At 35.5% G+C, this 57,671-nt stretch carries 52 protein-coding genes and 1 pseudogene (1 of these 53 cut by a window edge); 12 read left to right on the top strand and 41 right to left on the bottom strand.

The window, feature by feature from the left end; genetic code table 11:
- Positions 1–110: 110 nt before the first annotated feature.
- The 10 genes from Q3V31_RS10280 to Q3V31_RS10235 form a co-directional block, all read right to left on the bottom strand.
- A complete protein-coding gene (locus tag Q3V31_RS10280; protein ID WP_000660067.1) occupies positions 111–386 on the bottom strand; it encodes an ArsR/SmtB family transcription factor in 276 nt (91 codons plus the stop codon).
- A 189-nt stretch (positions 387–575) separates the two neighbouring features.
- The gene (locus Q3V31_RS10275; RefSeq protein WP_329764994.1) at positions 576–1,919 is read right to left on the bottom strand and encodes an anti-sigma-I factor RsgI family protein; all 1,344 of its coding nucleotides are present in this window, start codon (positions 1,917–1,919) and stop codon (positions 576–578) included.
- Complete coding sequence (gene sigI / locus Q3V31_RS10270; protein ID WP_016130000.1) at positions 1,912–2,634, bottom strand: RNA polymerase sigma factor SigI; 723 nt, start codon at positions 2,632–2,634, stop codon at positions 1,912–1,914. The genes Q3V31_RS10275 and sigI overlap by 8 nt, the downstream gene beginning before the upstream one ends.
- A gap of 26 nt (positions 2,635–2,660) precedes the next feature.
- Entirely contained in the window at positions 2,661–2,918 is a 258-nt protein-coding gene (locus Q3V31_RS10265; protein WP_165615105.1) for a hypothetical protein, read from the bottom strand.
- Positions 2,919–3,223: 305 nt separating this feature from the next.
- A complete protein-coding gene (locus Q3V31_RS10260) occupies positions 3,224–3,769 on the bottom strand; it encodes a hypothetical protein (RefSeq protein ID WP_090814290.1) in 546 nt (181 codons plus the stop codon).
- A gap of 4 nt (positions 3,770–3,773) precedes the next feature.
- The gene (locus tag Q3V31_RS10255; RefSeq protein WP_001124458.1) at positions 3,774–4,373 is read right to left on the bottom strand and encodes a TetR/AcrR family transcriptional regulator; all 600 of its coding nucleotides are present in this window, start codon (positions 4,371–4,373) and stop codon (positions 3,774–3,776) included.
- Between the two features lie 297 nt (positions 4,374–4,670).
- On the bottom strand, positions 4,671–5,303 hold the full coding sequence (locus Q3V31_RS10250) for a LysE family translocator (protein WP_000253403.1): 633 nt from the start codon (positions 5,301–5,303) through the stop codon (positions 4,671–4,673).
- Between the two features lie 196 nt (positions 5,304–5,499).
- Positions 5,500–5,751 carry a DUF3963 domain-containing protein gene (locus tag Q3V31_RS10245; protein ID WP_071735465.1) on the bottom strand — a complete coding sequence of 84 codons (252 nt, stop codon included), beginning with the start codon at positions 5,749–5,751 and terminating at the stop codon, positions 5,500–5,502.
- Between the two features lie 165 nt (positions 5,752–5,916).
- A complete protein-coding gene (locus Q3V31_RS10240; RefSeq protein WP_090814288.1) occupies positions 5,917–6,426 on the bottom strand; it encodes a phage tail protein in 510 nt (169 codons plus the stop codon).
- Complete coding sequence (locus Q3V31_RS10235; RefSeq protein WP_000801057.1) at positions 6,413–6,892, bottom strand: GyrI-like domain-containing protein; 480 nt, start codon at positions 6,890–6,892, stop codon at positions 6,413–6,415. Before Q3V31_RS10235 ends, Q3V31_RS10240 begins: the two co-directional genes overlap by 14 nt.
- Before the next feature lie 110 nt (positions 6,893–7,002).
- Here Q3V31_RS10235 and Q3V31_RS10230 point away from each other — a divergent pair, with 110 nt between their 5' ends.
- A complete protein-coding gene (locus Q3V31_RS10230; protein ID WP_000755031.1) occupies positions 7,003–7,965 on the top strand; it encodes a helix-turn-helix transcriptional regulator in 963 nt (320 codons plus the stop codon).
- Positions 7,966–8,237: 272 nt separating this feature from the next.
- Here the strand turns inward: Q3V31_RS10230 and Q3V31_RS10225 are convergent, their stop codons facing one another.
- From Q3V31_RS10225 to hcp, 8 genes and pseudogenes are all read right to left on the bottom strand, one after another.
- Positions 8,238–9,557 (bottom strand): aromatic amino acid transport family protein, encoded by a 1,320-nt coding sequence (locus Q3V31_RS10225; protein WP_001014147.1) that lies wholly within the window; start codon positions 9,555–9,557, stop codon positions 8,238–8,240.
- A gap of 1,189 nt (positions 9,558–10,746) precedes the next feature.
- Positions 10,747–11,709, bottom strand: a complete 963-nt coding sequence (locus tag Q3V31_RS10220; protein WP_090814287.1) for a tubby C-terminal domain-like protein — start codon at positions 11,707–11,709, stop codon at positions 10,747–10,749.
- 122 nt (positions 11,710–11,831) lie between these two features.
- Positions 11,832–11,954 (bottom strand): annotated as a pseudogene (locus Q3V31_RS10215) (short-chain dehydrogenase); the annotation flags it as partial.
- Between the two features lie 445 nt (positions 11,955–12,399).
- Positions 12,400–13,149: an ABC transporter permease gene (locus Q3V31_RS10210; protein WP_329764993.1), complete on the bottom strand. Its 750-nt coding sequence runs from the start codon at positions 13,147–13,149 to the stop codon at positions 12,400–12,402.
- Positions 13,150–13,911: an ABC transporter ATP-binding protein gene (locus Q3V31_RS10205; RefSeq protein WP_090814285.1), complete on the bottom strand. Its 762-nt coding sequence runs from the start codon at positions 13,909–13,911 to the stop codon at positions 13,150–13,152.
- A gap of 168 nt (positions 13,912–14,079) precedes the next feature.
- Positions 14,080–14,421 (bottom strand): DUF1048 domain-containing protein, encoded by a 342-nt coding sequence (locus Q3V31_RS10200; protein ID WP_000891990.1) that lies wholly within the window; start codon positions 14,419–14,421, stop codon positions 14,080–14,082.
- Between the two features lie 75 nt (positions 14,422–14,496).
- Complete coding sequence (locus Q3V31_RS10195; protein WP_000429486.1) at positions 14,497–14,817, bottom strand: PadR family transcriptional regulator; 321 nt, start codon at positions 14,815–14,817, stop codon at positions 14,497–14,499.
- A gap of 491 nt (positions 14,818–15,308) precedes the next feature.
- Complete coding sequence (hcp, locus tag Q3V31_RS10190; protein WP_329765197.1) at positions 15,309–16,595, bottom strand: hydroxylamine reductase; 1,287 nt, start codon at positions 16,593–16,595, stop codon at positions 15,309–15,311.
- Positions 16,596–17,507: 912 nt separating this feature from the next.
- Between hcp and Q3V31_RS10185 the strand changes: the two genes are divergently transcribed.
- Both Q3V31_RS10185 and Q3V31_RS10180 read left to right on the top strand, forming a co-directional pair.
- Positions 17,508–18,638, top strand: a complete 1,131-nt coding sequence (locus Q3V31_RS10185) for an RNA-guided endonuclease InsQ/TnpB family protein (protein WP_090814283.1) — start codon at positions 17,508–17,510, stop codon at positions 18,636–18,638.
- Positions 18,639–18,786: 148 nt separating this feature from the next.
- Positions 18,787–19,818, top strand: a complete 1,032-nt coding sequence (locus tag Q3V31_RS10180) for a hypothetical protein (protein WP_329765195.1) — start codon at positions 18,787–18,789, stop codon at positions 19,816–19,818.
- A gap of 447 nt (positions 19,819–20,265) precedes the next feature.
- On the opposite strand, the gene bla2 is transcribed toward Q3V31_RS10180, so the two are convergent.
- Together bla2 and Q3V31_RS10170 are read right to left on the bottom strand one after the other, a co-directional pair.
- Positions 20,266–21,036 (bottom strand): BcII family subclass B1 metallo-beta-lactamase, encoded by a 771-nt coding sequence (gene bla2, locus Q3V31_RS10175; protein WP_090814282.1) that lies wholly within the window; start codon positions 21,034–21,036, stop codon positions 20,266–20,268.
- A gap of 142 nt (positions 21,037–21,178) precedes the next feature.
- A complete protein-coding gene (locus Q3V31_RS10170; protein ID WP_090814281.1) occupies positions 21,179–21,460 on the bottom strand; it encodes a MazG nucleotide pyrophosphohydrolase domain-containing protein in 282 nt (93 codons plus the stop codon).
- A 122-nt stretch (positions 21,461–21,582) separates the two neighbouring features.
- Here Q3V31_RS10170 and Q3V31_RS10165 point away from each other — a divergent pair, with 122 nt between their 5' ends.
- Positions 21,583–21,873, top strand: a complete 291-nt coding sequence (locus Q3V31_RS10165; protein ID WP_012261330.1) for a DUF3784 domain-containing protein — start codon at positions 21,583–21,585, stop codon at positions 21,871–21,873.
- 29 nt (positions 21,874–21,902) lie between these two features.
- On the opposite strand, the gene Q3V31_RS10160 is transcribed toward Q3V31_RS10165, so the two are convergent.
- The gene (locus tag Q3V31_RS10160; RefSeq protein ID WP_090814280.1) at positions 21,903–22,199 is read right to left on the bottom strand and encodes a hypothetical protein; all 297 of its coding nucleotides are present in this window, start codon (positions 22,197–22,199) and stop codon (positions 21,903–21,905) included.
- 285 nt (positions 22,200–22,484) lie between these two features.
- Here Q3V31_RS10160 and Q3V31_RS10155 point away from each other — a divergent pair, with 285 nt between their 5' ends.
- Positions 22,485–22,679: a hypothetical protein gene (locus tag Q3V31_RS10155; RefSeq protein ID WP_090814279.1), complete on the top strand. Its 195-nt coding sequence runs from the start codon at positions 22,485–22,487 to the stop codon at positions 22,677–22,679.
- Positions 22,680–22,790: 111 nt separating this feature from the next.
- Positions 22,791–23,828, top strand: coding sequence for a serine hydrolase domain-containing protein (locus Q3V31_RS10150; RefSeq protein ID WP_090814278.1), 1,038 nt, complete (start codon positions 22,791–22,793; stop codon positions 23,826–23,828).
- Between the two features lie 36 nt (positions 23,829–23,864).
- On the opposite strand, the gene Q3V31_RS10145 is transcribed toward Q3V31_RS10150, so the two are convergent.
- From Q3V31_RS10145 to yeiL, 3 genes are all read right to left on the bottom strand, one after another.
- Positions 23,865–24,113 (bottom strand): hypothetical protein, encoded by a 249-nt coding sequence (locus tag Q3V31_RS10145; protein WP_000666936.1) that lies wholly within the window; start codon positions 24,111–24,113, stop codon positions 23,865–23,867.
- Between the two features lie 386 nt (positions 24,114–24,499).
- Positions 24,500–24,853 (bottom strand): glyoxalase superfamily protein, encoded by a 354-nt coding sequence (locus Q3V31_RS10140; RefSeq protein WP_090814277.1) that lies wholly within the window; start codon positions 24,851–24,853, stop codon positions 24,500–24,502.
- Between the two features lie 13 nt (positions 24,854–24,866).
- Positions 24,867–25,559: a transcriptional regulator YeiL gene (gene yeiL / locus Q3V31_RS10135; protein WP_090814276.1), complete on the bottom strand. Its 693-nt coding sequence runs from the start codon at positions 25,557–25,559 to the stop codon at positions 24,867–24,869.
- 108 nt (positions 25,560–25,667) lie between these two features.
- Between yeiL and Q3V31_RS10130 the strand changes: the two genes are divergently transcribed.
- The 3 genes from Q3V31_RS10130 to Q3V31_RS10120 all read left to right on the top strand — a co-directional run bounded on the left by Q3V31_RS10130 (position 25,668) and on the right by Q3V31_RS10120 (position 27,176).
- Positions 25,668–26,114: a DMT family transporter gene (locus tag Q3V31_RS10130; RefSeq protein ID WP_139266001.1), complete on the top strand. Its 447-nt coding sequence runs from the start codon at positions 25,668–25,670 to the stop codon at positions 26,112–26,114.
- A gap of 13 nt (positions 26,115–26,127) precedes the next feature.
- Positions 26,128–26,592: a DMT family transporter gene (locus Q3V31_RS10125; protein WP_090814275.1), complete on the top strand. Its 465-nt coding sequence runs from the start codon at positions 26,128–26,130 to the stop codon at positions 26,590–26,592.
- A gap of 89 nt (positions 26,593–26,681) precedes the next feature.
- A complete protein-coding gene (locus Q3V31_RS10120) occupies positions 26,682–27,176 on the top strand; it encodes a YhfM domain-containing protein (RefSeq protein WP_139266000.1) in 495 nt (164 codons plus the stop codon).
- A gap of 40 nt (positions 27,177–27,216) precedes the next feature.
- On the opposite strand, the gene aiiA is transcribed toward Q3V31_RS10120, so the two are convergent.
- Entirely contained in the window at positions 27,217–27,969 is a 753-nt protein-coding gene (gene aiiA, locus Q3V31_RS10115) for a quorum-quenching N-acyl homoserine lactonase AiiA (RefSeq protein ID WP_090814273.1), read from the bottom strand.
- 187 nt (positions 27,970–28,156) lie between these two features.
- Between aiiA and Q3V31_RS10110 the strand changes: the two genes are divergently transcribed.
- Positions 28,157–29,176, top strand: coding sequence for a zinc-binding alcohol dehydrogenase family protein (locus tag Q3V31_RS10110; RefSeq protein WP_090814272.1), 1,020 nt, complete (start codon positions 28,157–28,159; stop codon positions 29,174–29,176).
- 44 nt (positions 29,177–29,220) lie between these two features.
- On the opposite strand, the gene Q3V31_RS10105 is transcribed toward Q3V31_RS10110, so the two are convergent.
- Positions 29,221–30,612 (bottom strand): amino acid permease, encoded by a 1,392-nt coding sequence (locus Q3V31_RS10105; protein ID WP_139265999.1) that lies wholly within the window; start codon positions 30,610–30,612, stop codon positions 29,221–29,223.
- 563 nt (positions 30,613–31,175) lie between these two features.
- On the opposite strand from Q3V31_RS10105, the gene Q3V31_RS10100 reads away from it, so the two are divergent.
- Positions 31,176–31,295, top strand: a complete 120-nt coding sequence (locus Q3V31_RS10100; protein ID WP_329764992.1) for a YjcZ family sporulation protein — start codon at positions 31,176–31,178, stop codon at positions 31,293–31,295.
- Between the two features lie 212 nt (positions 31,296–31,507).
- Here Q3V31_RS10100 and Q3V31_RS10095 read toward each other — a convergent pair whose 3' ends face one another.
- From Q3V31_RS10095 to Q3V31_RS10030, 14 genes are all read right to left on the bottom strand, one after another.
- Positions 31,508–33,817 (bottom strand): binary toxin-like calcium binding domain-containing protein, encoded by a 2,310-nt coding sequence (locus Q3V31_RS10095; RefSeq protein WP_329764991.1) that lies wholly within the window; start codon positions 33,815–33,817, stop codon positions 31,508–31,510.
- Positions 33,818–34,172: 355 nt separating this feature from the next.
- On the bottom strand, positions 34,173–34,385 hold the full coding sequence (locus Q3V31_RS10090; protein WP_000601219.1) for a hypothetical protein: 213 nt from the start codon (positions 34,383–34,385) through the stop codon (positions 34,173–34,175).
- A 481-nt stretch (positions 34,386–34,866) separates the two neighbouring features.
- Entirely contained in the window at positions 34,867–35,925 is a 1,059-nt protein-coding gene (locus tag Q3V31_RS10085) for a sensor histidine kinase (protein ID WP_139265998.1), read from the bottom strand.
- Complete coding sequence (locus Q3V31_RS10080) at positions 35,922–36,635, bottom strand: response regulator transcription factor (RefSeq protein ID WP_000857366.1); 714 nt, start codon at positions 36,633–36,635, stop codon at positions 35,922–35,924. Before Q3V31_RS10080 ends, Q3V31_RS10085 begins: the two co-directional genes overlap by 4 nt.
- A gap of 490 nt (positions 36,636–37,125) precedes the next feature.
- Positions 37,126–38,916: a PAS domain-containing sensor histidine kinase gene (locus Q3V31_RS10075; RefSeq protein WP_090814269.1), complete on the bottom strand. Its 1,791-nt coding sequence runs from the start codon at positions 38,914–38,916 to the stop codon at positions 37,126–37,128.
- Between the two features lie 461 nt (positions 38,917–39,377).
- The gene (locus Q3V31_RS10070; protein ID WP_329764990.1) at positions 39,378–44,093 is read right to left on the bottom strand and encodes a Cna B-type domain-containing protein; all 4,716 of its coding nucleotides are present in this window, start codon (positions 44,091–44,093) and stop codon (positions 39,378–39,380) included.
- Positions 44,094–45,029: 936 nt separating this feature from the next.
- Positions 45,030–46,229, bottom strand: a complete 1,200-nt coding sequence (locus tag Q3V31_RS10065; protein ID WP_097872302.1) for a multidrug effflux MFS transporter — start codon at positions 46,227–46,229, stop codon at positions 45,030–45,032.
- 356 nt (positions 46,230–46,585) lie between these two features.
- The gene (locus Q3V31_RS10060; RefSeq protein WP_090813978.1) at positions 46,586–48,205 is read right to left on the bottom strand and encodes an amidohydrolase; all 1,620 of its coding nucleotides are present in this window, start codon (positions 48,203–48,205) and stop codon (positions 46,586–46,588) included.
- Positions 48,206–48,312: 107 nt separating this feature from the next.
- A complete protein-coding gene (locus tag Q3V31_RS10055) occupies positions 48,313–49,668 on the bottom strand; it encodes an aspartate aminotransferase family protein (RefSeq protein ID WP_002076750.1) in 1,356 nt (451 codons plus the stop codon).
- 30 nt (positions 49,669–49,698) lie between these two features.
- Complete coding sequence (locus Q3V31_RS10050; RefSeq protein WP_016130014.1) at positions 49,699–51,159, bottom strand: CoA-acylating methylmalonate-semialdehyde dehydrogenase; 1,461 nt, start codon at positions 51,157–51,159, stop codon at positions 49,699–49,701.
- 183 nt (positions 51,160–51,342) lie between these two features.
- Positions 51,343–51,624, bottom strand: coding sequence for a cupin domain-containing protein (locus Q3V31_RS10045; RefSeq protein ID WP_000464528.1), 282 nt, complete (start codon positions 51,622–51,624; stop codon positions 51,343–51,345).
- A 44-nt stretch (positions 51,625–51,668) separates the two neighbouring features.
- A complete protein-coding gene (locus Q3V31_RS10040) occupies positions 51,669–53,087 on the bottom strand; it encodes an MATE family efflux transporter (RefSeq protein ID WP_329764989.1) in 1,419 nt (472 codons plus the stop codon).
- 45 nt (positions 53,088–53,132) lie between these two features.
- Positions 53,133–54,605: an aldehyde dehydrogenase family protein gene (locus tag Q3V31_RS10035; RefSeq protein ID WP_329764988.1), complete on the bottom strand. Its 1,473-nt coding sequence runs from the start codon at positions 54,603–54,605 to the stop codon at positions 53,133–53,135.
- 13 nt (positions 54,606–54,618) lie between these two features.
- Positions 54,619–55,905 carry an NAD(P)/FAD-dependent oxidoreductase gene (locus tag Q3V31_RS10030; protein WP_000517544.1) on the bottom strand — a complete coding sequence of 429 codons (1,287 nt, stop codon included), beginning with the start codon at positions 55,903–55,905 and terminating at the stop codon, positions 54,619–54,621.
- A 187-nt stretch (positions 55,906–56,092) separates the two neighbouring features.
- Here Q3V31_RS10030 and Q3V31_RS10025 point away from each other — a divergent pair, with 187 nt between their 5' ends.
- Positions 56,093–57,325, top strand: coding sequence for a MerR family transcriptional regulator (locus Q3V31_RS10025; protein ID WP_000690185.1), 1,233 nt, complete (start codon positions 56,093–56,095; stop codon positions 57,323–57,325).
- A 70-nt stretch (positions 57,326–57,395) separates the two neighbouring features.
- On the opposite strand, the gene bshB2 is transcribed toward Q3V31_RS10025, so the two are convergent.
- Positions 57,396–57,671, bottom strand: partial view of a bacillithiol biosynthesis deacetylase BshB2 gene (gene bshB2 / locus Q3V31_RS10020; RefSeq protein WP_000439465.1) — the end only. The gene runs 387 nt beyond the window's last position; the window shows 276 of its 663 coding nt (coding positions 388–663); its start codon lies beyond the right edge, outside the window; the stop codon is at positions 57,396–57,398.

Genomic DNA, 57,671 nt, shown 5'->3' with positions numbered 1-57,671 from the left:
AAAGAAAATTACATATTCTTATACATATAGCTCTTATGTAAAATTCTAAAAAGTTATGGGAACGGAATTACTTTCGTATCCTCTTCTTAATTTTGTAGTCTAGTCAGCATTTAGAACAAACTTAATAATATCGCTTTTGTACGATTGTCCGTTACTTCATAAAAAATTTCTAATCCTTTTCGAGTACCTGTAACGATTTTAGCAGCTCTTAGTTTGGATAAATGTTGACTAATTGTACTTTGAGGCATTTGTAATGTTTCATACATTGTTGTTACATTAGTAGGGCCTTTTGTAAGCATTATTTCTACTAAGGATAAACGGACAGGATGCGCCAATACCTTCAATACTTCAGTAATCTCTTCCAACATTTCTTTTTTTTCTTTCATATTTCTTTCTCCCCTTTTATATAAACATTAATGATATCCATATATATAATTCGGACGGATATATGATTTTGTGTCCGTCATTTTAAAAATTTAAATATTAAAAACCCTTTTAGCTTGAAACTAGAGGGGGTTATTACCACGAAATGAATTCCCATCTTCAATATTCTATAGATTCTTCTTTCCATTCCCTTAATGTTGTGTGGCAGAAATGTTTTTCTTCTCCTTTTCAGGCCCGTTATTTCCGCTTATATTTCCTTGCTCAGACCCTCTACCGTTGTTTTCTTGCTGATGTCCATTATTTCCTTGAGACTCTCTACCGTTATTCTCTTGCTGATGTCCATTATTCCCTTGAGATCCTCTACCATTATTCTCCTGCTGATGTCCATTATTTCCTTGAGACTCTCTACCGTTATTCTCCTGCTGATGTCCATTATTTTCTTTTTGAGGTCCTCTACCGTTGTTCTCTTGTTGATGTCCATTATTTTCTTGCTGAGATCCTCTACCATTATTCTCTTGTTGATGTCCATTATTTCCTTGCTGAGATCCTCTACCGTTGTTCTCTTGTTGATGTCCATTATTTTCTTGCTGAGATCCTCTACCATTATTCTCTTGTTGATGTCCATTATTTTCTTTTTGAGGTCCTCTACCGTTATTTCCTTGCTGATGTCCATTATTTTCTTTTTGAGGTCCTCTACCGTTGTTTTCTTGTTGGTGTCCATTATTTTCTTTTATTTGCTTCGGTTGCTGTTCCTTGGATTGCTTTTGTTCTATATGCCCCTGCTTCTCGTATCTTTCTTCTTTTGCAGGAGACGAATCCGATGATACATCAGGAGATGACTTTGGTTGCTCTTGATTAGACGGCGGTACAGGAGGAGTAAGCGATTTCTGCTTCTCATTCTCTTGTTTTATATAAACACCTGTGCCAACTCCTGCTTTCTTAGCATTCTCCCGTATTTGCATCGTACTGCTTTGATATTCGACTGTAATATGTTTTATCTCATACTCTTTCCTCAATTCCTGCATAGCCTTTTCCAACTGTGGTTCTAGCGACTTGTCCTTTGTAACAGCTGTTAGCATAACTTGCTTATCATTCGTTAAGTACTTATCCTCTTGACTCTGCTTTATAATAGTGCGTATCACATCTTGCAGATGCTTATTTTCCCACCCTTTCATTTCTTTTAAAATACGCCTTCCGTCATCATTACAAGCCCTCAAATCTATAACACGAAGATCTTCCGTTACGCTCGCCTCTAAACTTGGATTTATATCAACTGAGACATAAGCAAACACTTTTTCTTCTGGTTGATTGTAGAAAAACAGCAATACGCATAGAAAACCAGCAACAATTACTGTTGTAGGCTTTAAGAAAGGTGGCATTGAAAAACGCGGTGCTCTTTGTTCTTGTTCGTTAAACGAGATTTCCTCTCCAATCATGTAAGAGTGTACTTTTCTTTTAAACGTAATAAACTCTCCATTTGGAGTTAAAACAACTACGTTATGTTTTTTTATATCCATCACAATTCCTTTATTCATCATGCTTCTCCCCTCTAATATAATCCAGAATATATGTATAGTTGTTTGCAAAGATAATACACATCGCAATAATGTATTTTCTATGTCGCTCCAACGTTTTACGACTTACCCTAACACGTGGTTCAATATGTTTAAGGGGTAACTTTTTCTTTCGGAACAGCTCTTCCATCATTTTCTCGTCTTTTATAATAATCTTTACAATTTCTATTAAGTGCTCACGCGTATCACGATGTTTAGGAGATTCCTTAGCAAGCTCTGAAAATGTGATTTTAAACTCAGCTAGTACACTTTGAAAATGAAGAATTTCCTCCTTACGGTTACTATTTTCTATCTCTTTCATATACTCCGTAAGCGACACTTGCATTTCTAACATTTCCTCTTGCTTATCTTCTTTTAAAAAGACAAGGTTATGTTTAGACTCCTTGCGTATATAGTCAATTACATCTCTTTTTATAAGAAGATCAGCAAACGCTAGAAAAGATTTTCCTTTTTTATATGAATACTGTTCAATTGCTTCGTTAAATGCAAATAATCCAATGCTATATTCATCATCCTGCTCTGTAATATATCGGCGGCAGACAGACGATATTGATTTTCTAATAAACGGCTGATACTGTACGATAAAAGCTTCCTTATCTCCACCGTTGTTTTGTATGTTAAATACGATATCTTCTATTTTCGTTTTTTTTAAGATTTTCATTACTAAACTCAACACTAGTAATCTCCCTGCCTCCTTCTGCTTCAAATTGCAAAATGGTCACTAAACAAGTGACCATTTAACCACATTTTCTTAGTACTTTTCTTTGGGCTTGTCTTCTTGCTGTTACTCATATTTTTCGAGACCGACTTTTTTATATGACTATTTTTTCCACTTGTACCAAAGTGAAGTCTGTATGTTGTACTGCTTCTTTTGCAATACCACTTGCTCTTTTCTATTTTAGCTGCAATCTTTGAATAACTCTTCGCTATATTTTTGGTAATTTTAGCTTTTTCTTTCATTTGTTTTCTTCTACTTATATATATTCGAAGGAATAAATGATTTTATGGGGGTTAAAAAAATATTTTTTCAAAAATAAAACCATCAATTTGAAAAAAGATTGTTCAAATTGATGGTTTTATTGTTATATATTATTTTTTTATAACCAAGGTTAATCATTTCTTTAATTTATTATCGCTATTAGACTAAAATTCCATAGTACCCCCAGAACGAAATGTTGTACTAACTTGTAACAAAACAGCTTATTTTGGATTATTAGTTTTTCTTGACTTGCTGGCAATTGCCCATATAACAACAATTAGTTACATTAATATTTTATTCGTTGTTTTATTTCTTTAAAACGATCATGTATTAATTTCTTGATATCCGGGTGATCCTTATATAAGGTAACGGTATACATGATGGAAGATGCAAGAATAGTAGACCATATTAACCAATCTCCAGCATGAGAAAGAACTTGAATTATTTCACTCGTAAACTGTTCCTGTCCCGCATGAAATGTCGATATGAGCGAGTTAAGATTGAACAACAATAAAATAACAATCCTGCCCAAAAGCATAATAATCCATCCGATAATATACGTATAGCCTCCAACACTACATAATTGATTATTATGATGAAAAACTTTCACCCTCTTAGCTTGCCAATAACCAACTATCGCTCCTAATATAAGCAAGCTAATTAATTCAATTGTAATAATATAATCCAATCTATTTGGGAGACCCATATAAGTTCTAATTATAGCCATGATTGGTATACCAAGAAGATCGAAGCTATCTACTTTCTTCGGGATAAGCTGCCTAATAATCAATACAATAACGACTAAAAGAATAATAATGAAAACTTTATTCATGCGATTAATCCCTCTTTTTTTCTTTTAAATAATACTCAATAAGTTGATTTACTTTTTCTTCTGGATATGATTCTGGTGTTTGAAGGACATGAATTACTAGCCCATCAATAAATCCGTACAGTATCTCTAATTCAAATTCTCTATTGTGACCTGGTGTGACGTATCCGAGATCCCTCATTAAATCTAGAATTATTCCCATAAGATACCTCGTATGGTCATCCATTTTCTTTCGAAGTTCAATAAGTTCTGGAGAACTAAAGGATATACCCAGAAATGTAATCCAAACCTTTCCTTCCAACATTTCTTCTTTATTAAAAGGAATAATAAATTTCATTAATCTTCTAAGTGCTTCTTCTTTCGTTCCCTTAAATTCACTTGTACGAGTGTTTGCCCGTTCTTCCATTCGATTCAATACTAAATTCATTGCATAATGAATTAATTCATTTTTAGACGAAAAATGATGCTGAACAAGTCCAACCGAAATGTTTGCTTCGTCAGCGATTTGCTGTATAGAAGCTTTATCAATACCTTTTTCTAATATTACACGCCAAGTAGCAGTGGCTATCTGATTCTTCCTTTGTATTTGATCAACTATTTTAGGCACTCATATCCTCCTCCTTTTTTATAATATGATCATATTATAAAAAAAGTACCTAAAATAATATGACCATATTATTTTAGGTTTCACATTGCTATCAAGCCAACAAAACAAAATTCCCCTAAAATAAAAAAATACGGTATTCCTACCGTATCCTCTAAAAAAAGAAACAGCATATACTAGCATTTTTGACAAAACGTTAGGTAAAAGTAAGAACATACAGTAGCTGGCTTTATTTTTAATATCCTTCTTATTCCCCTTACAATCGTTTCAAAAAGATAGTAAATTTTTTCAAGAAGGCTCTTACTGTCGACGTTCAAAAGCAAGACGTACAGCAAGACCTGTCAAAACGCTTGCCATAAGCCAACGCTGCACTCGCAGCCACGTTGGACGTGTGCCAAACCATTTGGCAACTCTACTTGCTGTAAATACAATTAGGAGGTTAACTATAAAGCTAACCGTTATTTGCGTAAAGCCCAGAACTGCACCTTGTAGAAGCAACGATCCTTTCTCAGGATCTTCAAATTGAGGTAGAAGTGACACATACAAAATAGCAATCTTAGGATTCAGAAGATTCGTCATAAGTCCCATTAGAAATAATTTCCGCGGCGGCTCAATAGCAATAGTACGAGGTTCCATAATAGATGTAGCACCAGGCTTAATCGAACTCCATGCGAGCCAGAGCAAGTAAGCGGCACCTGCCCACTTAACTGCTTCATAGAGAGACGGAACAGCAAGGAAAAGAGCTGTAAGCCCGAACATCGTTGCGATTATATAGATTATGAAGCCAAGCATGATACCCAAAAGAGAAATGAATCCTGCCATACGCCCCTGCGTAATCGAGCGAGAAATGAGATAAATCATGTTAGGCCCAGGTGAACAAACCATGCTAAGTGAAACAATTGCAAAAGCTAGCACAGTACTAAAGCTGACCATGAATCTTCCCCCTTTATCTTACATAAATTTCTTATCGTCCATTTTATCATGATTGAGGAGAAAAAAGATTAATGTATGCCTATTCATATAAGGTTAACATAGCGTATTATTATCGGGATTCACTGTAAGTAGTAACTTTAATATCACTATGGATAGGTTACTTTTAAAGCCTTGTGATCACGAAAGGCCCCTAGTTTTAAAAAATGGAGGACTTTTCATAGTCTTCTAAATACAGGACAAGAAGAAATATGATATTTCGAATCCACTTTTGTATATCATCAAAATACCGTTCTATAAATGCAACGTTGATATAAAACATGAGAAATACAACAAAGAAGGCAAAGTCACCAAATTTATCATTCAATTTTTCATTAGTAAATGTGCTTACATGAAGGAATAGTAAAGCAAAAGTTACTAAGAATAACTCAAATAGCCTTTTTTTGCTCACGCCACCACCACCCTACAGTAATTTCCTTTCGTTTGATTTTATCAGAACGTAGTGTGTAGTAGACTACGCTTGTTATACTCATGTAAAAAAAGGCTAACAATTCAAGATCGTTAGCCCTACTTTCCATATTCGTGCCTTTTAAAATACATTAAAAGACTAAGTTCTTCAACTTACACTATATTCTCCTTTTATTACAAAAAACGAACCTCGAATTGTTCCAGCAAGTTTAGACTTTTGCCTAGCAAATTTAAACTTATCTTCTAACTCCTTTGGTATCTCCATTCCTTCAGAAAGCTTAAATCCAACGGCCCGCTTTTTCGGGTTATCCAACGTATACATGACGTTGACTGCAAGACCATCCTCATAAAAGACATAGGCAAATTTAATATTTCCCACTTGAAAACACGATGTTTCTAAAGGTTTGGCCGCAAACTCAATATCACGTTCTTCTTTCAAAATACGATTCACATAATCAAGAGTCTCCCCGCTTTCATTAGCTGGTACAACTGTAAATTCATGTTTGTATTTGTTCATAAAGTAACGTGCTTCATGGGCACGTAAACCAGCAAGTGCTTCTGCTACAGGTGAAGACTCTAAGCCAGCTATAGTTACATTTTTAAAATCAACGATACCGGACAATTCCACCCCTCCTTTAATCTCTTTACTTCCTAACAACTGGAATCCACATTTCACCAAATACTAAACCGTTTTGCTGCCCCATCTCAACCGTTGTATTTGGTCCACCAACATAGGCAAAATCATTTACTTCTGGTAAGACTTGACCAAAAGCAATGCCAGTAAGCTTATTACTTAGCTCCTCAGCCGTCTTACCTTCCCCTTTAACTACTAAATATTTCCCCCTAGGAAACTGGATAACTCTAGATTCTTCTTGTATCGTTTCCTCTGTCATGACACCAGCATAATACATCATCTTGTTATTCACCGCTTCACTCACAGAAAAAATGTAATCATTTGTGGCTAAAGCTTTTAAAGTGTCCAGCCTTCCATCTTCTTTAACAGCTGACCAAAAGTCTTCCTTTTCTTTATTTATTCCAGCAAAGTCTGTGTATTCACTCTTAATTTCAGTTCCAATACCTAACACGATAAAGCTATCTTTTTCTTCTAGCGTATAATTTTTCATATTCAAAACCTTCCTCACTTTTAAATTAATCAAGTAATTTATCTTTTCTCTTGATGAGTTTATAATAACCTTAAATCATGTCAAAAAATGATACTGTTTAGGAGACCAACATGAAAAAAGTTGAACGGATTAATACCATCATGCGGTATATCAATAACCGCTCTCACTTTACAATTTCTGAAATCATACGAGAATTTAACATCTCACGATCGACAGCTATTAGAGACATTAGAGAGATTGAAGCCATGGGGATGCCACTTGTCGCTGAAGTTGGAAGAGATGGGGGATATTCTGTTATGCATAACTCTATTCTGCCCGTTGTTCGCTTTACTGATAACGAGGTCAAAGCTCTTTTTATTGCCTTTATGGCCACAAGAAATCAACAACTTCCCTATCTAAAGAGTCGTCAGTCTTTAGCTGAAAAACTACTAGGACTCATCTCAGAAATCCAGCAGGATGACCTTGTTCTTTTAAATCAACTCTTACTTTTTGAAGGGACTAATCCCCACAACCCCGACTTACTCGAGCTTTCTGACCTCCCACATCCTATGTTAGAAAAACTCATCCAAATCCTTCTTTTGGATAGCCATTTATTGATTACCCTAAAAGAAGAGGCGGAAATCAAGTCTTATCCAATTTATCTACTGCACCTTTATCAAGAAAAAAGCCATTGGATAATTGAAGGCTTTGACGTAAAAGAAGAAAAGAAGAAGATGTTTCCTGTCGATCATCTCATCAATGTCGAACCCTATACGACAAAAAAGAAATTAAGTAAGAAAAAGGTTTTAGAAAAACTCAGTAAGAAAGACGAAGCAATCAACCTTGTACTTGAACTCGGTCCAAAAGCAATTGCCCAGTTCAAAAAATATCATCCTTTAAAAGTTTCAATTTCCTATACAAACCCTTACCAATCCACAGCCATTCTAAAAACTTTTATCAATGTTAACAATCTCGATGAATTAACAGAGATAACAAATTGGCTACTTTTCCTAGGTAAGGATATCAAAATGAAGGCAATGCCTGAAGAAGTGTTACAAGGCTTAAAAGAGAGATTATGTTTATACTGCCCATAAGCGGTGACCAGTTACACCCCCAATAATATTGAGGTGTAATAGATGACAGTTACCTCGATTTTCAAGCATATAGAGAAAATATTTTATTTACTATCGCTGCTCTTCTAGGAATAAAGCCAACACAAAAAAAGACATGAACTAATCTTCGTTCATGTCTTTTTATATTAGAGTTTAATTTCCGTTAAAATTCGAGTGTGGATTTGTCTTATCCATAAGATTTTTCATTCTTTTTTCATATTTCACTATTTTGAACTAAAACCAACAATAGTGAATTAGAATAATGACTTAATACTTGCTAAGACAGTAAGTATACCTACAACAATGACAAATACATTGCTCATTTTCCCTCTGTATTTAGCTAGTACTGGTACTTTACGGATCGCATACATCGGTAATAGACACAAGATAGCAGCAACTAACGGTCCGCTAAGGGCATCAATGATTCCAAGAATACTTGGATTTGCATAAGCAACATACCAGCATGTTAATACGACAAAAGTAAGGATCACTGTTTTAATTGTTTTTTCTTCTATATTTTTTCCGCGTGTTTTACCAAACTTCATAATCACGTCACGCATTACCTCATATGCTCCTATATAATGGCCAAGGAAGGACTTAGTTATAGCCACAAAAGCAATGATAGGAGCTGCAATAGTGATTACTGGTGAATTCAGCTCATTAGCTAGATACGATAGAATTGATAAGTTTTGTTCTTTAGCCATCATAAGATCTTTTGGAGTTAAACTCAGTGCACTACTCCAAACAAAGAACATAACTACTACGAAAGTCATGATATAACAAACTTTTTGTATTTGAGCACATTTGGCATCAGTAGCTTCTATTCCATAGGTAGCTCTCTGCTTTATAACAAATGACGAAATAAGAGGAGAATGATTAAATGAAAATACTATGATTGGTAGTATCATCAAGATCACTCCAAAATACCCTGTTCCTGTTGAAGCAGTAGTAGCACTTGAAAAACTAAGCATTGACGTATTCCACTGTGGGATTAAAGATATTGAAATAAAAAGTAAAGAAGCAATAAACGGATATACTAGCATGCTCATTATCTTTACAATGATATCTTGACCAAAATTTAGTATAGCGATAAGACCGAGTACTAATACAAGCGATAAAATGGCCCTTGGAGGCTCCTGCATGTGCAATTGATGCACGATAAAACTACTTGCAGTATTTGTAAGTGCAACCGAATACATTAGCACGATCGTATAAATTGAAACGAAATATACTATGTTAAAAATTATACTTGCCTTATTTCCGAAATACTCTCTTATTGTACCTGTAATCCCCTCATCAGCAGAATTAGAAGCGTATATCATTTTAGCAAGTGCCCTATGTGAATAATACATAACAGGAAATGCAAGTATAGTGATTAACAGTAATGATAATAAACCACCTGAACCTGCATTAATAGGTAAAAAGAGTACTCCTGCTCCAATTGCTGTTCCAAAAAGGCTCAATGCCCAGGTAGTATCTTGTTTATGCCATTTTTTAGGATCTAGATAGTTCTCATTTTTCACTGCAGTATTTTCAGCTTGAAATTCTATTTTTTTTGCAGTATTCCCATTCATATAATAAATCCCCCTTGTATCCTATTCTTACGTCTCTTTTTAGGCTTAAGAATATAGACCATTCTTAAAAAATGAATCACTTACTAGGTGCGTCACATTGTAAACGATTCCACCTAAACCTGTTGCAAGGCATTTATCCTCCAACCCTGTACTTCGTCAACATTGATGATATTGTGTACACCAGCTAATACGATGTCCGCTGCTACTAAACTCTCTTGAAGAAATTCTCCTTCTGGTCACACACCCTTCTGTAATTAATCGTTTCAGTCTGTCCAACTTTAAAATGTTTGATATTTTCTCCGTAGGTAATCGGTTACCTCTCGACGCCCTCATTATAACGTTTATATTTGCGAGTCTAATATTTTTTTATTTTTAGAAAGACTGAATAAACAGAATAATGAATAGATAATAAATCACAATTGGTATGTAGCGATTGTGTCCATTGTTTGAAGCTGTATTAGTTAGTAAAAAGGGGAAAATAATACAGATATCATTTTTGTTAACACGTTGATTATATTTGGAACTCATTATAAAGATAGTTATATTCCCCTTTGCTGAAATATCTTATTTTGGACGTAAAAACTGTTATAATAAATAATCCTTGTAGATATAAAGGAATAAATTAAGAAAACATAAAATCACAAAACTGAATATTTATCACTAATTTCGAATCAATATACATTTTTCAGAAAAAAAGAACTTCTTTACAGAGGAGCCACCACATCTTCTATAATGATTGACATGTTACGCCTTTTAAGAGAATAACACCATAAGTTTCCATTTACCATATGTAATATTTATTAAGTGTAGTTTTTTCTAAATATGCATAATTTCATATTTAGAAAAAGATAGTATACTTTCGTATTTTGTAAACGGGTTTATGCTGTTCAGAACTTTGCAACAGACCCGATTGTTGAACAAAGAAATACACTACAAAATAGATCTTCTGATTAAAGTTTTTACAAATTATCAATCTTTATTCTTAATGATCAGACTGATTTATAAATTATCGAACCTTATTTTAAACCCACAGTAGTTGGAGGAAGTTTGACGCTAACAGATGATACACCTCCTGAAATATCAGAAAGATAAAAAGAACCGGCATCCTTCCCATGAAGAATACCGGTACTTCTCATTTATCCCGCTATTTGTGGGCAGTAAAACTCCCACTGATTAAAGTTTCACTTTATCACCCATACAAAATCGCATGAAATACGCCTAACAGTAAGTATTGATCTTGTATATAACCCTCATCATATACATTCATCTCGATGTAATACATATCTTCCTCAAGACGAATATTCCAATCTGCGATTACATAGCCCTTTCGTAATAGCTTTCCAAGCCCAAGTGAAGTTTTGTGAACAACATATTCTTCTGTCTTATATGTAAAGGTAAATAAGAAATTTGCATCCAATAACTTTCCGTCACATACAATTACTTCATGCTCTGCATCATTATTATCGATGTACGTTACTAAAATCTTTCTTTGACGCTGCCTACTTATATCCTTTGCAATAACGCGAATATTGTCCTTACTATCCTTGATTTCATAAATGATATTACTACCAACTTTCGGAATGAAGTCTAGCACTTTCATCAGCGCATTTTTATAATAGCCCCGTACTAAGCCTACTTGCTCGCTTCCATTGTAAACCTCTATCGACGTCGTGTCCGCTTTACTATCACACAGTCGTTTGTAAGAAAGCTGCATCATTCGCTCTCCTCTTAAGTACTGATCAAACGTCACAGGATATTCTATCGCGCGCAGTTCCTTATTTAACCCATACAAATAGCGTTGAACGCTCTCTACTAATGTTGTAGTAGATATACACTCCTGAAGTTCAAATTGTTGCCAACTGGAAGAAACCCTCCACTGATTGTCCTCTTCATAGAAGAAACCAAGAATTACGTCAGCACGGTCACTCGTTTCATAATTCATATGTACGTTCTGTCCGTGTTGAATTTGTTCCATCCACTGTCCTAAATAAATGCCCAGCTCTGCGACCTTCATGCATGACTTTTGAAAAAATACCCTGTCACCCACACAAATCGTTAAATCCCCTTCGATAAAGCCATTTGCATAAGCAACATACCGCGGCTCATCCTTCTGTGGAATATCCTTGTCTATTTCAAACGAAAACGTTAACATCCTTTACTCACCTCTAGTTGTTACACAGCTCACACCTGACATCGCATCACTCTGAGAAACTATGTATATACATATATTTAATTAACGCACTATAACGCGTGAATGACCTTAGCATAGTAGCACTATTTTTTCTTCGCGAATTCCCTCAAAACAATACACTCCCACCATCTCCAAAGAAGTAATTTTTTCATCACAATAGCAAACTTTACCCCTTTTCCAATCGGATAACGAAGCGTAGTTTTTTTGCGATTGTAATAGGAACAATTGAAATGCATGTAATGAGTGTACATCTAATTGTTCAATTTGTATATGTTCCGCAAGATGTAGTGCGGTAGCTGATTCTGGTACAAACACTCCTCAACGTTTGTAAGTAACCATATAAACTTAGATATACTGATACTAGTACTATAAAAAAGGATCCTGATTAGTCAGGACCCTTTCTTCTCTTTTATAGAGGCATTTTGTACATTGATTTTATGACGATTAGAATTGCAGTCAAAACATTATCTCTTCCCATTTAACTCTCTCAGGCTGATTTTTCTCAACGTCTGAACCTACTTACGTACCAACTGCGTAACCAGTAAGAATACCAATAATTATAGCAATAACTAAGAATCATATGATTTAAATCCATTTTCCCACATATATTTTTCCGGAAAGTTTAGTTTCCATAGAGAACCGATGGTGCACTTACCCTAACTGACGTTTAAATGCTTTACCTGCGAAGAAGTAAGCGATAACCATAATGCCCACACACCAAGCAAGTGCAATCCAAATATCGTTGCCAACAGACCCTTCATATAAGAGGGCACGAATCGCATTCACGATTGATGTCACAGGCTGGTTCTCAGCGAATGCACGAACAATTTTTGGCATAGTTTCAGTAGGAACAAAGGCTGAACTAATAAAGGGCAGAAAAATTAGTGGGTACGAATAGGCTGTCGCCCCTTCCATAGACTTCGCCGTCAACCCGGGAATGACAGCCAACCACGTCAGCGCCAGCGTAAACATCCCGAGTATTCCAGCTACTGCGAGCCAATCGAGAATATTAGCACTGGAACGGAATCCCATTAAGAGTGCAACAAGGATAACCACCACGATAGTAAGCACATTAGCAACAAGTGATGTTAATACGTGAGCCCATAATACCGACGAGCGCTTGATGGGCATCGTAATGAAACGTGCCATCAGTCCACTCTTTACATCCGTAAACAACCGCACAGAAGTGTAAGCCACACCGGATGCGATAGCCATTAGCAAGATTCCCGGCAATAAATAATTGACGTAGTTATCAGTTCCTGTCTTTATAGCCCCACCAAATACGTCAACAAACAACAGCATCATCATAATCGGTGTAATCGCTACCGTAATAATCGTATCCGGACTGCGCATGATGTTGCGCATTAAGCGCCCTAGTAATACCCCTGTTTTGCTTTTCATTTACATCTCCTCCTTTTTGCCGATGATCGCAAGGAAAATTTCTTCCAATGTCGGCTGCTTCTCGATATACTCCACTTTTGCTGGTGGGAACATCTCTTTCAGTTCAGTAAGAGTACCAGTCGTAATGATTTTTCCGCCATGCAAGATCGCAATACGGTCCGCTAGTTGTTCTGCTTCCTCCAAGTACTGAGTCGTGAGCAAGATCGTTGTGCCGCCGCCGGCAAGTTCCTTGACTGTATCCCACACTTCAATCCGCGCTTCAGGGTCAAGCCCTGTCGTTGGTTCGTCGAGAAAAATGACTGCTGGCATCCCGATCAAGCTCATAGCGATATCAAGACGGCGCTTCATCCCACCTGAATACTGATCTGCCCTCTGGTTGGCTGCATCGGTCAGGCTAAATCTTGCAAGTAAATTATCAGCGACTTGAGCAGGACTAGAAACTCCACGCAACTTGGCGATCATTATTAAGTTTTCTCTCCCAGTGAGCATGCCGTCTAAAGCTGCGAACTGTCCTGTCAGGCTGATGCTTTGACGAACATGATCCGGTTGACGCTGGACGTCAAAACCGCAAATACCTACTTCACCGCCATCTTGCTTCATCAGCGTCGAGAGTATGTTCACCGTCGTCGTCTTGCCCGCTCCATTTGAGCCCAGCAGTGCGAAAATTTCGCCACGCTGCACCTCAAAATCCACCCCTTTTAATACTTCCTTGTCTTTAAAGGATTTTTTTAACCCTTTTACCGAAATCGCTGCATTGCTCATACTTTTTCCCCCTTATTAAAATAATTTGCAAAGATAAAATACTTACGACCTCTATTTAGTATCACTGATAATCTGTATTACTTAGTAGTGGTGTAAAAATAGAACTGAATAGCGATGGCGGCAATTCACATTTGTAACCAGCTAATCAGTCGGTATTACTAATTGCATTTATTTTTTTCTCAATTTCTTCATGATGCTTTCATTCAAATCTTCACGATACTTAGAGACATACGTTTTAGCGTTTGCCACTAGTTCGTCAGCAAAGGATGCTACGTCCTCCCCAGTAATGTCAAGCACTTGTCTGCCTTCCGCTGCACCGGCTTCAAACAAATCGATTAATTCATACTGTATGTGCAGCATATCCATCCCATTACCCGCTGAGAAATTCCACATGTAGTTTTGAATTTTCTTAAACACAAACTGATAGTCCTCTGGCAGTGCTCCAACACGTGCCATCATCATTTTGTACTCTTTTTTATCACCAATTAATTTTTTGAACATTTCCAACATCTTATTTTCCTCCTTTTTTATAAAGCAGAACAAGAAACTCTCCAAATATGATCCGGAACATTTTATATTATGAGGCTAGTTTGACTTCAAGACGTTAATTTTTGAAGAAACAAAATCCCATTTTTTCCAAAACAATTCAAGCTCCTGACGGCCATCCTCATTTAATGAATAAAACTTACGAGGCGGTCCCATATCTGATGGCTTCTTTTCAATATTCACAAGCTTTTTCTTTTCTAATCGTACGAGGATAGTATAAACCGTCCCTTCCACAACTTCGGTAAACCCAAGATCATTCAGGTGGCGGGTAATCTCATAGCCATACGTTTCACGGCGACTAATGATTTCCAGCACACACCCTTCCAGTGAACCTTTTAGCATTTCAGTTAAATTTTCCATGTCCTGATCCTCCTTTACCCCCTATTCTGTCTGACTTATATTCAGTATCACAGAGTACTAAGGCGAATTTTTACTGAATAGCTTTTGAGTAAAACCACACTATTCAGTATTACTTATTACAACTACATTGTATGACTAAGTAGCGATGGATGTCAACTGATTTTCAATTTTTTTCTAAAATCCGCTATTACCTATTGTTTACTGAAAACATTTTGAGAAACAACACTACTCAGTATCACCTATTACAACTACATTGTATGACTGAGTAGTTGTAAATGTCAACTCGATTTTTATATTTTTCTAAAATCAACTATTCCCTATTAGATACTGCCGATTTTCTTTTTAAAGAAATTACGTCACATACCTATCCCGCTAAGAAAAGAAAATACCCCAAAACAAAAATTCTACATTTTTGTTTTGGGGCGCTATACTATACCGAAGTTAATGAATACGGCTAGATCTTCTTATTAATAAGACAGATCATCCTTTTGTTACGATAACATCATTTCCATATCTTCCGCTGCATTTGTAATCAGTTTCAAACCGAATGTTTCTTGTAATACATCAAGCACGCCAGGTGAAATAAATTCAGGCGCCTTTGGACCGATGCGAATATCTTGAATCCCAAGACTAAATAGTCCAAGTAAAATCGCAACCGCTTTTTGTTCAAACCAGGATAGGACAATACTAACTGGCAATTCGTTCACTTCGCATTCAAATGCATCTGCTAAAGCGGCCGCTATTTTCACTGTTGAAATTGAATTATTGCATTGCCCTAAGTCAATGTAACGCGGAATCTCTGTACCAGGTACAACACCATAACTCACATCATTAAAACGGAATTTCCCGCAAGAAGTCGTTAAAATAACTGTTTCTGGCGGAAGTGACGTTGCCAATTCACGATAATATTCCCCGCCTTTTCCTGGTGCATCACAACCTGCGATGACAAAGAAACGTTTTATTTTGCCTTCCTTTACTGCATCAATAATTTCCGGAGCTAATGATAATACTGTATCGTGATGGAAACCTGTTACTAACTGCTCATCCGATTCCATATGTACTTCTGGAAGTTCTAGCGCTTTTTCAATCAATGGTGCAAAATCATCATTTTCAATTTTTTGTACACCCTCTAGACCTGCAATATCATATGAAAAGAATCGATCAGAGTATGATCCTTTAATTGGCATAACACAGTTCGTTGTCGCTAATATGGCACCTGTAAATTTTTCGAAAAGACGTCGTTGATCATACCATGCCTTACCAATATTTCCTTTTAAATGTTTATATTTTTTCAGCTGCGGATAACCGTGTGCTGGTAACATTTCAGAATGCGTATAAATATTAATTTCTTTTCCTTCTGTTTGCTTTAATAACTCTTCTAACGCAAATAAATTATGACCAGTAACTACAATTGCTTTACCTTCTACATGGTTTTGCGTAATTTGAACAGGCTCTGGAACACCAAAGTGATTCGTATGCGCCTCATCTAATAACTCCATTACTCGTAAAGCTGATTTCCCTACTTTCATAGCCATATCAATATGTTCTTGTTCATTAAAATTAGAATTTGTTAATGTCATGTACAGTGCTTCTTGCGTTGTAGCATCTACAAATGCATCGGTATACCCTAGCTGAGCAGCATGCGTACGATAAGCTGCAATTCCTTTTAATCCAAATACAATCGTATCTTGTAAACTTGCAATTGTTTCATTTTTACCGCAAACACCTATTACTTTACATCCGCCTGTTGGCGTTTGTTCACATTGATAACAAAACATGATCATCCCACCCTCTCCCAATCATTCCTTACAACCTAAGCATAATACCCATTGAGGAAAAGGGATGTGATATCAATCACAATAATATATAAAAATTTGTGACAGTTCACATTGTTGACATAATATTGTTACTGTCTTCTAATGTTCATATTTGCAAATCATTATTTATTTGCATCATATATCGGCGTACTGTTAAGGAATACAAATATCATATTCATCTAACATTTCACAAAATTTCCCTTACTGATGGTACAATTAAATTTATGGAGGGTAACTAACTGTTACGATTTATTTAACCAATTAAAACGAAAGTTAATTAAATATATCAGTAAGCCCTGCTAGTCAAGTGATTGGCTAGTAGTGAGGGTTAACTGCGGGCAATCCCTAAAGCTGATTGAACTACAACGTGGCTAAAAATAGCGAGCGTGAATGTCGCGAAAGCAGAAAAAATCAATCAGATGGTGCAAGGTTAAATCCTAAACACTAGAACAATGGGTCTTCCGCCTCGAATCATCTAAGTCAAAATGGATAAGATGAACGTTCAACGACTATCTCGTGTAACTGACGAGAGTACATCACAAGCCTATGGTGATGGAAAAATCCTCTATCTCTAAAGAGATAAACATATAGTCTGCGCTCATGTGAAAACATGAGAAGTTCATAAGAGAACTGGCTAAGGAATTGCGCCCTTAGTTGAACAAGATAAATTTTATTGAATCTATCAAACTTCATTGAAAATATCGAACATATGCGCTATGTTTGGTTCAATGAGGTGAGAATAATAATGAAATTTTCACGAGTTAGTCAAGTATCAGAATTAACAGGTTTGCATCCGAGTAGTCTAAGGAGAATGCTGGTGGAACACGCTACTATTCAGAAGAACAAATCTTTCATTAAAGGAGTTAAATTCTGATGATATTGGCGAAGAAAGTCAGACTGATTCCAACGCCTGAACAAGAACAAGTGCTTAGAAACCATGCTGGTGCTGCAAGATTCGCTTATAACTATTGTAAAAGAATGAGTGATAGATACTATAAGCTATTTGGAAAATCTGTTTCACAGTTAGCTTTACAGAAACGATTTACAAAAATTAAGAAGCGAAAGAGATATGAGTGGTTAAATAACATCAACGCACAAGTTCCTAAACAGGCTTCAAAAGATTTTGATAAGGCGAGGAAAAATTCGTTCAAAAAGTACAAAAATGGTTCTCACACTTCTTATAAATCAAAAAAAGATTTAATTCAAGGATTTTATGCCAATTATGAAAGACTGATTATAGGAAAGAAAGTAGTTCATATTCAGTCCATTGGAGAAGTGAAAACAAGCCAACAACTACCAAGAAACAAAAAACCATCCAATCCAAGAGTTACATTTGACGGTCGTCACTGGTGGATTAGTGTAGGATTCCAAGAAGACTTTGAATTACAAGCACTAACCAATGAGTCGATTGGTGTGGATGTTGGTTTAAAAGAGCTGTTTGTAGCTTCTAATGGTATGAAAGAACGAAATATAAACAAAGATGCTAAGGTTAAAAAACTTTTGAAAAGGAAAAAGTTAGCGCAAAGAGATATGTCTAGGAGATTAAAAAAAGGTGTGGAATTTCAATCTGCCGGATATGAAAAAGCTAAAACTGAGCACCTTCGGTTATCTAGGAAAATTACGAATATCCGAAATAACCATATCCATCAAGCAACAGCTAAATTGGTGAAAACCAAACCAATGAGGATTGTTGTGGAAGACTTACCTATCTCAAACCTGTTAAAAAACAAAAAACTATCGAAAGCATTTTCATTTCAAAAATTAAACTTCTTCTTTCAATGTTTATCATACAAGTGTGAGAAGTACGGCATTGAGTATGTAAAAGCTGATAAATGGTTCGCCTCAAGTAAGATTTGTTCATGTTGCGGAGTGAAATACGACCATTCAGTTCAACCAGAAGGACAGTGGAGTTTAAAAATACGTGAGTGGTGTTGTGTTCCATGCAATAGCCATCACGATAGGGATATAAATGCGTCGATAAATTTATCAAGATGGGTAAAATAAAAGCTTGATAATGTGAGGTAACGATACTGCCTCGTGTGGAGTGTTATACCCCTCGTCCCTTCGGGGTTGCGAGAACACGATGAAGCACTAACTTGTGTAAATTTGATTGAATTGTATAGATTTAGTTAAATTTATCGTATCGGATAATATGGTATATATGATGTTTTATTACGGAATACTGTTTCTTATACTCGGTATTGCAGTATTTCTGTTTATTATGGCTGGATCACGAAAAATTAGGAATAAAAATCTTTCATTCGTATTGATCGGTTTAGGGATAAATATACTTGCAAGTCCGATGGCACTTTTTATAGGGGTGATGGCAACAGATTCACCGTATAGTACGAGACTAGATTTTTGGAAAGGTTTTTTCTTTATTCAAGGAATACCTCTTTGCTTACTACTTATAGCTTTCATTTGGTGGCTTATTCGCCCGCCAAAAGTAACGGTTCAAACGAGTATTGAAAAAGAACTTGAACAAAATAGTAAAAGCACTAAGAAAAAAGCGACACGGAGACGTCCCATTACTGCCTTACGTATCGTAATTCCAATTATTTTAGTAGTAGGCTGTTTGTCTTACATTTTGTATTTACAGGACATTACACTTAAAAAAAGTCATTCTCCAAATAATAAAAATACGATTAAAGTAGTGAAACTAGATTCAGACTCTTCTCTTGGTCCCACTCCCGTCAGAATTAAATGCGGCTTATGGGAACATTTTGACACAAGTATTGCAAATGACGGGGAACGTCTCGATTCCTCAGACGTTTCTATATATTGGAAAAATGATTATGAGGCAACGATAACGCTACGAGAAAAAGAATCCGTACCTGAAGTTGTGGAATTTAACATATCAAATAAATCCAATGGTCCTGTTTTTAAGAAGGTACAAAAAGTGGTCAGTTCCTTTACCTTTCAAAAAAGTGAATCTCCAAATTTAATAAATATTATCGAGTTTAGAGAAACAATAAAATCAAAAGGACCAAGCCCCACTTCAACTGTAAGAATCTATTATGGGAAAAGAGGTAGCATTTTAGAAAAATATAAAGAGGTCACTCTTAAGGAAATGTATACGACAGACAACTTCAATATCAATTGGAGAAACGATGAACAAGTACAGGTAGAAGTAATAGAGGAAAATGTAGTAACAACTAGCATCGTGATTGATGTGTCAAAGTAAGTTTTTTTCACATGTTATAACTGTTTTCTACCTGGCACTTGAGAGATACATAGTATTTACAAACAAAAAGATTTATAAACATGATGAGCCCCCTCTTTCTTTACAATGCATTTACACTATCTTAACATTACTTACATTATTTATATGATATATTTATATAGAACTACTTAAGAAATTTCATGTACATTGTTATCTTTATAATCTCTGATTTAATTGATAAGAGATTATGTTATATTTTTATACCAGGGGTGAATGAGGATGACTGAAACTTTAAAAACACTTATAATGCTTGATGCTACTTACGTTGTTATAGCAATTATGACGGTACTGGTATTTGTATACTTGGAATTAAAATCTCAGTAACGTATGCGGGCTTCGCATTTAAATATAGCTAGAAGAAAGCGAGGAGAAAATTGTTTCTCCTCGTTTTTATATTCCCGCAGTTTCTTATTTCAACAAATCCAATGTATGTAAAAGTAATCCTCTGTCCCCTACTTCTCCATGACCAGGCACTACTGCATTTATATTTCCATATCGCTTCAGCACATTTTCAATCGATGTGGACCATTCATTTACATAGGCATCAGCAACGTTTCCTAAATCTTTAGCTTCCGTAGATTTCACTAAACAGCCTCCAGCTAAAATGTTGTATTGCGGTAACCATACAACGATATTATCTTCTGTATGTCCTTTCCCTGGATAGAATGCTTCTACTTTCATATTTCCAAACTTCAAATTCGTAATTGTTTGTAAGTCTCCAAGTGGCTCTTCATATCCATTTTTCTTTGCTAGTTCTGCAGTTAGTGCTGTACTATGCGCTTTAATGCCTCTTTCTTTCAACGTTTTTATTCCGCCAATTCGATCAGCATGCGCATGTGTAATAATAACATCCGTTACGCGCTTCTTAAATTTCTTTTCTACCATCTCTATTAATTCCTTCGTTAACTTATCATCCCAAGAAGAATCGACAAGTACTAACCCTTTAGAAGTAGTAAGAACTAGACCGTTCGAAGGAACTGCTTCTCCGTTAAAATAACCTAACTCAGTATGAATCCATACATTTTTGTTTAACTGAGAAATTGAAATAGTTCCTGTCTCATTCTTTATTACTTTTTGCTCTAGCTTTTGTTCCGCTTTCACAGAAGAAATTGCACTAACAAATTGAGTTGTTCCTAGTAAACTAACACATACCCCTAATTTTAATAATGTATTTTTCATTTTCTCCACCCTTTCTTTCAAACTAAATAGTTATTACCTATATTAGACAATTGACCTTAACAGTTTGTTCCATTTTTCTTACATATTTTTCATACAATTAATAAAAAGCGTACAAAATTTTGTACGCTTTTTAAATTTCCTTTTACCATTCACGTTTTTTATTAATTATCATTTTTTCTTCGAATGCCTTCTCTAAATCAATTTCTAACTTGTTTGCTAAATCACATACATTCCAAATTACATCAAACATTTCTAAACCAATCTCTCTTTTCGAATCTTGTATTTTACCACGCTTTAATATAACTTCCGCTAATTCACCCAATTCCGCCATCGTATACATCGTACGCTCTTCAATGGTTGTATCTTGAAACCCTTTTTCTTTACTGAAACTCGATACATATTGCTGAAATTCCGAAATATTCATATGTAATCTCCCTTCATCGTAAATATCTCATTTTTAATAAACTTAAAATCAAAATTGTATTTTGTTAAATTATAACATTCATACTATAATTTATTTATAGTCCATTAACGGAGGTGTTTTCAATGACTCTCTTCGCTTCCCCATCATTATTCATACTAGCAATCATTTCATTTGCATTAGCTTATTTCATCGGAGTAAAACAATACACTTGGCTCTTATCAGGTTTCAATGAACGCCGTGTGTCAGATAAAGTTAAGTTATCGAAGATAGTTGGTCTTTATAATTTAACCGCCGGTGTTATCGCCACAATTGGTAGTGTCTTCACTACCCCTAATGCAAAAATCGTATTTCCTATCATTATTATTGGCCACGTTATAATAGCAGCTTATGTAAATACACGTATGGTGCAGTGAAAAAAGATCACCCAAATGGATGATCTTTTTTATAATTTATCAACATATTGCTTCGCTTCTAGTAAGGAAAACCCAAAAGCTTCTCTTACTCTCTTAATTGCCTTAACTTTTCTTCCCTCCTCCATAAGCTGACGTAATTCTTTGTTAATCTCAGCTTTATTAATCTCAGGTTCTCTATCTATAATTCCCATTTCTTTCGTAATTAGCTGTAATCTATCTTCCATCCGCTTTAAACGCGCATCCGTTTTCTTTTCGATTTTATTTAATTTTTCAACGATATAAATAAACCCAAAGATCGCTATCGGTATGATCATCCAAAATTCCATGACTATTCCTCCTCATTAGCTTTCATTTGTTTTAATTCACTAACTTATGTAAATTTTACCATCAAACACATTTAATGTATAATAGCGATATACAACACTGTTGATATAGTGAAACTTTAATCAGTGGGTGTTTTGTTCATCCCCCACTGATTATTAGTTGAACCAATCGGGCATTTACGGGCAGCCCGACTCCCACCTAACTTCTTTGCCCCAGTCGAATTTTGAGGTGGGCGTTTTACTGCCCGTTAATGCGGGATAAAACCTTTTATTTTAGGGGGACACTTTATGAAAAGATTTTTTAAGACGTTACTACAATTTGTAGTTCTTTCAATTGCACTACATTTATTATTTGATATCGTTGGCTGGCTTGTTTTCAATGCACCAATTAAAAACAAACAAATCATTATTTCCTTACTAACAACCTCATGGCTTATGTACATGTACCGAGATAAATTTTTTAAAGGATTCACTTCGAATTAACTAAAAAAACTTCATCGATAAAAGATGAAGTTTTTTCTTTTGCTCTCCTTCTCTCTATTTATTACTGTATAATAAAACTAATATTCTGTCTTTTAGAAGAAAGGAGTCACCATGAACTTAAAAAACAACAATATATATGAGAAAATGAACCAATATTCCGTTGCAGGATTAAGCCTTGCCATTATACGTGATGGCACACTAGACGAAGTCGCTGCTTTCGGAACACTTGAATTTGGAACAACTAGAACTGTCACTACGGATTCTATATTCAATTCTTGTTCTATTAGTAAATTCATCACTTCAATGCTCGTACTAACGTTATCAGATCAAGGAATCGTACATTTAGATGAAGACGTAAATGATAGACTCACATCTTGGAACATCCCTACCAATCTATTTACTTCACAGAAAAAAGTCACGTTACGAAACTTATTAAGTCACCAATCTGGGATGATTGATCCTCCTAATAGTTTTGAACATTATACACTTGTACAAGGACTACCTAAAATGGATGAGGTCCTTGCCGGTAAAACACTATATTGCCCCGTGCCTATAGAGGTAACTTATAAACCAGAAAGCGAATTTCACTACTCTGACGCAAACTTTTGCATTATCGAACTACTACTTGAAGATATAACTGGAACACCATTCAACCTTTTACTTGAAGAATATATCTTTCAACCACTCCAGCTGAAAAATAGTAAGGTATTCTCTACTAAAGATATAAATAAATTAGATACATTTGCTTGTGGACATAATAAAGATGGCACCGTTACAAATGAAAAGTATCCATTTTATCCATTCGCAGCAGCTTCAGGCGTTTGGACAACACCAACTGACTTATCAACTTTAGTACTCGGACTCATTCATTCCTTACAAGGAAATAGCAAACTAAAACTTTCTCAAAAAATAGTACAAGACATGATTTCTCCTCAAGGTTGCTCAAAATGGACTGGACTAGGTGTTTTTCTAGATGATTCTAATAAAGACTTACAAATTTATTCACTGGGATGGGGCGTTGGATTTCAATGTATGATGGTATGCTATCCCTACCGAGGTAATGGTGCTGTTATTATGACGAACGCTGACTTAGGTGTTCATCAAATGGAAGGGATTATTGGCGAGGTTTTAAAAACGTTATACTTATAATGAAAAGAAAGAAGCTGTTCTTTCCAGCTTCTTTCTTTATATAACATTTTTCGCAACAATTTTTATGTGTTCTGGTGCGATAATCTCCGTTATACTTTCTTGGAAATCTTCATGCAACAGTTCTTCAATATGTTCTAACTGCACTTCGACATGTGTGCATTCTAAATTATGTATGTTTAATAGTGCATAATGATCTTTTTTCTTAATTACTAAATATTGATTTTCTTCTGTTACGAGTATCGATCCTAATCGCACTCCTAGTAAGCGTTGATCATCAAACTTCATAATTACTTCTCCTTCCCTCACATAAATGAAATTAAAATGAAAATAATTACATTTATGGATAATACTCTTTTTTAGACTATATCATAATTTACTAAAATATAAATATCATTTTTTCTTTTAATAAAAATTCCTATTCTTTCATATATTTCGATACAAAAAACTTTCTCAACACAAAATTGGAATTTTCAGTTTTTATTCTTGTAAAAATCTATTATAATAAAGTTAATAAATGTTTGACCTCTCCTAATTCATGTACATATGGATGATCAGTAGTTGTTGCTACTGATCTATTTTTTTGCCCCCTATCTCCAATAGTAGTTCATTATTTTATTCGCCAAGCCATTAACTCACGAGTCCAATCTAATAAACGCTTAGTAATTCTAATCCTAAACCTTCTCCTCATAAAATATAATTCTATTTAAAAATGGATCAATCACAGTTAATTCCATTGTATCCCACGGTGTTCTCTCTATATCAGGTTTTGCATAAGCATAATCTTTACTTGATAAAATAGTATAGTAACTTTTTAAATCTTCTATTTCCATACGAATCGCACCACCTGGCGAAGCATCCCCATGATGTTCTGATAAATGTATTACAGCATCATGTAACGAAATTTGCATATATAATGGCATATGTTCCTCATACCGATGTTCCCAATCCAGTTTAAATCCTAAAAAATCTAAGTAAAATAGCTTTGCTTTTTCAATATCAAAAATTCTAAATATAGGTGTAATCATTCATACTCTCCTCCTATTTATAAACATCTGCCGCCAATTCCCTCAAAACATCCACATTCACTACTTCAAAGCAACCATTGTTCTTTTTTATTATCTCTTTATCACAAAAAATATTTAATGTACGTAATAGGTGCCGATAACTCGTTCCTAACAATTCAGCTGTTTCCGTTAAATTCCCACTAAATACAATTCTATTTCCGTGCTGCACCGCTCGTTCCCCCGCTGCTAACATATAACTCGCCAGTCTATTTTCAAGTGGATATAGTAAATTAATTGTACTATTTTTTGAAAGTCGATTTAACTTATGTGCTAATGATCCGCAAATACATCGTAAAAATTTCGCATCATGAAATAATTGATTTCTCACTTTCCCTAAAGGTAAACCAACACAATATGAATCTGCCATCACTTGTACGTTTGAAGCAGTCTTTTGAGAATGAATTAACTCCACATCTCCTAACAGCTGCAAGCTATCATAAAAACATAATAATACAGACTTCCCGTTACTTAATGTATTAAACGCTTTCGCTTTTCCTTCAACGAAGAAAAATAAATAATCTATCTCTTCATTTTCTCTACAAATAAACTCGTTCTTTTTAAAAAATATGAGTTCCATATACGGTTTCATATCATTACTAAAAAAGGAGTCAATATTATTTTGTTTCATATACTCTGCTAATTTATTAAAATTACATACTTTCTTCATATTCCCCCACCTTTACAACTCATCCCCATTGTAAATAAAATTTTCTTCTTCCACTATGACATATGTCATAGTAATACACAATTTCAGCATGATACAGTCATTACAAATATGAAATTTAAAGGGGATATTACATTGTATAACTTTCTTTCTGTCTTTATTGGTGTGCTCATCGCCGTTATGCTTCCATTGAATGGGATTTTATCTGAGTTAATTGGCAAGTATACAGCGAGCGTTGTCATTCACCTTGTCGGTTTAATTGCAGTTATTTTCGTTTTAATTATAAACAAAAATAAAATCCGCTTCGATAAAAGTATTCCACTTTTTTTATATAGTGCTGGGGCAATTGGGGTATTCACTGTTCTTTTTAATAATATAAGTTTCTCCGTCCTTGGTGCCTCTATTACGATCGCATTAAGTTTACTTGGTCAATCCATTGCTTCCATCGTTATTGATCATTTCGGCTTATTAGGAATGAAAGTTGCAAAGTTTGAAAAGAAAAAACTAATTGGATTATGTTTCATCTCTTCCGGAATTATAATCATGACAATTTATTAATGGAGGCAAGAAAATGTTATATATTACTATCTCTATTTTAGCCGGTGTTTCTATCGTTGTTGCTAGAATTATTAACGCGAATTTAGCAGCGAAAATTGGAAATTGGGAAGGCACGTTTTTTAATTATATTACTGGATTATTTTTCTCTATGTTATTTTTAATTTTCAGTTCAGATTCATTGTATATTCCGATGCAGACGTTACAATCTATACCTATCGCTGTGTACTTAGGCGGATTAGTAGGCGTTATCGTCATCTCATTATCGAACTATATTACTCCTAAAATATCAGCATTTTATTTAACGTTACTCATCTTTATCGGGCAATTATTTGCGGGGACTATCATTGATTTCATCTTGTCACAAGAACTCTCAATGGGCAAAGTTATCGGTGGCATTTTCGTACTAATTGGTCTCACTTACAATTTACTCGTAGATCGCCCTGTTAAAACTGTGCAGAATAACCAAGTTCAACTATAATACTTTACGCTTCCCTATCATATATTAATAGAAAAGCTCTTCATACGAAGTGATAGAGAGGAGAATATTCTATTAAGAAAATCATTTTACTGCTAGGTAGCGCATTGATTATTTTTGGTATCGTCTGGTTTTTAAACTCAGGGAAATCTATTCAAGATTTCTATACAGCAAATAAACCAAAGAAGAAAGCTACTATCATTTCAACTCAAAGAGATCCAAATGAGCCCCCTGTTTTTTTAGGAAAACAGGAAATAAAAGATATACATGTCGAGTCAATTAAAACAAAAAAAGATATCTTTCTCACAAAAACAGATGAATTAAAAACGTTTATTAACAGTATGAATACCGCCAAAAAAGGCAAATTAACATTAGATGAAGAAGGTTCAGATTTAATAGATTGTGATATGTGGATTACTTTCGAGGATGGGACTTATAAAAAATATTTTATCTGGGTAGTTGATCATCACAGTAGTGAAGTGATGATTGCTCAGCAAGATACTCCTGATGATGTAAACCTTACGTACTATCAATTAAATGAAGACAGTTCCAAGAAAGTTTATAACCTGTTTAAAAAAGTCATTTAAACGAAAAAGTCATGAGCATGTAAGCTCATGACTTTTTGCACTATATATATTCCGGGAACACTTTACATCCCTTTTCCTGTTCTATATCATGTCCAAAGAAAACTATCGGTTTCTCTTTCCTCACAACTTCTTTTAAACGTTTAATTGAAGATAAGGCTAATTCTGAATCAAATCCAGCAAACGGCACTTCATCTTCAAAATTCTCTTTCGTATAAGATGCATCAATCGTTAATAATACAGGACCGGATTTTTCTGTCTCAATTAATAACGATTGATGCCCTGGAGTATGGCCTGGTGTATGCAATAGTTGAACACCTGGCACAACTTCATAATCCCCTTCAATGATTTTGTAGTTTAAATTCGGTAATATACATTCTTTCATATATTCTTCTCTATGAAGTGCTGCCTCATATTCCGCTCGCTGCACAATAATCGGTGTATTTGTAAAAGCACCGTTTCCTCCTGCATGATCAAAATGTAAGTGAGAACTAATAATATATAGAAGGTCTTCCGGCTCATACCCTACACGTTTTAAAATATTGACGATTCTATCTTCTTCAGTCATTTTCGGTAAAATCTGTCCTTCTACAAATGTCCCTTCAAAAAAGTTTTCATTATTAACTGCACTTTCTGGCATACCTGTATCTACTAAAATAGGCCCCTCTTCTGTCTCCAAAAGATAACACCATACCGGTAAGTCTAATAATTTTCCTGATGTTAATGTACTATTAACAGAAGAATGATCTAACATACAACGACCTGCAGGGACGAAATAAAGTTTCTTTACTGTCATTATGTATCCACCTTTACATTTAGTTTTGGATAAAGTAACACAGTAAAAAATTCTGCTTTTTAGAAACAAACTCCTTCCACACTTTCATACCAGCATAAATAAAAAAGAGTGTACTTTTTTACATAATGGCATTTCACCATCTATAATAAAAGAGTAAATGACTCTTACTTTAATGGAGGGAATAGAAATGAAAGCAATTGGTTTACATGAATACTTACCTATTGAAGAAGAAAACAGTTTAATTGATATTGAAATCGAAAGACCTGTTGCTACAGGAAGAGATATACTCGTTAAAATTAACGCTATTTCCGTTAATCCGGTTGATACAAAAGTTCGCTCTCCGAAAGATAAAAAAGAAGATGTAGCGAAAATACTTGGCTGGGACGCTAGTGGTGTTGTTGTACAAACGGGCGAAGGTTGTACGTTATTTAAAGAAGGCGACGAAGTGTTTTACGCTGGAAGCATTACGAGACAAGGTACATATAGTGAATACCATTTAGTTGATGAAAGAATTGTTGGTAAAAAACCAAAAACGTTAAGTGATGCTGAATCTGCAGCAATTCCTTTAACAGCTATTACAGCATGGGAAGGTTTATTTGAACGTTTAGGAATTGATTATAATAAGAAAGATACAAATACATTCAAAAACATTTTAATTATTGGCGGAGCTGGTGGTGTTGGCTCGATTGCTATTCAATTAGCAAAATGGGCTGGACTGAATGTAATCACAACTGCATCCCGCAATGAAACGATACACTGGGTTGAAAAATTCGGTGCCGATTATATAGTTAACCATCACCAACCTTTACAAGATCAACTATTAGAGTTTGGGCTAAAAGATGTAGATTATATCTTCTGCTTAAACAATACAGATCAACATTGGCAAGCAATATGTGACCTCATTAAACCACAAGGAAAAATTTGCTCTATCGTAGAAAATGAACACCCTCTTGAAATGGGGATTTTAAAAAGTAAAAGTGCTACATTCGTTTGGGAGTTTATGTTCACAAAAGCGATGTATGAAACTGGTGATATGATTACGCAGCACGAACTATTAAATAAAGTGAGTGAGCTATTAGATGAAGGTATCCTTCATACAACTTTAAACGACACGTTAACACCAATACATGCAGAAAACCTTAAAAAAGCACATGCATTGCTTGAGAGTGGACGTACAATTGGGAAAATTGTATTAGAAAAGTTTTAATAAAAAAGGCCGATTTCTAAATATGAAATCGGCCTTTTTTACCTTTATTTACTTGAAATCCCTTGATCATCTTGAGCGTCTAACGGCGCTCTCTTCCCTATTCCGAAAGCATAGAAACTAATTGTTACGATAGCTAAGAAAACAATACCTACAATTAGTGAAATACGAGTATCATCGTTAAACCACATACCGATTAATACCATAATTAAAAAGGCAATTGTTAAATAGTTTGTAACAGGAGCAAATGGCATTTTGAATGGATGATCTTTCATCGCTGCTCCTTTTTCTTTTCTAAAATTAATTTGACTAATTAAAATGACAAACCATGGTACCATACCAGGAAGTACACTCGCACTATATACATATACGAATAAGTTTTTGGGAGCGATATAACTTAAAACAACACCAACCGCTAAACCGATAATTACACCAACTGTACCGAATAAAGGTACACCATTACTAGAAATCTTCGTAAAGTATTTCGGTGCTTGTCCATTTACACCTAATGTATAAAGCATACGCCCAGCACTATAAATACCACTGTTACAACCAGACATTGCTGCTGTAATAACAACGAAGTTAATAAGTCCCGCAGCTGCTGTAATACCAACTTTCGCAAAAGTTGCTACGAACGGACTACCAATTGAACTTAATTGATCCCAAGGATAAACAGTTACAATAACGAAAATAGCACCAATATAGAAAATTAGAATACGCCAAATTGTACTTTGAATTGCTCTTGTAAGTGTCTTCTTCGGATTTTTCGCTTCACCAGCAGTAATCCCGATTAATTCCACACCTTGATATGCTCCAACTACAAGTGATAAGGCAAAGAAGAATCCTGAAAAACCACCTGTGAAGAAACCACCATTTTTCCATAGATTAGATATACCAATTGCTTCTCCTCCGTTCCCAATTCCGAAGAAAATGAGACCGAATCCGGCAATAATCATTAATAAAATCGTAACGATTTTAATCATCGCAAACCAAAATTCAAATTCACCAAACGACTTAACCGAAATTAAGTTGGCAGCACCAAGAATGACCATTGCGATAATACCAGGTATCCAAGCTGGTAAATCTGGGAACCAATAGTTCATATACGCTCCAACTGCGATAATCTCTGACATCCCAACGATAACCCACTGGAACCAGTTACTCCACGCTGTCATATAACCAGCTAGCGGATGAATGTACTTGTGACCAAATGTCGCAAATGAACCTGTACTTGGCTCCATATACAACATTTCTCCCATGGCACGCATAATGAAGAAGATAAAAATACCTGCAATCGCATAGGCAAGCATTACTGACGGACCTGTCCATTTAATCGTGCTGGCTGACCCCATAAACAAACCAACACCAATCGTTCCGCCTAAAGCGATCATTTGAATATGACGTGCTTCTAAGCCCCTTTTCAATTCTTTGTTTGCCACTTCATTTCCCCCTCTTAGATGATTCATAGCCGCATTTAAAGTAAGATGGTGTACCCTAATTCTTCTTTGGTCTGAAAATGATGAAGCGAGTATCATTTTTAGCGCACTTAAAAGTTGTTCTTTCCTTCTTATTAAGTCGTAAAAGCTTCTTCATTTTCAAACCTTCGCAAAATTGTAAAATTGCTTATTTTATAATAATTCATTTATCTGAAAAATACAATTACTTTTTCTGGCAGATCGTTATATGCGAATCGAATACAATCCATTGTTATATTAGTAACTAAAAACATAAATTCAATATAATTGAAATTTAAAGGACTTTTTTCCAAATCCCTCTATTAAATAATAAACTATTTTATCGCACTTTCATTCAACAAAACCTAAACTATCTCTCCTCTGTAAACTCCTTTTCGTTTCGCTAACTTTGTTCCTACACATTTGTTTCTTTAATCATTTCTCAAAGGACCTGCTCATTCGTCATTAAAAAATATAAAGTAACGTAAATCCATTAAAACAAAAGAGTGACACAATGTTTTCCCCTCTTACGTAAAGGAGGAAGTATTATGGGATATGGTGGTAGTTGCGGTAGAGGCTGTGATTTTGGTGGCGGATTCACCTTACTAGTTGTGCTCTTTATCTTATTAATCATAGTTGGAGCTAGTTGCAGCAGATTCGGCTGCTAAAAAGAGACACTCTTGATAGTGTCTCTTTTTATGCATTCATCTTAAATTATAATACTACTTATATTATTTTAGGTATTATCGTCCTAGGTTTCGCTACATATCCATCAGGCAAATAACCCGAAACGAGAAGATTGATATCTCCAACAGAAAGATCGGATATCTTTACAACCTTATATACTTCTATATAAAAAGAAAATATACCGCATCATTCTTTACTTACTACTTTCTAATTCCCATTGGTGATAATTACCTGGTGAAGTTGTATGCTCAGATTTTAAAACACGCTCACCAGCACCTACAAGCGGGGCAATACCATTATCTGCAACAGAACTAGTCCACTGATTTTCTCTAGATGTTATATAATTAGAATCAGATTTTATATAGAAGCTCTTCTGATTAAGGATTTTGTCTAATTTAATAGCAGATCTATTATGTTCAGTATCTAACCAGCTATAATCATAACCGTTTCCAAAGTTTAAATACTGGTAATTATTATGGCTACTATTCGTAAACTTAAGAAATACTTCTTCATCTTTTTTGAATGGTTCTTCAGGTTTAGATTTTCCTTTTCTTTCAATCAATACTGGTGTTGCTTGAATGTCTGGTCCATGTATTGCTTGTTGGATAGGACCTAGTCTCAATCCATCCCAATTATTCCCCTTAAGTGAAAAGTGTACATATCTTCCGTTAATTGATTGATTTATAGTACCGGCAGACCAAGATTCCTTTACACCATCATAAAAACCAACAGTTGACTTCAAATAGTATTTTTTACCTTCAACTATAGGTTCTCCGGAATTATCTACTACTAATTTATCAAGAGCTTCTAGATAGCTTTTATTTGAAACAAGAGGCGTGAAGACTTCTATTTTATTTTCTTTTGCATCAAGAAGCTCAAACTTTGCCTGATATCCTCCAAGAGATGCACGGTTTACTGCTATGTCTACAGGTTCATTTTCTTTAGATTCATACACATTTGAATTCTGATTTCGAACTAAAGTTACCTTTTGGCTCTCACCTTTTTTATTACGAACCGTAACAAATATTTCATCACTCAAATTAAATATCCCTGGTATAACCGATGCATAAATCTTTTTCTTACTATAATCATAACTACTATATGATAGAGTTGGCCGTAGTGCACGATTATCAAAGAAACCAAGGTTCTTACCTCGTTCTAAAAGAGTCCGATTTGGACCATAACGCTCTCGCTCCTCGTTTAGACGACCATTTACTACATAATTCGCTACCCAACCTTTATCAGCTATCCCAGTATGTGCAAAGAATTCGTCTAGTGATAGATTATGATTAATGTTAGCAGGTTTTTCCTTGCCAGTTCTTGGTGTATAGACTCTATATTTTGGCATAGGACCGTAGTTTGTTTCTACTAATGTAGTAGAAGCATTTACATTTGATGCAAAATGCGACCAATCTCCTAAATTTACAAATTGACCATCTTTCATTGTATACACATTCATCGTACTAGTAGGCAAGACTTCAATAGACAGTGGTGCCCCCTGTTCTACTGCTTTTAATTCATCCAGTGTTAGGGAAATTTTCACATCCGCTTGCCCTTCTATACTATCCATTAGAATTTCAGTTTTATTGTTTCCACCTTTTGCTGTAGTTAACAAGTTTGCTTTATAACGATCTTGTGTTGCCTTTACAGTATTAATAATTTTATTTCCTAATCGAATGTTAAAGTGGGGTGAAACATCCCCAGCAGACGCAGTACCCGTATTTTTATATTCTAGATGAAGTCTCACATTTGCGGCTTTAGATGAATCAACAGTGGTTGCTGTCGACCAGTCAAAACTATTAGAGATGCTTTCAGTTTCTGTTTTTGTATTGGAATAACCATACCCTACGTTTATCGATCCCTTACCCGATGGTACAGGACCAGCTGCTGAACCTTCAGCACCACCTTCACCAGCTAAGCCAACATTAAAAGAATGTTGTACAGATAAACTTTTTTCCCAAGTATTAGTACGTGACTCACCATTTGAATCTGTAATACTAGCAACAGGAGTAATATCGATACGTTTTACAGCAATTTGTAGATTGGGTACATTCGCAATCATCGGGTTAAAATCTATATCAGAATCACTATCATAATGCTCCACTTCATAGCTATCTGTAAAAGGGTCTCCATCTGAGTTTGCACTCTTAGGATTTGTTATAAATCTCTTTTTCCCAAAGTCTTGCACTAGGTCATATAACTGAGCTTCATGTTTCCCTGTCTTTTCATTAAATACAATTTTAAATCCTTTTTCTTCCACATCATTAGGAATACCATCCTCATCCCAATCATTATTTTCCTGAGGCTTTTCCATAATCATGATTCCCTTTTTCCCAGAATCACCATAGATTATATTCTGTCCTTCTTTTAAATTCGTATCCTCTTTAAAGGTTTCCACTTTCCCCTCTTGTTCAGGCTTTGTTTCAGCTAAAGCAGGGGATGTTATCGTCAATGCCATAGTTAAACTACTTACTGCACCAATTATTGGCTTTAATTTTTTCATCTTAGTTTTCCTCCATATTTCCTATACGTGTTTAAACATCTACTAGTAAGATTGATTTCATAATATCTCACAAGTCTTTCATTTTTCTTTCGCAAATGTTACAAAAGTCTTTCACAAATCTTTTTTACTTTATTGATATAACGAGTCCCATTGCAGAACGTCTTAACACATAGAAAGATGAGGAAATTGCAGAAACAAATTTTACAAATCATTTCCTAACCAAACAAAAAGGAGGAAGAAATTTCCTATACTTGCTCCCTGTTTTATTTTGCTATTTAATAAATTGTAAATCTGATAGATGACAAAAATAAAAGGAACACAACTTTAATAAAGTAGTGTTCCTTTTATTTATAAACTATTTAATTATAAAAGATAAAATCCCTATAATTATACATGCGATTCCGCTTAAGAATTGTCCCACCCCCGCTGTTTCTCCTAAAATAAAGAAATTAAAAATATTTTTTCTTGTTTGTGTTTTCCCTATAAATGCTTCATCTGTTTTCATTCTATATATACCCCATAATACTAAGACTACGCCAAAAAGTATAAATAATAATTTTAAAATCATCGTGTAGTTACCTCTATTCAATATATTTTTTATGTATGTGATTCCATTTTTTTATTCTATACAGACAGTTAAAAAAATAAGGTTCCTTTTCCATAACTCTTTATTTTTCTAGTACATCTGAACGAACTATTTTTTATCACCTGTTTTAATTACACCTGTTGAAATTGAAACTTTTTTCTGGCACCTGTCCATTTCAATATCTAAATGATAGGTTTTCTTTTTCAACAGAAGTGATTGAACTAGTAGATTAAGATACCGAACTTACTAGAGCAAGCACACATTAAAGCTCCAGGAGATATTTTTTTCATTTGACCTATGTTATTTCTTCCTCTCTTTCATCATTTCTACAAAATTACAAAAGATGAAATTATACTTATACTATTCACTTCAGATTAAAATATAATCACCTTCGACACAGTAATCTTATTATATATATCTTTCAATTTACTTTCGTAAATGTTACAAAAGTCTTTCAACCGCCTCATTTCTTTTCTGATGTAACAGGAAGAGTAAACCAAAATTCACATCCCTGTTTCCCATCTTGGCGGTCCCGAACACCAATTTGTCCTTTATGCAGTTCAACTAGCGATTTTGCAATAGCTAAACCAAGCCCAGAACCTCCAGATTGTGAACTTCTTGATGGATCCGTTCTAAAAAAACGGTCAAATATACGCAATTGATCATCTAGAGAAATCCCTTCCCCTTCATCACACAAAGTGAATTGAACTTGCTGCTTCTGTTTATTTTCCTCTACAATTAATTCGATTGTTCCGCATGTAGGAGAATGCCGAATCGCATTATGCAACAAATTATTGATAACTCGCGCTATTTTACATGGCATAATCCAAATTCGTGGTAATGTTTCAGATACATGCAATTGCAAATCAATCTCTTTATCTTGCAATAAGATATCATGTGAATCTATTACTTTTAATAGAATGCTATCCACATGTATTAAACTTGGATGAAAGACTTCTTGTCCAAGTTCTAACTTAGAGAGATCAAATAAATCATTAATTAATCCACTTAATCGTTGTATATCATTTAGGATTGTCTTTAAATATTGTTGTTTCATATCAGGGTCTTCAATTAATCCATCTTGTAACGCTTCTATCATCAATTGTATGCTAGCCATGGGTGTTCGTAAGTCGTGGGAAATATTCGCAATCAGCTCTGTACGTGCTTTTTCTCCTTTTTCTAACTTAGCAAAGCTTTCGTTTAGTTTTTTGGCCATTTCTTGAAAAGCTTCCGCTAATTCTTTAAACTCTTCTGGTTCTTTTCCTATTATGTACATCGTTCCAAATTGTCTATCACTAAATTGTTTGGTTAAGGCAATTAAATTTTGAATAGATCTCATTATAGGACGTGTCATTAACCAATAAATGATCGTAGAAATAATCATAGCTACAATTACTATCACTATTAATAATCGTGTCTGTTCTGGTCTAAGTAACATTTGCCTTTCACTGTACCATATAGAAATTACCATGATTCCCGTGCTTAATAGATTCATCAATAAAAGTTGATTTCGTAACTTCATTTATCGCTTCCTCCATCTGGTTCAAAACAATAACCGATGCCCCAAACAGTTTGAACCCAACGATTCTTTGTTGTATGTTTCTCCAATTTCTCACGTAAACGGCTCATTAATACAGTTACTGCATTTGTGCAGCCTTCATACTCAAATCCCCAAATTTGTTCAAGAAGTTGAGAGCGTGAAAACACCTGTTTAGGATGTTTTGCCATGAGATAAAGCACCTCAAACTCTTTAACCGTTAGCTCTATTTCATATTGACAAACAAATACACGTCTTTTCGTTGGGTCAATTTTCAAATCTAGAAACTCTATCATTCCTGATTCAGGCTCTATTCCTTGAGGTGTTACTTGATTTCCTCTTCTTAGTATAATTTGTACCCTCAATACTAATTCACGAGGCGAAAAGGGTTTTGTTACATAATCATCCGCCCCCATTGTTAGTCCTAAAATCCGCTCTCTTTCTTCTCCCCTCGCGGTTAACATGATGATCGGTACATTGGAATGTTGGCGAATCTCCTCACATAGTTCCCAACCATCTTTTTCTGGCATCATCAAATCTAAAATAATTAGATCCGGTTGAAATTGTTGAAATACATTCCATCCTTCTGCTCCGTTCACAGCAGTGTATACCTCATATCCTTCCCTTTCTAAGTACCGTTTACATATCTCTCGTATACTATCTTCATCTTCTATAATTGCAATTCTTGTTTTCATACATTAAATCTCCTCTGTTGCTCCATCAATGGCGAATGATATAAAATCAATATTCGTAAGTTCATATTAATTTATATACATTACATTTTTCTTTCAAAAATATAACAAAACCCTTTCACAAATATCATAAAAAATTATCACTGAAGTAAAAAAGTTTCTTTTTCTACAGCTGAGAAAAAGAAACTTTTCACTTTAAAGATATACATACGACTTAGCCTAAATCGTATTTAGAGCACCCTTCTTTTTCCTATTTTTTATCTCCCGTTACATTATGAATCTAACTTTTTTAAGTGAATTTTGAAAGGAGCCTCTTACTTCTATGCATAAAATATAACGTCTACTGAAACTAGGGGTTGTACTTCAAATTCAAGTTACATTATCCCTATTAAATCCAGTTTCTTCGCCCGATCAAATTACTTCATACCACCTATGTTTCTACAAGATAATAGTTTATTTTTTTCATTTTCAGAGATTTATTTGCTAGTTATAATTACATGCTATTTGGACTAATATCACCAACTGAGTCACCATTATAAATTGGGAAAAACAGAGTAACAGTAGTTCCTTTCCCAACTTGGCTTTTTATACTTATTTTCCCACCATGACTTTCAATAATTCGGTAACTCATCATGAGCCCAACACCCGTCCCCTTTTCTTTTGTACTATAGAAAGGTTCACCTAGTCTTTTAATTCTTTCTGAAGGAATACCTATCCCTTTATCTAAAATACAAATCTTAACCTCGGTACTATTATGTTTTTTCACATTAATGATGATTTCTTGACCATTTTGTATAGCCTCAATAGAATTTTGTAAAATACTATAGAAAACTTGTTTTAATTGAATTTCGCAACACTCAATCAATAAGTTTTCAACATCCATATTCAATGCAATACGAATATTCTTCATAATTGCTTGTGTACTTATTAAGTCGACTACATTCCCTAATATAGTACAAAGGCTTTTCGGTTCAAATACTGCAGCATTCGGTTTTGCAATAGATAAAAATTCTTGAATAACTTTTTCAATACTACTGATTTCAGAAAGCATTAGGCTTAAATATTCTTTATCCTTCCCTACTTCCTGCTGCAATAATTGTATGAACCCTTTAATTACTGTTAATGGGTTACGAACTTCATGAGCGACCCCAGCTGCCAATTGCCCTACTGCATTAAGGGTGTCTGATTTCTGTAATAATTCCGTTGTTATTGTACGCTCTGTTATATCACGTACAATAATCATAATTTTATCCTCAAAAAGCGGTAAAAGTCTTGCTTCAAAATAATAAATTTCATCATCTAGTTGTAGAGAATAATCTATTAATACAGGAGCGGACGAAGTTTTTATTTGATTAATAGCCTTCTCAAATTGCTTTATGATAGGAACTGGTACTATCTCTTGGAATTTCTTCCCTATAAATTCTTCAATTGGAACATAAAATTTGGATACGGAATTAACTTTACAATCCTTAATGGTCCCATCAATTTCTGACAAAAAATACAAATCAGGAATTGCCTTAAAAATTAATTCTAGTTCAGTCGATGTTTGTTTAAGCTTTTCTTCCATCCTCTTACGCTTAGTTATATCAATTCCAATTGCTCCGATACTCCATCCTAAAGTTGGAATACTATGTAATATATTGGACCACATAATAGTTTTTATCTCACCATTTTTACATGTGATATCCATCTCCCAATCTCTAAAATCGTGACCATTTTGCAACAAATCGTTACAATTAGGTCTATGAGGATATAGCAATTTCATCGCTTTTGGATTGTTAATTATTTCATCTGCATTATATCCCGTTACTAATTCACATTCCCGATTCCACATAATAATATTTCCTTTTTCATCAATAGCATTAATCATAATCGGCATATTTTGTAATATAGTACCTAAACAAATTTCCTCATGATTTGTTATCACATTCATTTGTGAATCTTGTTCATGAATTTTTTTAAGGTGTAATTGTTGTGTTGCCATCTCTTCAATTAAATTTGCAATGCATTTAAAATGAGTTATATGAGAATCCGCAATAACCTCTTTATTGATACTTGCTCCTATAACAAAGCTTGCTATATGTTCCTGCTCAATAATGATGGGAATATGCCTTTCTTGGGACATTTGGATTTTTTGGTTATGAAAAAAAGGGTCACCTTTGGAAAATATAACATTTTGATTATTATCAAGGAGACAGAATGGAACTTTAGTTAAATTATAAAATTGCTCTGTTATATTCTTAAACTTGTCTATATTTATAAGATCTTTAAGTGTGTATTTCATTATTTAACCCATCTCCTTTATATTTACCGTATCTTTAAGACTCCCGATATAAATTTTCAAACTAGAAACCATTACCTATTACAATGATAATCTTATTCTGAATTACCATAGGATTAACTGCGTACTTGTATAGAATAATAAAACAATGGTTAAAACATAAAAGGCCGCAAAGCTTTCTTAAAAAACGCTCTGCGGCCTTTTACTTTCTTGTTTCACCTAAATAAAAATCAAATGTATTTCTTTCTGAATCAACGGCACGCTATAAGTAAATCTATTATCCTCTTACTTTTATATAAACTATTTAATTCTAAATCATACTTATAAACTTAGTTTATAATCTTTGTACAAACAAAAAACAATCTATATTTCCCTGCTATCTTTACTAAGCCGCTTATCGTTAACAACATATTGCTTAGCTGATAGTATGAGCATTTTCAAAGTTTATAAATTCCTTATATCAGCTATCTCATCCTTTGACGGGCAAATAGGACTCCACCTAAAATCAACATCAACATACCTGCAATGATAGAAATCATCTCCATTGATGTTCCACCTGTTTTAGGAAGCCATGCTGACGTCTTATTATTTTCTTTAGTAGGCGAAACCTCTGTATTAGTCTTTGAAGATGTATTTTCTTTTGTTGGTTGAACTTTCGAATCATCCTTTGAAGGTGTATTTTCTTTTGTTGGTGGAACTTTTGTATCAACCTTTGGCGGTGCATTTTCTATAGGATCAACAACTGTTCCATCTTTTATTTTTGTATTCGTAATGTCATAACCTTTTACTTCTGATTTATATCCATCTACTGGTTGTTCTTTCACTTCATACTTGTACGCTTTTCCTTCAGCATCATATGCCGCTAAGTCTTTAAACGCATACTTCCAGTTATTTGCTTCACTTACTTCTTGCGTCGCAATCACTTGGCCATTTTGTAGTAAGTCTACTTTGATTGTTTTCGGACGATCCGTTGCGTTATCATCTTTCCACGTCTTCGTTCCTTCTACTTTCGTTTCGCCTACTTTTGTATTTGTGATGTCATTACCTTTTACTTCTGATTTGTATCCAGCTACCGGTTGTTCTTTCACTTCATACTTGTATGCCTTACCTTCTACATCATATGCCGCTAAGTCTTTAAATGCATACTTCCAGTCGCTTGCTTCACTTACTTCTTGTGTCGCAATCACTTGGCCATTTTGTAGTAAGTCTACTTTGATTGTTTTCGGACGATCTGTTGTGTTATCATCTTTCCACGTTTTTGTTCCTTCTACTTTTGTTTGACCTACTTTTGTATTTGTGATGTCATTACCTTTTACTTCTGATTTGTATCCATCTACTGGTTGTTCTTTCACTTCATACTTGTATGCCTTACCTTCTACATCGTATGCCGCTAAATCTTTGAATGTATATTTCCAACCTGTTGCTTCACTTACTTCTTGTGTCGCAATCACTTGACCATTTTGTAGTAAGTCTACTTTGATTGTTTTCGGACGATTTGTTGCGTTATCATCCTTCCACGTTTTTGTTCCTTCTACTTTCGTTTCGCCTACTTTTGTATTTGTAATGTCATAACCGCTTACGCTAGATTTATATCCCGCAATCGGTTGTTCTTTCACTTCATACTTGTATGCTTTTCCTTCTACATCATATGCCGCTAAATCTTTAAACGCATATTTCCAATCGCTTGCTTCACTTACTTCTTGTGTCGCAATCACTTGGCCATTTTGTAGTAAGTCTACTTTGATTGTTTTCGGACGATCTGTTGCGTTGTTATCTTTCCACGTCTTCGTTCCTTCTACTTTCATTTCGCCTACTTTTGTATTTGTAATGTCATTACCTTTTACTTCTGATTTGTATCCATCTACCGGTTGTTCTTTCACTTCATACTTGTACGCTTTTCCTTCGGCATCATATGCCGCTAAGTCTTTAAATGCATACTTCCAGTCGCTTGCTTCACTTACTTCTTGTGTCGCAATCACTTGGCCATTTTGTAGTAAGTCTACTTTGATTGTTTTCGGACGATCTGTTGTGTTATCATCTTTCCACGTTTTTGTTCCTTCTACTTTTGTTTGACCTACTTTTGTATTTGTGATGTCATTACCTTTTACTTCTGATTTGTATCCATCTACTGGTTGTTCTTTCACTTCATACTTGTATGCCTTACCTTCTACATCGTATGCCGCTAAATCTTTGAATGTATATTTCCAACCTGTTGCTTCACTTACTTCTTGTGTCGCAATCACTTGACCATTTTGTAGTAAGTCTACTTTGATTGTTTTCGGACGATTTGTTGCGTTATCATCCTTCCACGTTTTTGTTCCTTCTACTTTCGTTTCGCCTACTTTTGTATTTGTGATGTCATAACCACTTACGCTAGATTTATATCCTGCAATTGGTTGTTCTTTCACTTCATACTTGTACGCTACTCCGTTTGTATCGTATGCTTGGAGTTTTTCAAATGCATACTTCCAATTTGTTTCCGCTGTTACTTCTTTTGTTTCTACTACTTTACCATTTTGTAGTAACTCTACTTTTACTACGCTTGGGCGATTTGTTGCGTTGTTATCTTTCCACGTCTTTGTTCCTTCTACTTTCGTTTCGCCTACTTTTATATTCGTGATGTCATAACCGCTTACGCTAGATTTATATCCCGCAATTGGTTGTTCTTTCACTTCATACTTGTACGCTACTCCATTCGCATCGTATGCTTCTAAATCTGCAAATATATATTTCCAACCCATGATTGCAAGTACGTCTTGTGTTTTGAATACGTTACCGTTTTGTAGTAAGTCTACTTTGATTATTAACGGACGGTCTGTTACATTTCCGTCTTTCCACGTCTTCGTTCCTTCTACAGTCAATTTTGCCACTTTTGTGTTTGTAATGTTGTAGCCGTTCACTTCCGTTTTATAGCCCGCTACTGGATGCTCTTTTACTTTGTAAGTATAAGGAACACCATTCGCATCATATCGTGCCAAGTCTGCAAATGTAAACTTCCAACCATTTAATGCTGTTACATCTTGTGTTTGAATGACGTTATCATTTTGTAATAAGTCTACTTTGATTGTTGACGGTCTATCTGATGCATTGTTGTCATTCCAAGTTTTCGTTCCTTCTACTGTTGTTTGCGCTACTTTCGTATTCGTGATGTCATAACCTTTTACTTCTGATTTATATCCGTCTACTGGCTGTTCTTTCACTTCATACTTGTACGCTTTTCCATTCGCATCATATGCCGCTAAATCTTTGAATGTATATTTCCAACCTGTTGCTTCACTTACTTCTTGCGTCGTGATGACCTGACCATCTCGTAATAAGTCTACTTTGATCGTTGACGGTCTATCTGTCGCATTGCCATCTTTCCACGTCTTTGTTCCTTCTACTTTTGTTTGCGCTACCTTTGTATTCGTGATGTCATAACCTTTTACTTCAGATTTATATCCTTCTACCGGTTGTTCTTTCACTTCATACTTGTACGCTACTCCATTCGCATCATATGTCGCTAAATCTTTAAAGGTATATTTCCAACCTGTTGCTTCACTTACTTCTTGCGTTGTGATGACCTGACCATCTTGTAATAAGTCTACTTTGATCGTTTTCGGACGATCTGTCGCATTGCCATCTTTCCACGTCTTTGTTCCTTCTACTTTTGTTTGCGCTACCTTTGTATTCGTGATGTCATAACCTTTTACTTCAGATTTATATCCTTCTACCGGTTGTTCTTTCACTTCATACTTGTATGCTACTCCATTCGCATCATATGCTGCTAAATCTTTGAATGTATATTTCCAACCTGTTGCTTCACTTACTTCTTCTGTTTTGATGACCTGATCATTTTGTAGTAAGTCTACTTTGATTGTTGTTGGTCGATCTGATGTGTTGTTGTCATTCCAAGTTTTCGTTCCTGCAATGAATGTAGTTTTCACCTTATTCGAAATTGGTAACTTAACTCCATTTACAGAACCGGATTTAACTTCAAAACTTATTTTTTCTTGAGGATCGAAATCAACATAGTCTGGTGCCGAAACTTCTTGCACATAATATTTACCTGGTTGTAAATTAAGGATTTCAATTATTCCTTTTTCATTTGTTTTATATTCATTTCCAACTTGCTCACCCGACTCTTTATACAACTTAAACGAAACATTCGGGATTACTTTTTCTTCATTTCCTGCAAGATGCTTAACAATTCTTAGCGTCCCTTTTGAAGGTAACTCACCTTCAGCACCACCGCCAGCTGCCATGTTTTCGACTTGATAGCTACCTGATTCAGAAACTGGATCTTTATACAGAACTTGGTAATCAATCGTATAATCATTCTTAAAGAATTCTTGCTTCTTTCCAGCTTCCGTTATAGTAGATGTATAAGAAATCGAAAAAGCGGCAAGACGTGCTTTATCCCTATAAAGCAAAACTTTAAATGCAGTGTCACTAGTAAATGTAATCTTTCCATAACCTTTAGATTCAAAGTCTTGTAGTGATAAACTTTGTCGGCCTAGATAGTTATCAACACTTATTCTGAAACTATCTTTATTAAGTATTTGACCTTCTTGCAAACTATCAGACACAACAATATCACGGCTTAACTCTTCTTTATTTAAGTTTATGTTCAAGAACCAACGTACTTCATTGTCCTTACCTGAGAGCATATCACCAGTTTTATAAAAAAACGGCTGCTTTCCAGGATCTGTACCACCGCCACCACTTGGTCCGGTAATCGTTACAGTTTGCTTTTCTAAATTTGTACCTAAATTTGTTTCAAACTCTTTCTTTTCACCCGTTCCTGCACTAGTAGCTTGTACTCTAAAGTTTAAATACCCTCTAATATTTTGATGTGTATCTACTTTATCATTAAATGTACATACCACCGTACCTGAAGTTACTTTACAAGTACCATAATCACCTAAATCAAACGTTGTATTCAAACCATTTAATTCTGGGGGTAGTGCTAATGTTAGTGTGTCTCCAGGCTGCAACTTAATTCCGTTTTTTTCACTGAAGTTTACAGTTATTTTAGTCAGTTCTCCGCTCTGTAGATCTGATTTATCCAACTTAAAACTATCCACAAGTCCTATTGTATTTACCTCTTTTGCATTCGCAATTATAGGTACCAAACTCTGACCTATAGTCAACATAAAAAGCATTAAAATTGAAAAAACCGAAGTTATTCTTTTTATCATGTCATTCTCCCATCAATTATTAATAGATGGCTTCTAATATGACTATGTAATGACAATGACTTAATAGGTTGATGGCATTTCTGCTCTTTCAACTGTTATAAACTTAAAAACTTGAAAATTGATTGCTATACGCCTTCATTTTTCTAATGCAATATTCTCTTTACTAATTTTAACATTTACAAACTAAGCAATTACTGATAACGTTGTAATCATAATTATTACATCGTTTCATCATCCCTATCAAATCTCGAAATCTTATGTTGCATCATATCTGCCATCTTAAAATGAGCATAAATTTCTGATTAATAATGTTTTCATTTAAATGCTATTGGTTTTTTCATACTATTTCCCTTCATGTTTAGATCCATAACATGAGTATGTCCAAATTTGATACCACATTTTTAATGATTCACAATTTTTATTTACCAAAATTTTTTGTCCCCTCCTAAAGACATTTTTCATGCTCTCCTCCGTAATATAAGACTATTTAGGTAACAAAAATAGTTTTTGTAACTTTTGTAACTGATTTTGTAATTAATGAAACCAAATATAAACCACACATAAACCACACATAAACCACATATAAACCAAATCACACATACACTAATGGCAGATTTTTGGATAATACCTACTTCCCCCCTCGCCTCCATCTATCAATCTGTTTAAGATTATGAATTTAGTATTTTATTTCCAATCTACATGACCTATATATGTAATGTTTAAATCTCGCTATACTGGATCTTCAATCAAATTTCCCGCATGAAGACTAGATTCACAATTTATTGTAGATGATGAAAAAACAGTTGCTAAAGAAATCTCTTGTTTAATAAATAAATTTTGTAAAACTGTAGTACTAAAATTTATCAACATGAATGATAATTTTTATAAAAAAGAGAGTCTCATTTTTCAATGAGACTCTCTTTACTTTATATATATTTAAATAGAATTTCCAGCTCTATCATTCCAAATAAATACTCGAGTGAAAACTACCATAATTACTACAATAACTAAAAAATATAGGGGCATGACTATTAAGGAACCTGTATGAAGCTGGCTCATTCCCCAAATCGTTATCGTCACTATTATATAATAGCCTAGGCTAAATAAGGCACCTGCAGTACCAATGACATCTTGAAAATCTACTAATGCTAGACTGAGACAGTTAGGTAACGCTATCCCAATTCCGAATAGTAATATAAACATCGCTACTAAAAATCCAATCATATATATTATGTTTGGATTTGATCCAAATGAAGTAATAACAGTTAAGAGGATAGCTCCCCCTGTCATTACAAGACAACCGATATATATAATTTTCTCTGGTTTATAAGTAGCAAGTAACCTTTTTGAAACTTTCGCTCCAATAATAGAAGCTGAAGCAACAACAATTCCTAGAAACCCGTACATACTAGGTGATAACTGAAAGTATTCGATAAAGATAAACGGCGCTTCCGCATAATAGCTAAATAAAACACCATTCGCTCCTCCAATTAATAACCCATATGTTACTACTTTCGGATTTGTAATTAACCTTTTCAATACTGAAAACACATTTATTTTATCAGTTACTGCGCCCGTTTTTGTTTCCGGAAGAGAAACAAACGTATACAGCAAAATCCCAACACTCATAACAACTAAACTTAAAAATACTATTTTAAATCCAAATATTTGATCAAGAAAGCCACCAATTAACGGTCCTATCGCTGGTGTAAAGGCAATAACTGCTGAAATTTGAGCAAACATAACATGACGTTTATGCCCCTCTACACTTTCACGAAGAATCGTTTGTGTCACAACTGAACCAGCACTTGCTCCAAATGCTTGAATAAAACGACTAACCAATAAAAATTCAATTGAATTTGCAATATAGCATAAGAAACTTCCAGCGCCATATACTACAATTCCAAATAACATTGCTGGGCGACGACCAATTATATCTGATAACCATCCAATAAAAAATACACCTAAAGCAAATCCAGCAAAATAAACACTAAGTGTTAGCTGTACCTCATTATTACTTACTTGCAACGCCTTTGAAATGTCCGGTAAAGACGGTGTGTAAATCGTTTCACTAATTTGCGGAAATGCCACCAGAATGATCATTAACCAAAGTGATGGTACTGAGACTTTTTTCACTTTTAATACCCTCCTATAACTTTGAAAATCTCAGAAATGAATAGACTTTCTTAGCTACGGAACAGGAGGGGCCATTATAGAAATTCGATCATAAAACAACAAAGAAAACACCTCAATTACGCATGTTAATACTTATAGGAGGGTAATATTAACATTGATTTTAAAATATAGTCTTTCAATTATATGATAGGTTGTGTTCGTTTTCTAGTGTTCATGATCTGAATATTTGTTAGTACACGAATGTCCTTTCAATTCTCTCGGAAAATTAATACGATTTAAAAAGCGCAACTAAACAACTAAAACGCCCCTTCAATTGTTAAAATCAGTCTCACAATTGAAGGGGCGTTTTTTTATTGCTAAATTTTCACTGATTGTTCTTTTTGATAGATAATTTCACCATCAATAATTGTCGTTTCTACTTTTAAATCTTTAATTTCGTTTGGATTGACACTTAAAATGCTGTCATTTAATATAACTAAATCCGCCAGCTTTCCGACCTCTATGCTTCCTTTTATCTCTTCTTCAAAACTCGCATAAGCACCATTCCATGTGTATAGTTTAATAGCTTCCATTACGCTTATAGCTTGATTAGCACCAACCTCTATTCCAAACTTGGTTTTTCTATTGACAGCAACATGAATTCCTAATAAAGGATTATAGTCAGTAACTGGTGCATCCGAACTACCTGCTGCAATGATGCCAAGATCAATAAAATCACGAGCAGCGTACATGTGATTCACACGATCGCCATAATGCTGGACATATATCTCTCCAAATTCATATGGAAATGGAGGGTTTGGAATTGGAACCATCTCTAGTTTTTTCATTCTCTCTTGTAAATCCGGTGAAGAAATTCCCGCGTGCTCGATTCGATGGCGATGATTTTTTCTTGGTGATTCCTCTAGCGCCCTTTCTACACAATTCAAATACATTTCAATAGCTTTATCACCTTGTGCATGTACAGTGATTTGATAACCTTTTTTATGCGCTTCACCTAAAACCTTATAGATTTCTTCCTCACTATAATAAAGAATGCCGTAATTGTTAGGGTCACTTGAATATGACTTACGGGTTGCAATTGTAGGGCCAGTGCTACTTCCATCTGTAAATAATTTAGCTGGTCCAACTTTGAATCTCTCATCTCCGGTACCAGTTACCACACCAGCTTCGACCATTTTATTAACAAATTCATGAGAGTTATTTATTTGACATATCATTGCATATATTCGAACACGAATATCCTTACTCTTCACAGCTTTTTGTAGTAAACGAAAACTTTCAGGGCCATCTCCACCTGCGTCATGTATACTTGTAATGCCAGCTGCAACGAAATGATCTGATGCAATTTTCACAGCCTTCATCATTTCACTTTCTGTATAACTTGCAACTTCGCTCATACTCATATTTGCTGCTTCAATTAACTTTCCTGTAAGCCTCCCTTCCTGATTTTTTTCAATAACTCCCCCACTCGTGTTCGGTGTGTTCTCGTTAATTTGCGCAATTTCTAATGCTTTGCTGTTCACCACGCTTATGTGGTGACAAGTACGGGTTATAATAATAGGGTGTTCAACTGAAATTTCATCCAACTCAGTAATTGTTGGATAACGCTTTTCCTTCACAGCGGTTTCATTAAATCCCCAAGCACGTATCCATTCACCTTTTGGCGTCTCTGATGCCTTCTTTTTCAGATCATCTAACAAAGCGTCGATAGAATCAATATGTTCAGCTTTACAACTGACAGCTAACTGATTTAGTCCATAAGAAATGAGGTGAAGATGGGAATCAATGAATCCAGGAAGAAGTGTTTTTCCTTGCAGGTCAATTACATCCGTGTTTTCTCCTATAAAACTCTTAACCTCCTGATTTGAGCCAACAACTACGATATGATTATCTTTTATTGCTACAGCTTCGACTACTGCATTCTTTTGATCTACTGTAATAACTTCTCCATTTATCAATACAACATCAGCTTTCATAAACTCAACCCTTTCGGAATTACTCTTTTTGAGTAATTCATTCAGTATTTAAAGTTATATCTCCTAATAGGCTCATCCGCTTTTTAACAAGATTTATCAATAATTAATTAAAGTTGAGCTAAACATTCTTTCATTGTTTTAACGATAAAAGTAAAGTCTTCCTCTGTGATGCTTAATGGAGGTGCAAGCTGCAAAATATTATTGTAACCTGCAACAGTGTCACCATTTTTACCAATAATTAGACCTTTTTCTTTACAAGCATTGATGACTTTGTTCATCTTTTCAATGGAAGCCGGTTCTTTTGTTTGCTTATCTTCCACTAGTTCAATACCTAAAAGAAGGCCTTTTCCGCGAACATCTCCTACGTTTGGATGCTCTTTTACATCTTCTAGTTCATATAACAGTCGTTCACCCAATTCTTTGGAACGTTCAATGAGTTTCTCATTCTCCATAATTTCTAAATTCTTCAAAGCTAAGGCGCAAGCAGCAGGATTTCCTCCGAACGTATTTACATGGCGGAAGCGATCATAATCATCACTGCCTACGAATGCCTCATAAACCTCTCGTCTAACTGCTGTTGCTGACAAAGGAAGATACGCACTTGTAATACCTTTTGCCATTGTAATGATATCTGGTTTGACGCCATAATTCATAAATCCAAACGGCTTCCCTGTTCGTCCAAATCCACATATAACTTCATCACAAATGAGCAACGCACCATGCTTCTCGCAAATTTCTTTTACTTTTTCCATATATCCATCAGGAGGCATTAAAATTCCGCCCCCAGTAATGATTGGCTCCATAATCACACCGGCTACTGTTTGGCTTAACTCCCATGTCATGACACGATCGATTTCCTCAGCACTTGCCAGTGTATGAACATCCTCTGGATTGCGATACGTATCAGGCGGTGCTACATGCAAAAAACCTTGTCCTAATGGCTCATATTTATACTTTCTTTGTGCTTGCCCTGTTGCTGCAAGAGCACCCATTGAGTTACCGTGATAAGCGCGGTAGCGGGAAATAAACTTATAGCGTCCATGATCACCTTTTTGCTGATGATATTGACGAGCAATTTTAAATGCTGTTTCATTTGCTTCTGATCCACTGTTAGAAAAGAAAATGACGTATTCATCATCCAGCCATTCATTCAATTTCTCTGCTAATTTAATGGCAGGAACATGACTTTGTGTCAGAGGGAAATATGGCATTTCTTCAAGTTGCTCAAATGCCGCTCTTGCAAGCTCTTTTCGGCCGTATCCAACATTCACACACCAAAGACCAGACATACCGTCTAAATAACGGTTTCCATCAATATCCGTCACCCATGCCCCTTCTGCTTTTGTGATAATTAAATTCGTTGGACTAGGGGCCGCTCCTCTCATCGCATGCCAAAGGTACTTTTCATCTGTTTTTTTCAAACTTTGTGTTTGCTCTGTCACTTGCACAATCATCAGCTCCATTCTATTCTTTTATGATTTCACATGAATCTTTTAATAACGAGCCGTAAGCATTTTCTTGCGAGTATAGAATTCTACGCCATCTTTTCCATTTGCATGGAGATCACCGTAGAAAGATTTCTTATAACCTGAGAATGGGAAGAATGCCATTGGAGCGGGAACTCCAAGATTAACCCCAAGCATACCTGCATCAATTTCTTCACGGAATTGACGAATAGCTTTCGCACTATTTGTGTACAGACATGCACCATTTGCGAATGGTGATGCATTAGCAACATGAATTGCTTCCATCAAGTCTTTTACGCGTACTACAGAAAGAACCGGTGCGAAAATTTCATCTTTCCAGATTTTCATTTCCTGTGTCACATTGTCAAAAATCGTTGGACCAACAAAATAACCTTGGCTGTTTGCTGCATCGTCTTCACGTCCGTCACGAATAAGTGTCGCTCCCTGCTCTACTCCGGATTGAATGTATCCAAGTGTCCGCTCTTTATGTCCGTCACGAATAACAGGACCAAGGAACACACCTTCTTCCAAACCATTACCAATCGTAATAGCATTTGCCTCTTGAAGCAGTCTATTAACAAGCTCATCTGCAACGTCTTCTTCCACGACAACAACTGCCGCTGCCATGCATCGTTCACCAGCTGAACCGAAAGCAGCATTTGTAATTTCTTTCACTGTAGAACTAAGGTCCGCATCTTTTAATACGATTGAATGATTTTTTGCCCCCGCAAGAGCTTGTACACGTTTACCGTTAGCTGCTGCTGTTTTATATATATACTCAGCCACAGGTTGAGAACCAACGAAAGATACAGCTTTTACATCGTCATTGTCAAGAATGCCGTTAACGACGTCATGTGCACCATGTACAATATTTAGTACTCCATCTGGAAGTCCTGCTTCTTTAAACAGTTCAGCTATACGATTAGCCAATAGCGGTGTTCTTTCAGATGGTTTTAATACAAACGTATTTCCGCATGCAATCGCGAGTGGAAACATCCAGCATGGTACCATCATCGGAAAATTAAATGGCGTTATTCCTGCGATTACTCCGATCGGGTAACGATACATCCCTGATTCAACACCAGTTGCAATATCGGGAAGTTGCTCTCCCATCATTAAAGTTGGGGCACCTGCGGCAAATTCAACACATTCAATCCCCCGCTGTACTTCACCGTATGCTTCCTGATAACTTTTTCCATTTTCCAAGGTTACGAGCTTAGCTAACTCTTCCCAGTTTTCAATCAATAGCTGTTGATAGCGAAATAGAATCCGTGCACGCCGAGGTACAGCGATCTTTCTCCATGTTTTGAATGCTTCTTTCGCAGTTGCTACAGCTCTATCTAAATCTTCTTTAGTCGAAAGAGGCACACGAGCAATAATCTCTCCTGTTGCTGGATTTGGTACATCTTCAACTTGCTTACTTGTGGATTCTATCCATTGTCCGCCAATATAATTTTTCAACGTTTGTACATTTTTCGTTACTACCATGGTGAAGCCTCCTATTTTAAGATAACCATCCTATGTTATTGCACCTAAAAAGAAAGCGCATTCATTAGGTGGTATATAAACTTATTTACATACATTTCTTCAACATTACTACTCTAAATTTCTTATCCATTTCACACGCAGGAGTAGTCATCTGCTTAGCATTTGTCAACTCCCCAGTTCACATTATTTCAGAATAATCTCGTGGTTCATTTTATAATTCTTTTTCAAGAACACTGGGCAATCCCATTCACAAACAAGATCCTTAGCCAAAGAAACGACCCAGTCTTTTGTGATATGATACTTTTTCCCATCAACAGTAATAAACACTTCACCGTCTGTCACATAGAAAACTTCCTGTTCCTCTACATGCCAAGTACCTTTATTCGGTTCGCCTATCCATGGTTCCCATGTGTAGGCACCTAGTTGCTCTGCTTCTTCTGCTGTAAGTTTTTTCGCAAAAAACATGAAAATCCTCTCTCTTTCGTATTGGTAATTTTGAAGAAATAAGTCTATAAATCTACCGTCTTAACCTTTGGATCTTTTAAACGTTTAAACTCTTTCGTCATAAAGTATATGGCAATAAGAACACCTGGAATTTCTGCAGCAGGAGCGGCGTACCATACACCTTCTACGCCCCAGAATTTCGGGAATATAAATAGAAACGGTAACATGAACAACAATATTTTACTTACACTAATAAACGTTGCGGACCAGTTTCTCTCTTGTGATTCGAAATAACCGGAGATAAGCAAGCTGACTGCACTAAGCGTAAACAAACAATTGAATACAACTGTCGTCCAAATGCCCAGTTTTTGCAATTCAGGATTACCACTGGAAAAAAATGACACAATTGGATCTGCAAAAATGATTAGTATAGTTGTCACAATCACAAAGAAGGAAACTGTAAAAATGAGTCCCATCTTAATTGCTTGTTTCACACGATCAAGGTTGCCTGCACCGTAATTATAACTAATAATCGGTTGAAGTCCTGTCATCCCACCGAGCGCTGCTAAGGCGAGGAGATTTGTAATATAACCATTTTGAATCGTGAAAGCTGCAACGTGCAGACCACCACCGTAGCTTTGCAGTAAGTTATTGGTGAAAATAATCGCAATAAACATCATGAACTGACTCGAGAAAGATGCAAACCCCGTCCAAACTACTTCACCAATTTTCTTAAAATTAATCATCATGTCTTTCATTTTTGGTTTAAGTTTTGTTTTACCAAACCAGAAATAAAAGATTAAGAGAACAGGAATCGATTGCGAAATCGTATTAGCCCATGAAGAACCCATCATCCCCATGTCATACTTCACTACCATAATCCATTCCATAATCCCAGCAACAACCGCTGCAACTAACCAACTGTTCATTGATAATATAGGTTTTTCATCGATATTAGTTAAAATACTTAATACAACGGCCAATATCGTTAATGGTAACGAAATCCATAGCAGTCGGCTATATTGCACCGCATACGGAAGTGCTTCATCACTTGCTCCAAATAAAATCATAATATCATTTTCAAAGGCCAACCCAAGTATAGCTAACAAAGAAGACAGGAAAAGAGTAAACCATAAAGTTTGTCCCATATTACTTCTAGCTTCTTCGATTTTCCCTTTCCCCAGTCGAAGTGAAATGACCGCTCCGGCCCCCACCCCCAAAAGAACACCAATCATTCGGGTAATAACCATGACCGTAAATCCAATTCCGATCCCTTCGATTTCCAGCTCCTGAAAGCCACTGACGAAATAGCCATCGATAACCGATACAACCCCTAGAATTACGTTAGCCATAATTCCTGCCAAAGCAAACCGTAAATATAGTAACGGAATACTTTTGGTTCCCAGCACTGAATCATCTATCGGTTTATTCATTACTTCTCGTTTCTCTATTTTCGATGACGGACGGTTGTCCACTATTTTCATGAGCATATCCCCTTACAAATAATTTATATAGCAAGTTAAGCTCAATTAATTCGCATACCACCCTACCGGATTTGCATGCTGGTGGATATTGATTTGCTTCGTTTCCATAAAGTGCTCCAGTCCGACAACACCTAACGCTCTGCCGATACCACTTTGCTTATACCCTCCCCAAGGGCCTTCAACATAAGCGAGATGATAACTATTAATCCAAGTAATTCCCGCACGTAATTTACTAATGACACGTTTTGCTCGGTCCATATCTTCAGTAAATACAGCACCGGCTAATCCATAAATGGAATCATTCGCTTTTTGGATGGCATCTTCCTCATCTTTAAATTTCTGTACAACAAGAACTGGACCAAAAATCTCTTCCTTAACAATACACATATTCTCATTTACATCAGCGAAGATGGTTGGTGCAATGAAAAACCCTCGATCAAGCCCATTTTCTGTTAGGCGCTTACCACCGCAAACTAATTTTGCACCTTCTTCGATTCCTCTCTGGATATAATGTAAAACTTCATTCATATGAGACTCAGTTGTGAGAGCTCCCATTTCAATGTTCTCACTTTCCCCGTTGCCAACTACAATTTTGTTCGCACGCTCGGCCAATCTTTCAACAAACTTATCATAAATAGTCTCTTGTACAAGCAAACGAGATGCAGCTGAACAAACTTGCCCAGCATTATGGAAAATGCCAAACATCGCATTATCGACTGCGGTTTCAAAATCCACATCGTCGAACACAATAAGTGGAGATTTCCCACCTAGTTCAAGTGTGATTTTTTTCATATTGCTCGCAGCTGCGCGCATAATACTTTGACCTGTTTTTGTTCCACCGGTAAAGGCAACTTTGTCAACATCATGGCTCTCTGCCAGCTCATTCCCAACCTTTGAGCCAGGTCCCAATACTAAGTTTGCCACTCCGTCTGGCAGTCCAATCTCTTCAATAATTTCAAATAATTTGTATACGCTTACAGGAGTGACGTCAGCAGGCTTAATTACAATTGTATTTCCTGCGGCAAGTGCAGGAGCAATTTGCCAAACAGCTAACATAAGCGGGAAATTCCAAGGTACAATAAGTCCACAAACACCAATCGGTTCATTAATAATAATCGTTTCCGAATCATCCTCGCGAGTGTAAGATTCTTTTTTCATGCCTTTAATCAAGTCTGCATAATAGCGGAAGCATTGAATTGATACAGGAATATCCACATAGGTTGTTGCACGAATAACCTTACCGTTATTTTCAGTTTCCAAACGGGCAATTTCAGCTGTCTTCTCTTCAAGACGGTCTGCAATCTTATATAGATAGTTAGCTCTTTCATCAGCCGATAAGTTCGACCAGATTCCGCTGTCAAACGCTTTACGCGCTGCCTTGATTGCTATCTTCGCATCATCCGCCGATCCATGAGCAGACGTTGCGATAACCTCTCCGGTTGCAGGGTTAATTATGTTTCGTCTAGCACCTGATAATGCTTCTACCCATTTCCCGTCAATAAACATGTTAATTTTCATAAACACCTCTCCTTTACGCGATAATATCTACGAGTTTGAAACCAATATGTGCTATATTGACCAGCATCGTTTTCTGATTATAGAATGGGAATGATTTAAGGCGTTCTTTTTCAAATCGATATCCACCTGCACTCCCCGTAACGATCCATTGTGCCAATAACTTACCAAACAATGTCGAGAGAGACGCGCCATGCCCCGTATAACCCGTTGCAAAATATGCGCCTTCTTTGGATCTACCGATAACCGGGAACGTATCAATTGTTACCCCAATAAATCCACCCCAACGGTAATCAATCTTGCTTCCTTCTAGTTTCGGCATTATTTTAACCATGGCATCGTAAACATTTTGATAAACAGCATCACCTAAGTTTGGACGAATATCGCCACCGCCAAATATGATCCGATTATCTGGTGTACGCCTGAAATAGTAAAGGAAACTGCTTGTATCAAAAACCATGCGATCTTTAGGAATGACGGCATTCACTAGTGATTCTGGAAGCTGTTCAGTACCAATAATACGTGCCGAAATTGGCAGTACACCTTTATTCAATTCAGCCATAATTTTTCCGGAGTAACCATCTGTAGCGACAATAATGTCTTTCGCTGTAACAGTACCTTTTTCTGTAATAACTTTCACACTATTTCGGCCATACTCAATAGATAGTGCTTTCGAATGCTCAAAGATTTTTGCACCGATCGATTTAGCTGCTTCTCCCAAACCAATTGCATAGTTCAGTGGTTGGAACGAGTAACTCGAGTCGTCGACTAAGCAACCATAATATTGCGGGGAATCAATTTCTTGATGCAACTGACTTCGATTAAGCACGCTACATTCATATCCAAAATTTTTGTTTAAGTATTCACTTTCAAGTTTCAACCCTTCAAAATGCTTGGCTTTGTAAGCCGCCACAATGTGACCTGTCTTTCTGAAGTTACAGTTGATTTGATGCTCGTCGATAATGTTTTTAACTAGTTCAACACTAAGCAGAGAAAGATCGTTAAGCTGCCTCGCCTCTTCGGCACCATACTTCTTGGCAAGCTCCTGCATCGTTGACTTATAGCCTGGCAATACCATCCCGCCGTTGCGACCGCTTGCGCCATATCCGATTGTTTCCTGCTCAAGGACAATGACACTCTTCCCTAACTTTTGCAAATGATATGCAGAAGAAAGACCTGTGAAACCTGCGCCAATAATGACAACATCCGCTTCTTCATTTCCTTCAAGAGGTTTTCCTTTTTCATAGCTGTTTGCAGTCGCTTTCCAAAGTGAGAGAGTATCCATTCGATCCATTTTACCCATAGCTAATCCTTCTCCTTTCGTGACATGTATGTTACAATACACTCAAAAAATATTCAAAATATTCACATTTATTGAATTAATAATATGACTTGGAGTTTCCTCCAAGTCAATAGCCATTTAAGGGTTTTTTGAATTCATTTTGCGAAAAAAATGGAGTAACTCCATTTTTTTCATTGGGGGGACATCTATGAAAATTGGTACATTTGCGAAGCTTTTTCATGTTACAACTGATACCGTACGTTATTACATTGAACTAGGATTATTAATACCAGACAAAAAAAACACCCAGTATCATATGAACCAATCGTGTTTAGACGACATGGCTTTTATTACTGAGCTGAAAAAATTTCATTTTTCATTGATAGAAATCCAACGAATTTTATCGTATCGTCGTGTCACAAACTTCTCGGACCATGAGGATATCGACTACTACAACAACTTACTCATTGATAAAAAGAACGAGCTGAACATTAAAAAAGAAGACATATCAAAAGCGATTCAATTGATTGAAAAAGCGGTTCAAACTAGCTCACCTTCACAAAAAGAAGAGAATATTACAGGAATCCCGCTTGACTTTGTAAATCTACTCTATTGTCCGAAGTGCCGCATTCCACTTGAAATGAAAGATGTAACAATTAAAAAAGTCTACATTAACACGGGGAGTTTAACTTGTAGCTGTGGATATGAAGCAGCTATCGAGGAGGGTATTATCATTACCGCGAACTTGTACGAGACGTCACCTTATCCATCTTATTTTTACGATAAAGAAACGATTAAAGAGATTAATCCCAAAATGATTAACTTATTTGAAAAAAGTAATTTTCAATTTCAAAAAGTTCTACAAAATATAGATTTAAAAAATAAATTAGTCGTGGAAACGAACGTTGACGCTTTTGTGTCACTACCGAAATATATCGATATTCTTGAACCGAGCGCATCCTATGTATTCAGTGGCTATTCGCTTGCAATGCTTAAGAAGGTGAGAAATAGAATTGAGCGTATGAATCCGAAGCCACGCGTCCTTTATATTTTGAATTCCGATTTAAATCTGCCATTGAAACCGCTTAGCATCGATGTTTTTGTGGATAGTTTTACAATAACTGATTTTTCACTGCTCAACCCAGAGTTCCCAAGTCACGTTCTAAAAAACTATTTACATAACAGTTCAACAATTGTCGGTGGATACTCGTATTATGATAACTCGGCCAAATCCTTGAAAAATATTTCAGCCTTATATCCAAATTCCCATGAGCATATTTTACATCCAAAATACTTAGAAGAAAATTTATCAGTTAACGGATTTCAAATCATGCAAAATGAAAATATTGGTTACTGTACAGATCCAGGACCTTATTTCGATTATCATGTAAGAGACGAAAAATTCCACATGCTCATGTATTTGGCTAGTACGAAACAATAGCACAAAAAAGCGCCATCACAAGTGACGGCGCTTTTTCTATGTAAGAGCTACTAGAAGGTACCCTTCTAGCCTACTCCCATTTATAAGTCCAAAACTGTTCAAGTTGCAGCCATTTTAATGTTGCTGCGTCTTTGTTTTTTATTTTTGCATGTGTTTCTTCTAGCATCGCTTCTGTTTGTGAACGATGCGCGCCTAGTGCAGCTAATTTATGTTCAAATACTTCACTAATATTATTTACAACATCCGGTTCACCGAGTACTGCTTCTCGATTTCTCGTAATCGCAACCGCATGAATGGCTGGACGTTCTTCTTTTGGCATACGTGATACAGCGCGAACTACAGCGCG

This window comes from Bacillus nitratireducens, from assembly GCF_036320425.1.
Lineage (GTDB): Bacteria > Bacillota > Bacilli > Bacillales > Bacillaceae_G > Bacillus_A > Bacillus_A nitratireducens.
The sequence above is the reverse complement of the archived record's forward strand: the minus strand, read 5'-3'. Positions and strand labels throughout refer to the sequence as shown.

Bases quoted from the DNA above. Each gene is read 5' to 3' on its own strand.
- Q3V31_RS10055 (WP_002076750.1), bottom strand. From the start codon at position 49,668: ATGGAGCTGATGATTGTGCAAGTGACAGAGCAAACACAAAGTTTGAAA.
- yeiL (WP_090814276.1), bottom strand. From the start codon at position 25,559: ATGAAGAAAGTATGTAATTTTAATAAATTAGCAGAGTATATGAAACAA.
- Q3V31_RS10025 (WP_000690185.1), top strand. From the start codon at position 56,093: ATGAAAATTGGTACATTTGCGAAGCTTTTTCATGTTACAACTGATACC.
- Q3V31_RS10130 (WP_139266001.1), top strand. From the start codon at position 25,668: ATGAAATTTAAAGGGGATATTACATTGTATAACTTTCTTTCTGTCTTT.
- Q3V31_RS10040 (WP_329764989.1), bottom strand. From the start codon at position 53,087: ATGAAAATAGTGGACAACCGTCCGTCATCGAAAATAGAGAAACGAGAA.
- Q3V31_RS10035 (WP_329764988.1), bottom strand. From the start codon at position 54,605: ATGAAAATTAACATGTTTATTGACGGGAAATGGGTAGAAGCATTATCA.
- Q3V31_RS10050 (WP_016130014.1), bottom strand. From the start codon at position 51,159: ATGGTAGTAACGAAAAATGTACAAACGTTGAAAAATTATATTGGCGGA.
- Q3V31_RS10155 (WP_090814279.1), top strand. From the start codon at position 22,485: ATGAAAAGATTTTTTAAGACGTTACTACAATTTGTAGTTCTTTCAATT.
- Q3V31_RS10085 (WP_139265998.1), bottom strand. From the start codon at position 35,925: ATGAAGTTACGAAATCAACTTTTATTGATGAATCTATTAAGCACGGGA.
- Q3V31_RS10140 (WP_090814277.1), bottom strand. From the start codon at position 24,853: ATGATTACACCTATATTTAGAATTTTTGATATTGAAAAAGCAAAGCTA.
- Q3V31_RS10145 (WP_000666936.1), bottom strand. From the start codon at position 24,113: ATGAAGTTTGATGATCAACGCTTACTAGGAGTGCGATTAGGATCGATA.
- Q3V31_RS10275 (WP_329764994.1), bottom strand. From the start codon at position 1,919: ATGAATAAAGGAATTGTGATGGATATAAAAAAACATAACGTAGTTGTT.
- Q3V31_RS10160 (WP_090814280.1), bottom strand. From the start codon at position 22,199: ATGGAATTTTGGATGATCATACCGATAGCGATCTTTGGGTTTATTTAT.
- Q3V31_RS10110 (WP_090814272.1), top strand. From the start codon at position 28,157: ATGAAAGCAATTGGTTTACATGAATACTTACCTATTGAAGAAGAAAAC.
- Q3V31_RS10250 (WP_000253403.1), bottom strand. From the start codon at position 5,303: ATGGTCAGCTTTAGTACTGTGCTAGCTTTTGCAATTGTTTCACTTAGC.
- Q3V31_RS10080 (WP_000857366.1), bottom strand. From the start codon at position 36,635: ATGAAAACAAGAATTGCAATTATAGAAGATGAAGATAGTATACGAGAG.
- Q3V31_RS10170 (WP_090814281.1), bottom strand. From the start codon at position 21,460: ATGAATATTTCGGAATTTCAGCAATATGTATCGAGTTTCAGTAAAGAA.
- Q3V31_RS10045 (WP_000464528.1), bottom strand. From the start codon at position 51,624: ATGTTTTTTGCGAAAAAACTTACAGCAGAAGAAGCAGAGCAACTAGGT.
- Q3V31_RS10100 (WP_329764992.1), top strand. From the start codon at position 31,176: ATGGGATATGGTGGTAGTTGCGGTAGAGGCTGTGATTTTGGTGGCGGA.
- Q3V31_RS10030 (WP_000517544.1), bottom strand. From the start codon at position 55,905: ATGGGTAAAATGGATCGAATGGATACTCTCTCACTTTGGAAAGCGACT.
- Q3V31_RS10220 (WP_090814287.1), bottom strand. From the start codon at position 11,709: ATGTTAACGTTTTCGTTTGAAATAGACAAGGATATTCCACAGAAGGAT.
- Q3V31_RS10265 (WP_165615105.1), bottom strand. From the start codon at position 2,918: ATGAAAGAAAAAGCTAAAATTACCAAAAATATAGCGAAGAGTTATTCA.
- Q3V31_RS10200 (WP_000891990.1), bottom strand. From the start codon at position 14,421: ATGTTGGAAATGTTCAAAAAATTAATTGGTGATAAAAAAGAGTACAAA.
- Q3V31_RS10235 (WP_000801057.1), bottom strand. From the start codon at position 6,892: ATGAAAAATTATACGCTAGAAGAAAAAGATAGCTTTATCGTGTTAGGT.
- bla2 (WP_090814282.1), bottom strand. From the start codon at position 21,036: ATGAAAAATACATTATTAAAATTAGGGGTATGTGTTAGTTTACTAGGA.
- Q3V31_RS10060 (WP_090813978.1), bottom strand. From the start codon at position 48,205: ATGAAAGCTGATGTTGTATTGATAAATGGAGAAGTTATTACAGTAGAT.
- Q3V31_RS10150 (WP_090814278.1), top strand. From the start codon at position 22,791: ATGAACTTAAAAAACAACAATATATATGAGAAAATGAACCAATATTCC.
- Q3V31_RS10260 (WP_090814290.1), bottom strand. From the start codon at position 3,769: ATGAATAAAGTTTTCATTATTATTCTTTTAGTCGTTATTGTATTGATT.
- Q3V31_RS10280 (WP_000660067.1), bottom strand. From the start codon at position 386: ATGAAAGAAAAAAAAGAAATGTTGGAAGAGATTACTGAAGTATTGAAG.
- Q3V31_RS10090 (WP_000601219.1), bottom strand. From the start codon at position 34,385: ATGATTTTAAAATTATTATTTATACTTTTTGGCGTAGTCTTAGTATTA.
- Q3V31_RS10195 (WP_000429486.1), bottom strand. From the start codon at position 14,817: ATGGAAAATTTAACTGAAATGCTAAAAGGTTCACTGGAAGGGTGTGTG.
- hcp (WP_329765197.1), bottom strand. From the start codon at position 16,595: ATGTTTTGTTATCAATGTGAACAAACGCCAACAGGCGGATGTAAAGTA.
- Q3V31_RS10230 (WP_000755031.1), top strand. From the start codon at position 7,003: ATGAAAAAAGTTGAACGGATTAATACCATCATGCGGTATATCAATAAC.
- Q3V31_RS10210 (WP_329764993.1), bottom strand. From the start codon at position 13,149: ATGAAAAGCAAAACAGGGGTATTACTAGGGCGCTTAATGCGCAACATC.
- Q3V31_RS10180 (WP_329765195.1), top strand. From the start codon at position 18,787: ATGGTATATATGATGTTTTATTACGGAATACTGTTTCTTATACTCGGT.
- Q3V31_RS10075 (WP_090814269.1), bottom strand. From the start codon at position 38,916: ATGAAATACACACTTAAAGATCTTATAAATATAGACAAGTTTAAGAAT.
- Q3V31_RS10225 (WP_001014147.1), bottom strand. From the start codon at position 9,557: ATGAATGGGAATACTGCAAAAAAAATAGAATTTCAAGCTGAAAATACT.
- Q3V31_RS10205 (WP_090814285.1), bottom strand. From the start codon at position 13,911: ATGAGCAATGCAGCGATTTCGGTAAAAGGGTTAAAAAAATCCTTTAAA.
- aiiA (WP_090814273.1), bottom strand. From the start codon at position 27,969: ATGACAGTAAAGAAACTTTATTTCGTCCCTGCAGGTCGTTGTATGTTA.
- Q3V31_RS10185 (WP_090814283.1), top strand. From the start codon at position 17,508: ATGATATTGGCGAAGAAAGTCAGACTGATTCCAACGCCTGAACAAGAA.
- Q3V31_RS10095 (WP_329764991.1), bottom strand. From the start codon at position 33,817: ATGAAAAAATTAAAGCCAATAATTGGTGCAGTAAGTAGTTTAACTATG.
- Q3V31_RS10165 (WP_012261330.1), top strand. From the start codon at position 21,583: ATGACTCTCTTCGCTTCCCCATCATTATTCATACTAGCAATCATTTCA.
- Q3V31_RS10125 (WP_090814275.1), top strand. From the start codon at position 26,128: ATGTTATATATTACTATCTCTATTTTAGCCGGTGTTTCTATCGTTGTT.
- Q3V31_RS10070 (WP_329764990.1), bottom strand. From the start codon at position 44,093: ATGATAAAAAGAATAACTTCGGTTTTTTCAATTTTAATGCTTTTTATG.